This is a genomic window from Pseudomonas sp. MN1F (assembly GCF_009391885.1).
Taxonomy (GTDB): Bacteria; Pseudomonadota; Gammaproteobacteria; order Pseudomonadales; family Pseudomonadaceae; genus Aquipseudomonas.
In genome coordinates this window covers 56,134-103,739 of the sequence record NZ_VZII01000062.1, presented here as the reverse complement: position 1 = coordinate 103,739, position 47,606 = coordinate 56,134, and the positions used below count along the sequence as shown (strand labels likewise).

General features: G+C 63.8%; 48 protein-coding genes and 1 pseudogene (1 of these 49 running past the window's edge). 21 read left to right on the top strand and 28 right to left on the bottom strand.

Translation table 11 applies throughout. The features are described from left to right. Positions 1-684, bottom strand: a 684-nt coding sequence (locus F6X59_RS26870; protein ID WP_152959100.1) for an AlgP family protein, incomplete at its 3' end; no start/stop codon positions are given. A 224-nt stretch (positions 685-908) separates the two neighbouring features. Between F6X59_RS26870 and F6X59_RS26865 the strand changes: the two genes are divergently transcribed. Continuing rightward, a complete protein-coding gene (locus F6X59_RS26865) occupies positions 909-1,574 on the top strand; it encodes an FKBP-type peptidyl-prolyl cis-trans isomerase (RefSeq protein ID WP_152959099.1) in 666 nt (221 codons plus the stop codon). 9 nt (positions 1,575-1,583) lie between these two features. Here F6X59_RS26865 and rsd read toward each other — a convergent pair whose 3' ends face one another. The 7 genes from rsd to F6X59_RS26830 form a co-directional block, all read right to left on the bottom strand. Then, positions 1,584-2,054, bottom strand: coding sequence for a sigma D regulator (rsd, locus tag F6X59_RS26860; RefSeq protein WP_103448542.1), 471 nt, complete (start codon positions 2,052-2,054; stop codon positions 1,584-1,586). Between the two features lie 232 nt (positions 2,055-2,286). Beyond that, the gene (locus F6X59_RS26855; RefSeq protein ID WP_152959098.1) at positions 2,287-2,793 is read right to left on the bottom strand and encodes a disulfide bond formation protein B; all 507 of its coding nucleotides are present in this window, start codon (positions 2,791-2,793) and stop codon (positions 2,287-2,289) included. A gap of 220 nt (positions 2,794-3,013) precedes the next feature. Next, entirely contained in the window at positions 3,014-4,252 is a 1,239-nt protein-coding gene (locus F6X59_RS26850; protein ID WP_152959097.1) for a heme biosynthesis HemY N-terminal domain-containing protein, read from the bottom strand. Continuing rightward, positions 4,249-5,349 (bottom strand): uroporphyrinogen-III C-methyltransferase, encoded by a 1,101-nt coding sequence (locus F6X59_RS26845; RefSeq protein WP_372240552.1) that lies wholly within the window; start codon positions 5,347-5,349, stop codon positions 4,249-4,251. The genes F6X59_RS26850 and F6X59_RS26845 overlap by 4 nt, the downstream gene beginning before the upstream one ends. Before the next feature lie 31 nt (positions 5,350-5,380). Then, a complete protein-coding gene (locus tag F6X59_RS26840) occupies positions 5,381-6,163 on the bottom strand; it encodes a uroporphyrinogen-III synthase (protein WP_372240551.1) in 783 nt (260 codons plus the stop codon). Further along, positions 6,160-7,101 (bottom strand): hydroxymethylbilane synthase, encoded by a 942-nt coding sequence (gene hemC, locus F6X59_RS26835; RefSeq protein WP_152959096.1) that lies wholly within the window; start codon positions 7,099-7,101, stop codon positions 6,160-6,162. The genes F6X59_RS26840 and hemC overlap by 4 nt, the downstream gene beginning before the upstream one ends. A 178-nt stretch (positions 7,102-7,279) precedes the next feature. Further along, positions 7,280-8,023, bottom strand: a complete 744-nt coding sequence (locus F6X59_RS26830; RefSeq protein ID WP_152959095.1) for a LytTR family DNA-binding domain-containing protein — start codon at positions 8,021-8,023, stop codon at positions 7,280-7,282. Between the two features lie 310 nt (positions 8,024-8,333). Between F6X59_RS26830 and argH the strand changes: the two genes are divergently transcribed. After that, on the top strand, positions 8,334-9,728 hold the full coding sequence (gene argH / locus F6X59_RS26825) for an argininosuccinate lyase (RefSeq protein WP_027916957.1): 1,395 nt from the start codon (positions 8,334-8,336) through the stop codon (positions 9,726-9,728). Between the two features lie 35 nt (positions 9,729-9,763). Here argH and F6X59_RS26820 read toward each other — a convergent pair whose 3' ends face one another. Next, positions 9,764-10,426, bottom strand: a complete 663-nt coding sequence (locus tag F6X59_RS26820; protein ID WP_152959094.1) for a glutathione S-transferase — start codon at positions 10,424-10,426, stop codon at positions 9,764-9,766. A 146-nt stretch (positions 10,427-10,572) separates the two neighbouring features. Here F6X59_RS26820 and F6X59_RS26815 point away from each other — a divergent pair, with 146 nt between their 5' ends. From F6X59_RS26815 to F6X59_RS26805, 3 genes are all read left to right on the top strand, one after another. Then, positions 10,573-10,872: a hypothetical protein gene (locus tag F6X59_RS26815; protein WP_152959093.1), complete on the top strand. Its 300-nt coding sequence runs from the start codon at positions 10,573-10,575 to the stop codon at positions 10,870-10,872. Between the two features lie 69 nt (positions 10,873-10,941). After that, positions 10,942-11,187 (top strand): TIGR02647 family protein, encoded by a 246-nt coding sequence (locus F6X59_RS26810; protein ID WP_152959092.1) that lies wholly within the window; start codon positions 10,942-10,944, stop codon positions 11,185-11,187. A gap of 146 nt (positions 11,188-11,333) precedes the next feature. After that, complete coding sequence (locus F6X59_RS26805) at positions 11,334-14,198, top strand: class I adenylate cyclase (RefSeq protein ID WP_152959091.1); 2,865 nt, start codon at positions 11,334-11,336, stop codon at positions 14,196-14,198. Between the two features lie 32 nt (positions 14,199-14,230). Here F6X59_RS26805 and rnk read toward each other — a convergent pair whose 3' ends face one another. The 3 genes from rnk to cyaY all read right to left on the bottom strand — a co-directional run bounded on the left by rnk (position 14,231) and on the right by cyaY (position 15,320). Further along, positions 14,231-14,641, bottom strand: a complete 411-nt coding sequence (gene rnk / locus F6X59_RS26800; RefSeq protein ID WP_152959090.1) for a nucleoside diphosphate kinase regulator — start codon at positions 14,639-14,641, stop codon at positions 14,231-14,233. A gap of 132 nt (positions 14,642-14,773) precedes the next feature. Continuing rightward, entirely contained in the window at positions 14,774-14,986 is a 213-nt protein-coding gene (locus F6X59_RS26795; protein WP_054886457.1) for a DUF1289 domain-containing protein, read from the bottom strand. 1 nt (position 14,987) lies between these two features. Next, on the bottom strand, positions 14,988-15,320 hold the full coding sequence (cyaY, locus tag F6X59_RS26790) for an iron donor protein CyaY (RefSeq protein ID WP_152959089.1): 333 nt from the start codon (positions 15,318-15,320) through the stop codon (positions 14,988-14,990). 219 nt (positions 15,321-15,539) lie between these two features. Here cyaY and F6X59_RS26785 point away from each other — a divergent pair, with 219 nt between their 5' ends. The 6 genes from F6X59_RS26785 to F6X59_RS26760 are packed head-to-tail and all read left to right on the top strand — an operon-like array spanning position 15,540 to position 20,144. Then, a complete protein-coding gene (locus F6X59_RS26785) occupies positions 15,540-15,743 on the top strand; it encodes a lipoprotein (RefSeq protein WP_054886459.1) in 204 nt (67 codons plus the stop codon). A gap of 9 nt (positions 15,744-15,752) precedes the next feature. Continuing rightward, positions 15,753-17,000, top strand: a complete 1,248-nt coding sequence (lysA, locus tag F6X59_RS26780) for a diaminopimelate decarboxylase (RefSeq protein ID WP_152959088.1) — start codon at positions 15,753-15,755, stop codon at positions 16,998-17,000. Positions 17,001-17,004: 4 nt separating this feature from the next. After that, entirely contained in the window at positions 17,005-17,835 is an 831-nt protein-coding gene (gene dapF / locus F6X59_RS26775; RefSeq protein WP_152959087.1) for a diaminopimelate epimerase, read from the top strand. A gap of 13 nt (positions 17,836-17,848) precedes the next feature. Next, a complete protein-coding gene (locus F6X59_RS26770) occupies positions 17,849-18,553 on the top strand; it encodes a DUF484 family protein (protein WP_152959086.1) in 705 nt (234 codons plus the stop codon). Next, the gene (gene xerC, locus F6X59_RS26765) at positions 18,553-19,452 is read left to right on the top strand and encodes a tyrosine recombinase XerC (RefSeq protein WP_152959085.1); all 900 of its coding nucleotides are present in this window, start codon (positions 18,553-18,555) and stop codon (positions 19,450-19,452) included. Before F6X59_RS26770 ends, xerC begins: the two co-directional genes overlap by 1 nt. Beyond that, positions 19,449-20,144: an HAD family hydrolase gene (locus tag F6X59_RS26760; protein WP_152959084.1), complete on the top strand. Its 696-nt coding sequence runs from the start codon at positions 19,449-19,451 to the stop codon at positions 20,142-20,144. Before xerC ends, F6X59_RS26760 begins: the two co-directional genes overlap by 4 nt. 109 nt (positions 20,145-20,253) lie before the next feature. Here F6X59_RS26760 and F6X59_RS26755 read toward each other — a convergent pair whose 3' ends face one another. The 5 genes from F6X59_RS26755 to glnK all read right to left on the bottom strand — a co-directional run bounded on the left by F6X59_RS26755 (position 20,254) and on the right by glnK (position 24,015). Continuing rightward, complete coding sequence (locus F6X59_RS26755) at positions 20,254-20,715, bottom strand: hypothetical protein (protein ID WP_152959083.1); 462 nt, start codon at positions 20,713-20,715, stop codon at positions 20,254-20,256. After that, the gene (locus F6X59_RS26750; protein WP_152959082.1) at positions 20,712-21,386 is read right to left on the bottom strand and encodes a hypothetical protein; all 675 of its coding nucleotides are present in this window, start codon (positions 21,384-21,386) and stop codon (positions 20,712-20,714) included. Before F6X59_RS26750 ends, F6X59_RS26755 begins: the two co-directional genes overlap by 4 nt. Positions 21,387-21,535: 149 nt before the next feature. Further along, positions 21,536-21,865: a transcriptional regulator SutA gene (gene sutA / locus F6X59_RS26745; protein WP_056794110.1), complete on the bottom strand. Its 330-nt coding sequence runs from the start codon at positions 21,863-21,865 to the stop codon at positions 21,536-21,538. 429 nt (positions 21,866-22,294) lie between these two features. Beyond that, positions 22,295-23,629, bottom strand: coding sequence for an ammonium transporter (locus tag F6X59_RS26740; RefSeq protein WP_152959081.1), 1,335 nt, complete (start codon positions 23,627-23,629; stop codon positions 22,295-22,297). A gap of 47 nt (positions 23,630-23,676) precedes the next feature. Next, positions 23,677-24,015 carry a P-II family nitrogen regulator gene (gene glnK, locus F6X59_RS26735; protein ID WP_002555808.1) on the bottom strand — a complete coding sequence of 113 codons (339 nt, stop codon included), beginning with the start codon at positions 24,013-24,015 and terminating at the stop codon, positions 23,677-23,679. 376 nt (positions 24,016-24,391) lie between these two features. Between glnK and F6X59_RS26730 the strand changes: the two genes are divergently transcribed. Then, complete coding sequence (locus F6X59_RS26730; RefSeq protein WP_008091866.1) at positions 24,392-24,655, top strand: accessory factor UbiK family protein; 264 nt, start codon at positions 24,392-24,394, stop codon at positions 24,653-24,655. 38 nt (positions 24,656-24,693) lie between these two features. Here F6X59_RS26730 and F6X59_RS26725 read toward each other — a convergent pair whose 3' ends face one another. Next, entirely contained in the window at positions 24,694-26,706 is a 2,013-nt protein-coding gene (locus F6X59_RS26725; protein WP_372240550.1) for a DUF4034 domain-containing protein, read from the bottom strand. A 254-nt stretch (positions 26,707-26,960) separates the two neighbouring features. On the opposite strand from F6X59_RS26725, the gene F6X59_RS26720 reads away from it, so the two are divergent. Next, complete coding sequence (locus F6X59_RS26720) at positions 26,961-28,451, top strand: YifB family Mg chelatase-like AAA ATPase (RefSeq protein WP_152959079.1); 1,491 nt, start codon at positions 26,961-26,963, stop codon at positions 28,449-28,451. On the opposite strand, the gene F6X59_RS26715 is transcribed toward F6X59_RS26720, so the two are convergent. The 3 genes from F6X59_RS26715 to F6X59_RS26705 all read right to left on the bottom strand — a co-directional run bounded on the left by F6X59_RS26715 (position 28,399) and on the right by F6X59_RS26705 (position 30,282). Beyond that, positions 28,399-28,866 carry a DoxX family protein gene (locus F6X59_RS26715; protein WP_152959078.1) on the bottom strand — a complete coding sequence of 156 codons (468 nt, stop codon included), beginning with the start codon at positions 28,864-28,866 and terminating at the stop codon, positions 28,399-28,401. The two genes, F6X59_RS26720 and F6X59_RS26715, sit on opposite strands and share 53 nt — an antisense overlap. A 73-nt stretch (positions 28,867-28,939) precedes the next feature. Beyond that, positions 28,940-29,305 (bottom strand): response regulator transcription factor, encoded by a 366-nt coding sequence (locus F6X59_RS26710; protein WP_152959077.1) that lies wholly within the window; start codon positions 29,303-29,305, stop codon positions 28,940-28,942. After that, the gene (locus F6X59_RS26705; protein ID WP_152959076.1) at positions 29,302-30,282 is read right to left on the bottom strand and encodes a response regulator; all 981 of its coding nucleotides are present in this window, start codon (positions 30,280-30,282) and stop codon (positions 29,302-29,304) included. Before F6X59_RS26705 ends, F6X59_RS26710 begins: the two co-directional genes overlap by 4 nt. 240 nt (positions 30,283-30,522) lie before the next feature. Between F6X59_RS26705 and F6X59_RS29070 the strand changes: the two are divergent. Next, positions 30,523-31,971 (top strand): annotated as a pseudogene (locus F6X59_RS29070) (AAA family ATPase); the annotation flags it as partial. A 2,007-nt stretch (positions 31,972-33,978) separates the two neighbouring features. Then, positions 33,979-35,571 carry an ATP-binding protein gene (locus F6X59_RS29065; RefSeq protein ID WP_372240554.1) on the top strand — a complete coding sequence of 531 codons (1,593 nt, stop codon included), beginning with the start codon at positions 33,979-33,981 and terminating at the stop codon, positions 35,569-35,571. A 57-nt stretch (positions 35,572-35,628) separates the two neighbouring features. Here F6X59_RS29065 and ycaC (F6X59_RS26695) read toward each other — a convergent pair whose 3' ends face one another. Together ycaC (F6X59_RS26695) and F6X59_RS26690 are read right to left on the bottom strand one after the other, a co-directional pair. Next, positions 35,629-36,255 carry an isochorismate family cysteine hydrolase YcaC gene (gene ycaC, locus F6X59_RS26695; protein ID WP_152959074.1) on the bottom strand — a complete coding sequence of 209 codons (627 nt, stop codon included), beginning with the start codon at positions 36,253-36,255 and terminating at the stop codon, positions 35,629-35,631. A gap of 87 nt (positions 36,256-36,342) precedes the next feature. Beyond that, positions 36,343-36,705, bottom strand: coding sequence for an AraC family transcriptional regulator (locus tag F6X59_RS26690; RefSeq protein ID WP_152959073.1), 363 nt, complete (start codon positions 36,703-36,705; stop codon positions 36,343-36,345). Positions 36,706-36,858: 153 nt separating this feature from the next. On the opposite strand from F6X59_RS26690, the gene F6X59_RS26685 reads away from it, so the two are divergent. Together F6X59_RS26685 and F6X59_RS26680 are read left to right on the top strand one after the other, a co-directional pair. Beyond that, positions 36,859-37,833: a GlxA family transcriptional regulator gene (locus F6X59_RS26685; protein WP_152959072.1), complete on the top strand. Its 975-nt coding sequence runs from the start codon at positions 36,859-36,861 to the stop codon at positions 37,831-37,833. 124 nt (positions 37,834-37,957) lie between these two features. Beyond that, a complete protein-coding gene (locus F6X59_RS26680) occupies positions 37,958-39,745 on the top strand; it encodes a monovalent cation:proton antiporter-2 (CPA2) family protein (RefSeq protein ID WP_152959071.1) in 1,788 nt (595 codons plus the stop codon). Between the two features lie 4 nt (positions 39,746-39,749). Here F6X59_RS26680 and F6X59_RS26675 read toward each other — a convergent pair whose 3' ends face one another. The 3 genes from F6X59_RS26675 to ycaC (F6X59_RS26665) form a co-directional block, all read right to left on the bottom strand. Beyond that, complete coding sequence (locus F6X59_RS26675) at positions 39,750-40,034, bottom strand: HigA family addiction module antitoxin (RefSeq protein WP_152959070.1); 285 nt, start codon at positions 40,032-40,034, stop codon at positions 39,750-39,752. A 12-nt stretch (positions 40,035-40,046) separates the two neighbouring features. Continuing rightward, positions 40,047-40,325, bottom strand: a complete 279-nt coding sequence (locus F6X59_RS26670; protein ID WP_152959069.1) for a type II toxin-antitoxin system RelE/ParE family toxin — start codon at positions 40,323-40,325, stop codon at positions 40,047-40,049. Positions 40,326-40,618: 293 nt separating this feature from the next. Then, complete coding sequence (gene ycaC, locus F6X59_RS26665; protein ID WP_152959068.1) at positions 40,619-41,248, bottom strand: isochorismate family cysteine hydrolase YcaC; 630 nt, start codon at positions 41,246-41,248, stop codon at positions 40,619-40,621. 135 nt (positions 41,249-41,383) lie between these two features. On the opposite strand from ycaC (F6X59_RS26665), the gene F6X59_RS26660 reads away from it, so the two are divergent. Then, positions 41,384-42,295, top strand: a complete 912-nt coding sequence (locus F6X59_RS26660; protein WP_152959067.1) for a LysR substrate-binding domain-containing protein — start codon at positions 41,384-41,386, stop codon at positions 42,293-42,295. On the opposite strand, the gene F6X59_RS26655 is transcribed toward F6X59_RS26660, so the two are convergent. Continuing rightward, the gene (locus F6X59_RS26655; RefSeq protein ID WP_152959066.1) at positions 42,256-43,452 is read right to left on the bottom strand and encodes a YbfB/YjiJ family MFS transporter; all 1,197 of its coding nucleotides are present in this window, start codon (positions 43,450-43,452) and stop codon (positions 42,256-42,258) included. The genes F6X59_RS26660 and F6X59_RS26655 overlap by 40 nt on opposite strands. A gap of 128 nt (positions 43,453-43,580) precedes the next feature. Here F6X59_RS26655 and F6X59_RS26650 point away from each other — a divergent pair, with 128 nt between their 5' ends. The 3 genes from F6X59_RS26650 (at position 43,581) to F6X59_RS26640 (ending at position 47,382) form a co-directional block, all read left to right on the top strand. Next, on the top strand, positions 43,581-44,438 hold the full coding sequence (locus tag F6X59_RS26650; RefSeq protein ID WP_152959065.1) for a LysR family transcriptional regulator: 858 nt from the start codon (positions 43,581-43,583) through the stop codon (positions 44,436-44,438). 81 nt (positions 44,439-44,519) lie between these two features. Then, a complete protein-coding gene (locus F6X59_RS26645) occupies positions 44,520-45,782 on the top strand; it encodes an OprD family porin (RefSeq protein ID WP_152959064.1) in 1,263 nt (420 codons plus the stop codon). Between the two features lies 1 nt (position 45,783). Next, positions 45,784-47,382 (top strand): MFS transporter, encoded by a 1,599-nt coding sequence (locus F6X59_RS26640; RefSeq protein WP_152959063.1) that lies wholly within the window; start codon positions 45,784-45,786, stop codon positions 47,380-47,382. Positions 47,383-47,441: 59 nt separating this feature from the next. On the opposite strand, the gene F6X59_RS26635 is transcribed toward F6X59_RS26640, so the two are convergent. Then, a protein-coding gene (locus tag F6X59_RS26635) for an amidohydrolase (RefSeq protein ID WP_178120133.1) crosses the window boundary here: on the bottom strand, positions 47,442-47,606 show its final stretch. It continues 1,677 nt past the right edge of the window; only the last 165 of its 1,842 coding nucleotides appear in the window; the start codon falls outside the window, past its right edge; its stop codon occupies positions 47,442-47,444.

Genomic DNA, 47,606 nt, shown 5'->3' with positions numbered 1-47,606 from the left:
CTTGGCTGCAGCAGGTTTAGCGGCAGCGGCGCGGGCCGGTGCTTTGGCTGCTGCGGGCTTGGCGGCCGCAGGCTTGGCTGCAACAGGTTTAGCGGCAGCGGCTCTGGCCGGTGCTTTGGCTGCGGCAGGCTTGGCTGCAACTGGTTTCGCGGCGGGCTTGGCGGCGGCGCGGGCTGGCGCCTTGGTTGCGGCCGGTTTGGCCGGGGCCTTGGCGGCAGCAGGCTTGGCAGCGCTGCGGGCCGGTGCTTTGGCAGCAGCCGGTTTCACGGTCTTGGCAGCCACTACACGCTGATCGAGTGCCTTGCCAGCGGCCTCACGAACCTTGCCGACACCCTGCGCGAGTTTCAGGCTTTCCTGCGCATCACGCTTGAGTTGTTGAATGTAAGTACGGGTCTGGGTCTGGCGTTCCTTGAGCGAATCGAGCAGTTCTTCAAGTTCACCGATCAGCTTTTGCGCCTTGTTCTGCGCCTTGGCTTTGCCTGCCTTGGCCGCGTCCTGCAACTTCAGGCGACCGTTATGCAGTTTTTCCTGGGCTTTGCCGCGCTGCTTTTCCAACTTGGCCAGCAATTTCTCCGCATCAGCCAGCGCTTGCGAACAGGCCTCTTCCAAGTGTTCGAGCAGGCTGCCCGAAAGTTGCTGGAGCAGGTGTAACGGCGTATTTACTGGCTTCTTTTTGGCCGACATGGTTTACCTCCTGGCTGACGAGATTGCGGCTCATACTATGCTTCTGCTGCTACCGCCGCTAGGGCATGTTGACAGTATTGATGGCGCCGCGTTGCATGCCTGGGCAAAGTTGTTATCTTGCAGCTCCGTGCAAGTGTAGTTGCTTAACAAAACGTTGCTGATATTTACACATGCCGAGGCAACAACGCTGGCATACTTCCCTGCTCATCGAGCTGGAGTTACCCATGCCGCGTTATCTTGCTTTCGGCCTGTGCCTGATGGCGCCATTCGCCCTGGCCGCCGACGATACCGCCCCTGCCAACGACCATGATCTGGCCTACAGCCTCGGCGCCAGCCTGGGCGAGCGCCTGCGTCAGGAAGTGCCCGGCCTGCAACTGGATGCGCTGGTCGAAGGCCTGCGCCAGTCCTATCAGGGCCAGCCTTTGAAACTCGACAAGGCACGCATGGAGGCCATCCTGCAACAGCACGAGGAGCAGGCCGGCGCCGCCGCCGAACAAGCCGAAGTGAGCAAACTGCAGGCCGTGGAAACACGCTTCATGGCCAACGAGCGGGCCCGCGCCAGAGTGCACGAGCTGCCGGAGGGCGTGCTGTACAGTGAGTTGAAAGCGGGTAATGGCGCGCAACCCAAAGCCGGCGGCAAGGTGCAGGTGCGCTATGTCGGCAGGCTGCCGGATGGCTCGGTGTTCGACCAGAACCAGCAACCGCAGTGGTTCAGCCTGGACTCGGTGATCAACGGCTGGCAGGTGGCGCTGCCGCACATGAAAGCAGGTTCGACCTGGCGCCTGGTGATCCCCTCGGCACAGGCCTACGGTGCCGAGGGCGCAGGTGACCTGATCGCGCCCTACACGCCGCTGGTGTTCGAAATCGAGTTACTGGCGGTCGGCGACTGACGCCGACCTTCAGGCTTCGACCGCACCCTCTTCCTTGTGCGCGTTGTGCAGTACCTCGATCAGGCAGTCTTCGAGTTCGAAGCGTTCGTGAAGAAGGCCGCCCAGCTTGCCGAGCTTTTCGGCGAAGCGCGCAGGATCCTTGCACTCACCCTTGTCACAATGGTCGTTGAAGGCCAAGGCAAACTGAGTGCTTTCATCAATGCGCGGATTGATCTGCGTGGCCAATTCCAGGCCTCGTGTATCGCCGAACGCTTTCGCTTCACTGACCAATTGCTCGCTGACTTCGAAATGCCACGCCGAAACGTAGTCAACGAGTAGCGTGCAAAAGTCGCCGTTCGTGTCCTTGTCGGCAAAAGCCGGCTTGGCGTCGCGCAAAGTGCGGAAAGCCTGGACCAGCTCCTCTCGCTCCTCGAGCCAACGGTCGATCAGCTTGTGAACCCCACCCCAGCGTTCCTGGGCGTTCTGACAACTATCGAGCATGGCGATCTCTTCCCTTCTGGGTAGATGCCGCTGCACCTCGCACCACGACCGTGCAGCACAAAGGTGACATCAGCAGGACGGCATCGAGCAGTTGTATTTTCGGTATGCGTGCTGGGAGATTATTCCCGCGCGTGCTTAGCATCAAGGTACGCAGCGGACAAAGTTCATACAAGTGTTTAATACCTCGATGCACCACCATTGGTCGCGCTATCGGCCAGCAGCATGCGCCAGGTCAAGGATGGCCAAGTGAGCGGAAACGATACGCCAGCAGGCAGCTCAAGGGCAGCGCCGCCAGCAGCAGAAACGCCAGCAGGCTCCACTCCGGCATGGTCAGGTCGAGGAAGCTCCAGGTCAGCGAGCGGCAATCGGGGCCGCCGAGCAGCAATTGTCGCAACGCTTCACGCCAGGACAGTTCGAACATGCGCCCGATGGGCAACGGGCACAGGTGGCTCGTATCACTTGCGCCCTGCAACCACACATGCCGCGCCGCCAGCAAGGCACCGCTGGCCGCGCACAGCAGCGCCGTACGCGCGTACAGCCTAACCCCGGCAATACCAGGCGCATGCAGCGCCGCGCACAGGCAGACCAGCGCATAGACCCCCAACAATACCCGCTGGCTGAAACACAGCGGGCAAGGCACCAGCCCAAGGACACTTTCGAGATAGTAGGAAGCGCCCAGCACTGCCAGCGAAGCAAGGCATGCCGGAATGAAAAGCGTGCGCAGTCTGGCCATCGGCATGGGAAGAAAGGTCCCGGGAAAGTTGAAGTGGCTTGGAACGGTAGAGGAAAGGCCGGGCTTGTTTCAAGGCACTATTTGAGGGACAAGTCGCTGTATTGCAAGGAAAGTCTCCATCCAAGCTGTAGGAAACTTCCGAAGAAGAGACTGCGGATCTAACTTATAACGCAGAACAAGTTACCAGACCCATGAGCCCGCGCCCTTGCGCGGGCTCATGAAACGGTTAGGCGCGTACACCTTCTGGCAAGGGCAATGCCAGAAGACGCTCATCGAGCAACCCCAGGCCTTCCTCGAACAGCTGGTTGCTGCGTTCGGTCTCGCCCAGGCTGGCGAGCAGGCGCGCAAGCTCGGCACAGGCTTCCGGATTACGCTCCATGCGCAGGCTACTTTCGAGATAGTCGCGCGCCTTGCCCCACAGGCGGTTCTGCAGGCTCAGGCGGCCGAGGGTGAGCAACAGGCTCGGGTCCTGCGGGTGGGCCTTCAGCCAGCCTTCGGCGGTTTGCAGCTGACGCGCCGGGTCATCACCGCGTACCAGGCCATACAGGCGCGCAAGGTGGCTTTCGTACTCACGCTTGAGTGCGTTGCGCAGCACCTGCTCGGCTTCGCCCTGAGCACCCACCTGGCGCAGCTGTTCGGCATAGGCCAGTACCAGTTGCGGCTCTTGGCGCTGGGCCGCGGTCAACTGCTGCCAGGCACGCTCAAGGGCCTGACGGGCAGTGTGCGCATCCTCGCCACGGGTGCTCGCCAGGCCAAGGTTCTGGCCCCAGGCGCGCTTCTCCAGCGCGGCCAGCTCGTCGGCCGGCAACACCTTGCCCTTGCGCAGGTCTGGCAGCAGGCGGATCAGCGCCGACCAGTCGCCACGCTCCAGGTGCAGGCGCTGCAACAGGCGCAGGACCTGGGTGTTATGCGGATGGCGCTCCTGCATGGCCAGCAGGGTCTCCAGCGCAGCATCGCGCTCGCCACGGTCCATCTGCAATTGCGCATGGGTCAGGGCAATGGCCAGTTCAGCCTGGGGCTGGCGCTCCAGCGCGCGCTCCAGCAGGTTGTCGCTGTCTTCCTTGCGCCCCTGCTCGTTGGCGGCGCGGGCGGCACCGAGGTAGTACAGCAGCGGCTGGCGCTCGGCCTCGGCCGCACGATGCAGGTGGCGCTGGGCACTGGCCCAGCGGCCCTCGGCCAAGTCCAGCTGGCCCTGTTCGATGGCGATCCGCACGCGCCGGCTACGGTTGCGCCGCGACCACGGGTTGACCACGCCACTGGAGGTCAGTACCAGGCCTACCAGGTAACGCAGCAGCAACAGCAACACGACCACGGCAGCCAGCGCTGCGAGCGCGGCCCACAATCCGGACTGGTAACGGAAACCGCCATAGGCGATCAGCACGTAGCCACTGTGCTTGGCCACCGCGATACCCAGCGCTGCGGCAACCACGATCGCCAGTACGGCGAGCAGGTAGACACGCTTCATGGCTTGCCTCCTTCAGCCTCGGCTGGCAGATGGCGGCGCTGAATGTACGCCTGCACCGCCGCCAGGCTTTCGCTCAGGTCCGGGGTTACTACCGAGACGGGCTGCTCAGCCAGTGCATTGAGGCTGTCGAGCATCGCCTTGCTTTGTGGGTTGTCGGCATTGAAGTTGGCCAGCAGCACGCTGCGGGCATCATCCAGGGCCTGGTTGTAGACCTTGGCCTCGCCATTGAGCGCAGCCCACTGCGCCTGCTCGATGGTCAGGCTCAGGGCCAGGCGCAGCTGGTTCAGCTGCTGGCCAGCCAGCAACGGCCGCACATTGTCGTCGGCGTTGAAGTCGATCTGGAAGTACTTGGAGATTTCAGCCCACCACTGCGACAGGCGACTGGCCCCGTCACCATCGGCAGTCAGCGCACCGAGCGCATCGGCGTTGCTGGCGAACTCGGGCGCCTGGGCGCTGAGCTGCTGCACCAGCTCTCGCTGGGCGGCGAGCTTGAGGAACAGGCCAGTGCGGTCCGGCTGCTGGGTGCTGTTGAGCGTGGCCAGGCTGCGCGCCAGTTGCTCGCGGGCGGCAAAGGCGCCCGGGTCGCTCTGTTCGCGGAGGATTTCGTCGGCCCCTTCGACCAGGGCCTTGGCGCTGGTGATGTCCTGCAGCGCCGACAAGCGCAGGGTAGCCAGGCGCAGCAGGTGCTCGGCCTCGGCCAGGCGCCACTCCTTGCGGCTTTCGCCGAGTGCGGTTTCCAGACGCTGGCTGAGACGCTGCTGATCGCCTTGCAGCTGCGCCACCAGGCGGCGGCGGTCTTCCAGCTCGCTGGCGGCCGGCAGGCTGGCCAGTTGTGCACTGATCTGCTGCTCACGCTGCTGCAGTGCCGCAGCGCGCTGGCTGAGGGCTTCAAGGTGCTGGCCCTGGTTCACCTCACTGCCTTGCAGTTGCCGCACCTGCCACACACCCCAACCCCCTACTGCGACCCCGGCCGCACCCAGCAACAGCGCCAGCACGGCCAGACCACTGCCAGAGCGCTTTACAGGCTTGTCGGTGACGGGTTGCGCCGGCGCTTGCACCGACGGCTGATCATTGTTGGACAAGACAGTTTCGCTCACGTATCCATCCTTTGCATGGGGGCACCTCGCGCTAGTGCGAAGCGCCTTGAAAGGCAGGTGCAGCGCTGCGCTGCACAGCTGCCAGCAAGGCCGTGGCACTCGCGCCACGGCAATCCACAACCTGTTGGGCCCCGGCGGCCCGGGCCTGTTCAGCAACTCGCGGGCTGGGTACGAACAACGGCAGGCAGGCTACTCGCGGCCAATCGGCTGCGGCCATCTGCTGCAAATGTTCCAGACCCTGCCCACTGCTGACCACCAGGCCATTGAGGCGTTCCGCTTCTATGCGGCGCATCAGCGTGCCCGCCGGGTACTCCGGCAGGCAGCGACGATACAGTTCCAGATATTCGACACTAGCACCTTGCTCTGCAAGACGCTCGGCCAGCAGTTCGCGACCTCCGACGCCGCGAACGATCAGCACATGCGCTTCAGGCGCCGCAATAGCCTGGCGCAGGGCCGGGAGCGCGAGCAAGGCCTCGCTGTCGTCACCTTGCATGGGGAATGTCACCTGAAGGCCTGCGCCCTGCAGCACTGCTGCCGTCGCTTCACCCACGGTGAACCAACCTGCGGGCGGCGCCTGCAGGCCAGCGCGTTGCAACTGCTCAAGCAGCAGTCGGGCCGCCGGCTTGCTGACCACGACGATCGCTTGGTACTGCGCCAGCCCGGCCAGCTGTTGACGCTGCCCGTCAGCCAGAGCGACGGGCTCGATGGCCAGCAACGGCAGGCAACTGCTGGCCACACCGGCAGCGGCCAGACTCTGCGCCAGTGCCGCGCAGTCCTCTTCAGGCCGGGTCAGCAACAGGCGCCAGGGGCTCACGGGTGCCCGGCCTCGCCGTAGACTTCCTTGAGAATGGCTTCGGCGCCCTGCCCCAGCAGGTCTTCGGCAACCTGCACGCCCAGGGTTTCGGCAGCCTCACGCGGCGCACGGGCATCCGCCACCAGCAGGGTACCGCCACTTGGCTGGCCCACCAGGCCGCGCAGCCACAGCTGATCGCCTTCGAGCACCGCATAGCAGGCGATCGGCACCTGGCAGCCACCGTTGAGGCGCTTGTTCAAGGCACGCTCGGCGACTACGCGGTCGGCGGTATCGGCATGGTGCAGCGGCGCCAGCAGCGCATGGATTTCGGTGTCGGCGCTGCGGCACTCGATGCCCACCGCGCCCTGGCCACCGGCTGGCAAGCTGTCGTCGACGCTGATGGTATCGGTGATGCGGTCCTCGAAGCCCAGGCGAATCAGGCCCGCGGCAGCGAGGATGATGGCGTCGTATTCACCGGCATCGAGCTTGGCCAGGCGGGTGTTGACGTTGCCGCGCAGGAAGTGGATTTTCAGGTCCGGCCGACGGGCCAGCAACTGGGCCTGGCGGCGCAGGCTGGAGGTGCCGACGATGCTGCCGGCCGGCAGGGCGTCGAGGCTGGCGAAGGTATTGGAGACGAAGGCATCGCGCGGGTCTTCGCGCTCGCAGATGCAGTACAGGCCCAGGCCTTCGGGGAAGTCCATGGGCACGTCCTTCATCGAATGCACGGCGATGTCGGCTTCGTTGTCCAGCAGCGCGGTTTCCAGCTCTTTGACGAACAGCCCTTTGCCGCCGATCTTCGCCAGCGGTGCATCAAGCAGCTTGTCGCCGCGGCTGACCATAGGTACCAGGGTCACCAACAGACCGGGGTGAGCCTGCTCGAGGCGGGCTTTGACGTATTCGGCCTGCCACAGGGCCAAGGCACTTTTACGGGTGGCAATGCGGATTTCGCGAGTGGACATGGAACGCCCCGATCCAGAGAAATGCCGCTGATGATAACAGCATCACCGGCATCGCTTGCAGATGTGGATCAGCGTGAGGTCCCTTCGCGGCTAAAGCCGCTCCTACAGGCGGCGCCGTGCCTGTAGAAGCGGCTTCTGCCGCGAACAAGGGCACGGCCCTTGCCATGCAGGCTGGGCCCTAGAGTGTTTGCATCATCTTGCGCACACCCGCCACATGCCGGCGGCTGACAGTCAGGGCATCGCCGTCAAGGCCCTTGAGGAACAGCTGGAAATGCCCCAGCGGCGTGCGTTGCAGGCGTTCGATGCGTTCGCGCGCGACCAGCGCATTGCGGTGGATGCGCACGAAGCGCTCGCCGAACTCGTCCTCCAACGCCTTGAGCGGCTCGTCGAGCAGCACCTCCCCGGCCTCGTGGCGCAAGGTCACGTACTTGTGGTCGGCGATGAAATAGATCACCTGGGGCAACGGAATCAGCTCGATCCCTTTACGCGTGCGCGCACTGATATGGCTACGCGGGCCGCCGCCCTCGCTGCCAGGCCGGGTCAACGCTGCCAGCTGGGCACGGTTGGGCTTCTCGGCCTTGCGCAAGGCATCGCGCAGGGCCTGTGGTTGAATCGGCTTGGTCACGTGGCTGAGGGTGCTGTCCTTGAATGCCTCGGCACCGTATTCATCGTCGCCGGTACAGAACACCACCGACGGTGGCGCCTCGCGCTCGCACAGGCGAGCGGCGACCTGCAGGCCATCCAGGCCTGGCATGCCGATGTCCAGCAGGACCACATCGGGCTTGAGGCTTTCGATCAGTGTCAGGGCCTCCTCGCCGTTGGTGGCGCTGGGCTCCAGCACGGTGTACCCCTCCAATTCAGCGAATAGCCGTGTGAGGCGTTCACGGGCTTGGGGTTCGTCATCAACGATCAGGACATTCATAATTGCTCTGGATTCCTGAGTGAGTCTCGCACAGGTATAGCGTAGACAAGAGCAGGTCGAGCGACGCTGCGGTCACGCTCTAGACCGATACGAAGGCCAAAGATTCACTGAGTCGGCTGAATAGCTGCCAGTCCTCTGTCCAACTGTAGACGGTCCGTGGAACACTGCCGTTCAATCGTTGAATATCGTCTTCAGCCATCTTTACCGATGTTTCCCACCGGTTTCTGTCGACCGACGTCCTGCGGTGTCAGGCGCAAACCCTGCTATTATCGGCGCCACTTTTTCGTTCACGCCTGCATAGAGTGAATCCATGAGCACCGACAAGACCAATCAGTCCTGGGGCGGCCGCTTCAGTGAGCCCGTCGACGCCTTCGTCGCCCGTTTCACCGCGTCGGTCGACTTCGACAAGCGCCTGTACCGCCACGACATCATGGGTTCGATCGCCCACGCCACCATGCTGGCGCAGGTCGGCGTACTCAGCGATGCCGAGCGCGACACCATCATCGATGGCCTGAAAACCATCCAGGGCGAAATCGAGGCTGGCAGCTTCGACTGGCGCGTCGACCTCGAAGACGTGCACATGAACATCGAAGCACGCCTGACAGACCGTATCGGCATCACCGGCAAGAAGCTGCACACCGGCCGCAGCCGCAACGACCAGGTGGCCACCGACATCCGCCTGTGGCTGCGTGACGAGATCGACCTGATCCTGGCCGAGATCACTCGCCTGCAGCAGGGCCTGCTGGAGCAGGCCGAGCGTGAAGCCGAAACCATCATGCCTGGTTTCACCCACCTGCAGACTGCCCAGCCGGTCACCTTCGGCCACCACCTGCTGGCCTGGTTCGAAATGCTCAGCCGTGACTACGAGCGCCTGGTCGACTGCCGCAAGCGCGCCAATCGCATGCCTTTGGGCAGCGCTGCGCTGGCCGGCACCACCTACCCGATCGACCGTGAGCTGACCTGCAAGCTGCTGGGCTTCGAAGCCGTGGCCGGCAACTCGCTGGACGGCGTCTCGGACCGCGACTTCGCCATCGAATTCTGCGCCGCCGCCAGCGTGGCGATGATGCACCTGTCGCGCTTCTCCGAAGAGCTGGTGCTGTGGACCAGCGCCCAGTTCCAGTTCATCGACCTGCCTGATCGCTTCTGCACCGGTAGCTCGATCATGCCGCAGAAGAAGAACCCGGACGTACCGGAGCTGGTGCGTGGCAAGAGCGGCCGTGTATTCGGCGCCCTGACCGGCCTGCTGACCCTGATGAAAGGCCAGCCGCTGGCCTACAACAAGGATAACCAGGAAGACAAGGAGCCGCTGTTCGACGCCGCCGACACCCTGCGCGACTCGCTGCGCGCCTTTGCCGACATGATCCCGGCGATCAAGCCCAAGCACGCCATCATGCGTGAAGCGGCCCTGCGCGGTTTCTCCACCGCCACCGACCTGGCCGACTACCTGGTCCGCCGCGGCCTGCCGTTCCGTGATTGCCACGAGATCGTCGGCCACGCCGTGAAGTATGGCGTCGACACCGGCAAGGACCTGGCCGAGATGAGCCTGGACGAGCTGCGCCAGTTCAGCGACCAGATCGAGCAGGACGTGTTTGCCGTGCTGACCCTGGAAGGCTCGGTGAACGCCCGTAACCACATCGGTGGTACCGCGCCAGCCCAGGTGCGGGCTGCCGTGGTGCGTGGCAAGGCGCTGCTGGCATCGCGCTGATCTAGAACCTGGGGCCGCTTTGCGGCCCCAGCCATTCAGCGTTTGCCGCTGCGAATCATCTCCATGAAGGCTGGCATCGAGGCCTCCTTGTCCGCCACGATCCGCGCCATGTGCGGGTTCTCGCCCATCAGTTGCAGCAACGCCTTGGCCTGCGGGAAGTCCGCCAGGAAGTCGATGCCCAGCACCTTCTTGCCTACCGCGTACGCCAGGTCCACCGAGAAGCAGAACATCAGGTCGGCCAGGGTCAGTTGCTCACCCGCCACATAAGGCGCAAAACGGCCATTGCGCTTGAGCGTGGCAAAGCCCGCCAGCAAGTCGGCACGTGCCCGCTCCTTGATCAGCGGCTCCACCGCCATGCCAAAGAACGACTCGCCGTAGCAGGTACGCGCCGGCAGCTCGATGTACAGCTCGATTTCCTTGAGCAGCTCGCGCACCTTGGCCTGGCCGAACGCGTCGCTCGGCAGCAGTGCCTTGCCACCTTGGGTCTGCTCGATATAGTCGAGAATGACGCTGGTTTCGCTGAGGAAGCCGTGTTCGGTTTCCAGCACCGGCACCTTGCCCCGCGGGCTGACTTCCAGCGCATGCGGTGCCTGCCCGCCATAGAAGGTGACTTCCTCGAAAGGCAGGCCTTTCTCCAGCAGGGCCAGCTTGACCATGTTGTAGTAGTTGCTGACCGAGAATCCGTGAAGCTTGAGCATGGGTTACAGCCTCCAGGCCGTGTGGGGATGGCTCGGCTGTTATAGACCGTACGCCGATGCCTGACCAGCGTCATACACCCTGTCGATGACCGGGCATTGCCAGCGCGGGCGTGGCAAACTGTGCGTCCCACCACAGGAGTAGCGCCATGAGCGAACACGACGAAATCGACAATGACGACGAAGCCTTCGCCGAGGCGACACTGACCGAAGCCATCGAAAACCAGATCGAAAGCGGCGAGCCGCCAGCGGCCAAGGCCACCTTCAACAAGCTGACCCTGGTTGGCTATGAGCGCGAAGACATCCTCAACCTCATGGCCCACGTACTGGCCTTCGAGATCGACAACATGCTCCAGGAAGACCGCGCGTTCAACGGCGAGTGGTACGAGACCGCCCTGCGCGCCCTGCCCGAGCTGCCGCCTGAGATGGATCAAGGCGACGACGAATAACCCGGCTACACTCTTGGATCAGGCACCGCTGGCGGTGCCGCCATCCTTGTCTGGAAGTCAGGAGTCGCCATGTCTTTTAGCCCCGAACTGATCGCCGAACTGGAAGTGCTTGCCCTGTTCAACCTGGACAGCAGCCAGGAAGGGATCAAGATTCACGCCAACGCCTCCCCTGCCCTTGTCTCCGCCGCCAAGCGCCTGCATGCCAAGCAACTGACCGATCAACCCGATGGCGGTTACCTGACCAGCCTGGGGCATGATGCGGCAGAGAGCGTGCAACTGCTGCTGAATGTCCTGAAGAACCCACAGCCCGCATAAACCTGTACCGGCCTCTTCGCGGGCAAGCCCGCGAAGGGCCCGAACAGGCGCTATATAAATGACGTCAATAAAACAATTAGCGCTTATCCGACTGCTCCACTCAGGCTAAACTCGCCACAGCTTTCCTCGCCCGCCCTGAGTGCGCAATGAACTACCCCCACGAAATCCGCCCTGACCTGGACGAAGGCATCGACCGCAAGGTGCTGGCGACATTGCGTGCGCGCTTCCTGCACATCAACCAGTGCCGGCTCGAGCGCGCGATGGAGGGCCTGTCGAGCCGCCAGCAACTGGTCCTGACCCTGCTGCCGCTGCTGTTCCACGTCAACCACCCGCTGCTGCCCGGTTACGTGTCCGGCGCCACTCCGGCCGGGGTGGCGGGGTTCGAGCCGGATGCCGAACAGGTCGCCGATGCCCAGCGCCTGGCTCGTTCGTTCGCCTACAAGGCGCGCCATGGCAACCCGCCTCGGCCGATCCACGGCCTGTTCCTGATGGGCAGCCTCGGCTCATTGGCCCAGGCCGAACAGAGCGACATGGACCTGTGGGTGTGCCATGCCCCCGGCCTGACCGAGGCCGAACGCGAGGAACTGCGCCGCAAGTGCCAGCTACTGGAGACCTGGGCGGCCAGCCAGGGTGCCGAGGCACACTTCTTCCTGATCGACCCGCAAAGCTTCGCCCAGGGCCAGCGCGACAGCCAGCTCAGCTCCGACGACTGCGGCACCACCCAGCATTTCCTGCTGCTCGACGAGTTCTACCGCACCGCTATCTGGCTCGCCGGGCGCACGCCGCTGTGGTGGCTGGTGCCGGTCTATGAAGAGCACAACTATCAGGCCTATACCGAGACCCTGCTGTCCAAGCGCTTCATCCGCAACCAGGACGCCCTGGACCTTGGCAACCTTGCCCATATCCCGTCCGGCGAGTATGTCGGCGCCGGGCTTTGGCAGCTGTTCAAGGGGATCGATTCGCCCTACAAGTCACTGCTCAAGCTGCTGCTGACCGAGGTCTATGCCAGCGAGCACCCGACGGTGCGCTGCCTGAGCCTGGACTACAAGCAGGCGGTGTTCGCCAACCATCTCAACCTCGACGAACTCGACCCCTATGTGATGGTGTACCGGCGCATCGAGCGCTACCTGCAGCAACGCGGCGAAAGCGCACGGCTCGAACTGGTCCGGCGCAGCCTGTACTTGAAGGTCAACAAGAAGCTGAGCGGCCTGGACCGCACCCGCAGCAACGGCTGGCAGCGCCAACTGTTGCAGCGTCTGACCGATGAGTGGGGCTGGGACGAGCGCCAGCTGGCCATGCTCGACAGCCGCAGCCAGTGGAAGGTGCGCCAGGTCGCCGTCGAACGCCGTGAACTGGTGGCGGAGCTCAACCATAGCTATCGCTTCCTCGGCCAGTTCGCGCAAAGCCAGGATGCCAGCAGCCGTGCCGATCAGCGCGACCTGAATGTCCTGGGCCGGCGCCTGTACGCCGCCTTCGAACGCCGTGCCGGCAAGATCGAAGTGATCAATCCGGGCATTGCCCCGGACATCGCCGAAGACACCTTGACGCTGGTCCAGTCGCCCAACCGCAAGGAGCCTGGCAGCCATCACTGGGGCCTGTACAACGGCAATCTGGGGGTGCACGAATGGGAGCATTACAGCCCGATCAAGCGTTGCCGCGAATTGCTCGAACTGCTGACCTGGGCCCACCGCAACGGCGTCATCGACAGCACCACTCGCCTGGCCTTGCACCCGGGCGACAGCGACCTCAGCGAATTCGAGCTGTTCAACCTGCTGGGCAGCCTGCAACAGAGCATCCCGCTGCCGCTGGCCAGCGTCAGCGAAGCGCGCCTGCTGCAACCAAGCGTGGCTGACGAGATCCTGCTGCTGGTCAACGTCGGCGTCGACCCGCTGCGCCATCACCGCGACCTGAACATCCTGATGACCACCGAGCGCACCGACTCGTTGAGCTATGCCGGCGTACGCGAAAACCTGGTGCTGACCCTCGACCAGGTCACCCTCAATAGCTGGAACGAAGTGCTGGTGCAGCGCTACGACGGTGAACATGCGCTGCTGCGCTGCCTGCGTGACTTTCTCAACAGCCTCGGCCAGCGCAGCCACCGCCCGCAGGTACGGGTGCGCTGCTTCTGCCACAACCGCGCCCAGGCCATCAGCCAGCGGGTCGAGGAAATCTTCGATACGGTGCAATTGCTGCTCGACCAGGGCCTGAATCACCGCTACCTGCTGCAAGTGGCGCAGTACACCCACGTGCTGGAACTGTTGCCCGGCCAGGTCAGCCTGGCGACCCTGGCCGACCATGACGCCGTGCTCGATCACCTGGGCGAAGTGCGCAGCCGCTACAGCCCGCTGCACCTGGATGGCAATGCCCTGCAGGACTACGACCTGCCCCTGGTACTGGAACAAGGCCGGCGCAATTGTATCCAGGTGTTCTACCGCCTGCTCGACGGCTGGGCCGACCTGTACGTGCTGGACGAGTACAACGCCCTGTGGCAGCAGCGCCTGCCATTGTTTGACGAAAGCCACCTGCTGCTGCCGTTGCAGCGTTTTCTGCGTTCGGTGGTGGTGCGCCACGACGCCCGCCTCCCGCTCGATCATCTGCAGCAGGCTTCACTGGCTATCCACTATGCTCAGTTGCTGCCCTCTGGCCCTGGCAAAGCGCGCAGCATCGAGCCTCGCCCGGCGCCCAGCGCCGGCGTTGACCAACCTTATTACGAGGTTCAGGCCATTCTGCAGGCCGGTACCGGGGATGACGTACATGTGACGCTGTATTGCGACCAGCAGGAGTTTTCCGAGCTGGAGCATGGCGACCAACTGTATGAAGTGGTCGCCCGGCAGATCCTTGGCCAGCGGCGTAGTGCCGGGCACTACCGCTGCTACATCACCGACCTGGACCTGTCCGAGCTGCTCGAGGATGAGCAGGGGTCGACCAGCCTGTACCTGCGCTACAAGCGCGAGCTGGAGCAGGCGCTAAATGATGGATTGGCGCAGTTGCAGGCTACGTTGGAACCTTGAAGATCTGGGGCTGCTTCGCAGCCCCGAGGGTCTCACAGGTCAAAATCGCCAGCCGCTTCCGGCTGGTATTCGACTTCCAGCAGCTTCAGCTTGAGGGTCTTGCCCCCCGGTGCCGGCCAGTCGATCTGCTCACCCACCGACAAGCCCAGCAGCGCACAACCGATCGGCGCGAGGATCGAAACCTTGCCCTCTCCACCGGCATCTTTCGGGTACACCAGGGTCAGGTGGTAGTCCTTGCCACTGGCTTCCTCACGGCAATGCACGCGCGAGTTCATGGTCACCACACCGGCGGGCACTTCATCATGGCCGACCACCTGACCGGCACGGTCCAGCTCCTCCTGCAAGGCGAGCACACCCGGCGCACTGTCGTCGAGGCTGCCGATCAGGCGCTCGAGACGCTGTACGTCCAATCGGGTGAGGATGAGGGAAGGCTTGGTGCTCATGATCCAGTCAGACTCCTTTGAACAGGCGGTTTCCTGCAGGCAGATAAAGCAAAACCCCGCCCAAGGGCGGGGTTTGTGAATGCTGTTGCGTCACCGACGCACAACCCGACACTACCACAGCCGGGCAAATACTCAAGCCCGTGCGCGCAGGGCCTCGGCTTCGCGGCAGATCTGCCGGCGCCGCTCGTCGTCGGCCGAGCGCCATTCGCGAATGTGCTCGACATGCCGGTGGCAGCCGGTGCACACCCGCTGCTCATCCAGCCGGCAGACGCTGATGCAGGGCGACGGCACCGCAGGGCTAACGTTGCTGTACAGCGGCTTGGGCGGCCGCGCCTGGCTGGTCATGTCAGATCTCGTCGAAGTCCAGCTTCTCGCCGGCCCGCTCCCAGACGATACGCTCGAGCATTTCGTTCAGCAGCTCTTCGCTCTTCTCGCACACCCACTTGCCGCTTTCTTCGTCGTAGTCGAAGTGGAAACCACCGGAACGGTCGGCCAGCCACAGCTGGCGCAGCGGCTCCTGGCGGCTGAAGATCAGCTGGGCGCCGCCGTCGAACTTGACGGTCAAAACGCCGCCGGAATTTTCCATGTCCAGGTCCAGGCCGCTCTCGTCGAACAGGTCTTCCAGGGCCTGTTGGGTCGCGTCGACCAGATCATGGAAACGCGCTTCGCTCAAACTCATTGCAGGAACCTCGAAATTGGCTGCTTTACGGGCAAGCCGGGCAAGATACGGGCGCCGGGCCATGAATGCAAAGGTTTAGCCGCTCTCGCCACTGGCCCCATAACCGGCGGCGAGAGCCCCTAAGCATAGCCCGCCCGACGGACCGGCTCTTGCATAGGCAATCCGCCGGTCGCTCGGTATACTCGGGCGCAATACTGCATATTTCAAAGGATTTCACCCATGAAGCGCCTGATTTCCTCGCTCGCGGCGCTGGTCGCGGTTGCCTGCCTCGTTTCGGCCTGCGGTCAGAAGGGCCCTCTGTACCTGCCAGAAGACGGCAAGGACGGCAAAGGCCCGAAAAAGTCGCACCAGCATCAGCACGCTCCGGCGGTCCAGCCGCAAGAAGAGCAGCCAATCCAGCCCGAGCAGACGCCAGAGCAGTAAGGAATTCAGATGAACGCTTTCAACTACCGCGACGGTGAACTGTTCGCGGAAGGCGTGGCCCTCTCGGCCATCGCCGAACGTTTCGGCACCCCGACCTACGTGTACTCGCGCGCTCACATCGAAGCCCAGTACCGCAGCTACACCGATGCCCTGCAAGGCACCGATCACCTGGTCTGCTTCGCCGTCAAGGCCAACTCCAACCTCGGCGTGCTGAACGTCCTGGCGCGCCTGGGCGCAGGCTTCGACATCGTCTCCGGCGGTGAACTGGAGCGCGTGCTGGCCGCTGGCGGGCGCGCTGATCGCGTGGTGTTCTCCGGCGTCGGCAAGACCCGCGAAGACATGCGCCGCGCCCTGGAAGTCGGCGTGCATTGCTTCAACGTCGAATCCACCGATGAGCTCGAGCGCCTGCAAGTGGTGGCCGCCGAGATGGGCAAGGTTGCGCCGATCTCGCTGCGCGTGAACCCGGACGTCGATGCCGGCACTCACCCGTACATTTCCACCGGCCTCAAAGAGAACAAGTTCGGCATCGCCATCGCCGACGCCGAAGCCATCTACGTGCGCGCCGCGCAGCTGCCAAACCTGGACGTGGTCGGTGTCGACTGCCACATCGGCTCGCAGCTGACCACCGTCGACCCGTTCCTCGATGCCCTCGACCGCCTGCTGGCCCTGGTCGATCGCCTGGCCGAGTGCGGCATCCACCTGCGCCACCTGGACCTGGGTGGCGGTGTTGGCGTGCGCTATCGCGACGAAGAGCCGCCACTGGTCGCCGACTACATCAAGGCCATCCGCGAACGCGTCGGCACCCGTGACCTGGCTCTGGTGTTCGAGCCTGGCCGCTACATCGTGGCCAACGCCGGTGCCCTGCTGACCCGCGTGGAATACCTCAAGCACACCGAGCACAAGGACTTCGCCATCATCGACGCAGCGATGAACGACCTGATCCGCCCGGCCCTGTACCAGGCCTGGATGGGCGTCAGCGCGGTCACACCGCGGGCGGGCGAAGGCCGTGCCTATGACCTGGTCGGCCCGATCTGCGAAACCGGCGACTTCCTCGCCAAGGACCGCGTTCTGAACCTGGCCGAAGGTGACCTGCTGGCCGTGCAGTCGGCGGGCGCCTATGGTTTCGTCATGAGCTCCAACTACAACACCCGTGGCCGTTGCGCGGAAATCCTGGTCGACGGCGACCAGGCTTTCGAAGTTCGCCGCCGCGAGACCATCGCCGAACTGTACGCTGGCGAAAGCCTGCTGCCGGAGTGAACCCATGCTGCTGCGCTTTACCAAGATGCATGGGCTGGGCAACGACTTCATGGTCCTCGACCTGGTCAGCCAGCACGCGCACATCCAGCCCAAGCACGCCAAGCAATGGGGTGACCGCCACACCGGTATCGGCTTCGACCAACTGCTGATCGTCGAGGCGCCGAGCAATCCGGAAGTGGACTTCCGTTACCGGATCTTCAACGCCGACGGTTCCGAAGTCGAGCAGTGCGGCAACGGCGCGCGCTGCTTCGCCCGCTTCGTGCTGGACAAGCGCCTGACCGCGAAAAAGCGCATCCGCGTGGAAACCAAGGGCGGCATCATCGAACTGGACGTGCAGAACGACGGCCAGGTGTGTGTCGACATGGGCCCGCCGCGCTTGGTCCCGGCAGAAATCCCGTTCATTGCCGACGAACAGGCGCTGAACTACCCGCTGGAAGTCGACGGCCAGGTGCATTCGATTGCCGCCGTGTCCATGGGCAACCCGCATGCCGTGCTGCGCGTCGATGACGTGCACACCGCGCCGGTCCATGAGCTGGGCCCGAAAATCGAAAACCACCCGCGCTTCCCGCAGCGGGTGAATGCCGGTTTCCTCCAGGTCATCGACCGTCATCGCGCCAACCTGCGGGTGTGGGAGCGTGGTGCCGGCGAGACCCAGGCCTGTGGCACCGGCGCCTGCGCCGCAGCCGTGGCCGCCATCAGCCAGGGCTGGATGGACTCTCCGGTGTCCCTCGACCTGCCAGGTGGCCGCCTGAACATCGAATGGGCCGGCCCCGGCAAGCCCGTGTTGATGACCGGCCCAGCCGTACGCGTCTTCGAAGGACAGGTTCGTCTCTAAGCGAGTAACCGCCATGACCGATCAGCCAGTACCCCAGCAGCCCGATGAGCTCGATGCCGAAGCGGTGGTCGCCTACCTGCGCGCCCACCCCACCTTCTTCGCCGAGCACGACGAGTTGCTGATCGAGCAACGCATCCCCCATCAGCGCGGCGACAGCGTGTCGCTGGTGGAGCGCCAGCTCAAGCTGCTGCGCGACCGCAACATCGAGATGCGCCATCGCCTGTCGCAACTGATGGACGTGGCCCGTGACAACGACCGGCTGTTCGACAAGACCCGCCGGCTGATCCTCGACCTGCTCGACGCTGGCAGCCTGGAAGAAGTGGTGATGGCGGTCGAAGACAGCCTGCGCCAGGAATTTCAGGTGCCTTTCGTCAGCCTGATCCTGTTCGGCGACAACGCAGCACCCGTCGGCCGCTGGGTCAGCAATGCCGAAGCGCAGCAAGCCATCGGTGGCCTGCTCGGCGGCGGCAAGACGGTCAGCGGTAACCTGCGCGAGCACGAACTGGCCTTCCTGTTCGGCAAGGAGCAACAGCAGGAAGTCGGCTCCAGTGCGGTTGCAGCCCTCGAATACCAAGGGCTGCATGGCGTGCTGGCGATCGGCAGCCGCGACCCGCAGCACTACAAAAGCAGCGTCGGCACCTTGTTCCTCGGCTACATCGCCGAAGTGCTCGGCCGCGTGGTACCGCGCGTAACCCACACCCTGCGTCCGGTGCGCTGATGGAACGTCAGCTGGAGGCTTATTGCGCATATCTGCGCAATGAGCGCCAGGTGTCGGAACACACCCTGCTGGCCTACCGCCGCGACCTCGGCAAGGTCATCGAATACTGCAACAGCCAGGGCATCGCCGGCTGGGGCGCGCTGCAGATCCAGCAGCTACGCCAGCTGGTCGCCCGCCAGCACCACCAAGGGCAGTCCTCGCGCAGCCTGGCGCGGCTCTTGTCGGCGGTGCGCGGCCTGTACCGCTACCTCAACCGCGAAGGCCTGTGCCAGCACGATCCGGCCACTGGCCTGAGCGCGCCCAAGGGCGAACGCCGGCTGCCCAAGGTGCTGGACACCGACCGCGCCCTGCAACTGCTCGATGGCGGCGTCGACGACGACTTCATCGCCCGCCGTGACCAGGCCATTCTCGAACTGTTCTACTCCTCCGGCCTGCGCCTGTCCGAGCTGAACAACCTCGACCTTGAACAACTGGACCTGGCCGCGGGCCTGGTGCAGGTGCTCGGCAAAGGCAGCAAGACCCGCGTGCTACCGGTCGGCCGCAAGGCCCGTGAAGCCTTGCAGGCCTGGTTCAAGCTGCGCGGCATCGGCGGCCCGCGTGACAGCGCGGTGTTCATTACCCGCCAGGGCAATCGCATGAGCCCCCGGGCCATCCAGCTGCGGGTCAAGGCTGCCGGCGAGCGCGAGCTAGGCCAGCACCTGCACCCGCACATGCTTCGCCATTCCTTCGCCAGCCATGTGCTGGAGTCGTCCCAGGACCTGCGTGCAGTGCAGGAAATGCTCGGTCATGCCGACATCAGCACCACGCAGATCTACACCCACCTGGACTTCCAGCACCTGGCCGCGGTGTACGACAGCGCCCACCCTCGGGCCAAACGCAGCAAAGGCACAGACTCATGAGCATCAAGCTGATCACCTTCGACCTCGACGACACCCTGTGGGACACCGCGCCTGTGATTGCCAGCGCCGAGGTCGTGCTGCGCGACTGGCTCGAAGCCAACGCTCCAGTCCTCGGCGGCGTGCCGGTGGAGCACCTGTTCGCCATCCGCGAGCGCTTGGTGCAAGCCGAGCCGGGCCTCAAGCACCGCATCAGCGCCCTGCGCCGGCGTGTGCTGTTCCACGCCCTGGAGGAAGTCGGCTACAGCGAGAAGCAGGCGCAGGAGCTGGCCAACGAGGGCTTTGAGGTCTTCCTGCATGCCCGCCACCAGATCGAGGTGTTCCCCGAGGTGCAGCCGGTGCTGGAGATCCTGCGCCATCACTACACCTTGGGCGTGGTCACCAACGGCAACGCCGATGTACGCCGCCTGGGGCTTGCGGATTACTTCCGCTTTGCCCTGTGCGCGGAGGATCTGGGCATCGGCAAGCCGGACCCGGCGCCATTCATGGAGGCCCTGAAGCTTGGCGAAGTCGAGGCCAGTGCGGCGGTACACATCGGCGATCACCCGGGCGACGACATCGCCGGGGCCCAGCGCGCCGGTTTGCGCGCCGTGTGGTTCAACCCGCAGGGCAAGGCCTGGGCTGGCGAGCGGGCGCCGGATGCAGAGATCCAGCGCTTGTCCCAGCTGCCCGACCTTCTGGCAACCTGGCGCTGACAGGGGCCGCTTCGCGGTCCATTCGCGGGCATGCCCGCGAAGAGGCCAGAACAGGCAACCCAAATCCCCCAGGCACAAAAAAGCCCGCAGCGACGGCGGGCTAGACTGTTCAACTGCCGGCTGACCAGTGATGCAATCGCTGGCGGCGCAGCCACCACCATGACGTGCCTCCCTTGCTCAGCTCTGAAACCCCTATCAGACCAAGCATCAACCACGGATCATAACCAGGTACAAGGCTGGCCCAGATCAACAGTACAGAGAGCGACGGTGTAGCGAAAAGCAGCCTCAAGGGAATTTGCGCAAGCCCCAGATACACACCAGCCTTTCTGCCACCAAGCAAAAGCACGGCACTGAGAATGATCGAAACTTGCAACACTAAATTCATGACCACCAGCACACTGGTGACGAAACCTTGCTCATCCAGAAAGCTCAGCATGTTATCCAGATCAGTAACGAAAGGCAGATGCCCACGTCGTATGCTGGCCACGACGTAGAGGAGCAAAGAAAGGGCATCCAGCCCACCCCATAATCGCAATGCCCAACGCTCCGTTTTTCGTCCTCCGGGCTTCATTTCGTTTCCCGGTGTTCGTAGGTTTCAAAAGGAAGAACTGGCTGCCAGTGCCAAGACTTACCACTGACCTGCCACTTATCCTCTCCTTCAAAGTATCGTTGTGTGATAGCCCGTAATTCGCCATAGCGATGAACGACAGATCGTGATGCCAGATGATCATCATGACTATCGAGGGGCACCCATTGCTGGGTCACAACACGGGAGGTGTTGTCATAATCCTTTGCTTCCGAGCCGAAGATACGACCCTCGTCACCTAGCGAGCCAAGGCGGTTCTGCAGCATGGCGAATGTATTTTTCAACCCGTCATAATCGATGTCGATGGTGCGCCACTTACCCGAACCTTTTTTCCTTTCAGCCTGCCTATCCAGATATCCAGAACCAGGAAAGCACCGTGTCGCTCCTATTTGGCCATCTAACCTCATGGGCCTGAAAGGCTCACTGGTCAAAAACAACCATCGGCCGCTTCTGATTTCTTTTAGTGCTATCTCAAGATCTCGCTCAGAGAGCTGCTGCACGAGAGTGATGCCACAATCCCTCAGAAATTCAGTCTCTCCGCGTAGATACCCTCCGCACTGCAGTGCACGCTTTACCTTTGACTCAGCAAAGAAAGGGTCCTCCACTTTCGGGAGGTCTTCCTTGCGCAGTTCACGACGACGAACCAATTTGTCCATAAATCCTCCAGGCTGAAGCGTGATGCTTGCCCGGCGGCGCAAAAATCATCTAGCAGACGCGTCTTTTTCTAATGTAGGAAATTTCCATTACTTTCTCAGCACCCACAAAAAAGCCCGCAGCGACGGCGGGCTCTTTTGTATTCAGCCACTCAGATAGGGCGGCTGCCGTACTTGTTGTCCGGCTTCTTGGGCGGGTCGGCGACCACGTTGGCCTCGACTTCCTGCACCTTGCCACCGCGCGAAAGGAATTCTTCCATCGCCTTGGCCAGGGCATCACGCTCCTTCTGCTTGGCTTCCATGCTCGGCATCTCGTCTACCGAGACAGCGGCCTTGGATTTGCCCTTGGCAGTCGGTGCCGGGCTGCTGTCGTCATCGCCAGCATCTTCTGCGCCATCGTCAGCCGCCGCTTCGAGGCCTTCATCAGCCTCGTCTTCGTCGCCTACTTCGAGGTCATCATTTTCCAGATCGTCGTCGCTCATGTTCTACCTCATGACTTGCGAAAAGCAGGTTAGTTATAGACCAGTGCAGCCGTAGACCGGCAGCCACCAGTGAAAATTCAACTGGCCGTGGGTTAGGCCACTGCCCTTGGGTCGGCGCTCCTGATGGGAGGCGGCACCCAGCAGGCCCTGCTCCTGGCAGGACCTGACAAATCCTTGAACCCTGCTGGCCACACGCTATTGGCAAGCCTAGCAAAGGCTGGAGAAGTGTGCGGACTACTCGCCCAACACTCTTTGGCGCGCATTCTAGCGCGCTCGTGGAAAAAGCAAAGCACCATAAACGCACCAAGACTTGTAAGTTTTTGGCCTACGTCGCGAACGTGAGTGATAAACCGTTTGCACTACGGGAAATGGCAAAAAACAGGCAAAAAAAATGCCCGGCGAACCGGGCAAGTTTTTCCTGCGTCGCGGTTACAGGTTGTAGCCGCGTTCGTTGTGCTGAGCCAGGTCGAGGCCGACCGACTCTTCTTCTTCGTTGACCCGCAGGCCCATTACCACATCCAGCACCTTGAGGATCACGTAGGTGACGATGGCGGTGTAGACCACGGTGAAGATCACGCCCTTGGCCTGAACCCAGACTTGGGCACCGATGTCGGTGACTGCGCCGAAGCCGCCCAGGGCCGGTGCCGCGAACACGCCGGTAAGGATGGCACCGATGATGCCGCCGACGCCGTGCACGCCGAAGGCGTCGAGGGAGTCGTCATAACCCAGCTTGCGCTTGAGGGTGGTGGCGCAGAAGTAGCAGATCACGCCGGAGGCCAGGCCAATCACCAGGGCGCCCATCGGGCCCACGGTGCCAGCGGCTGGCGTGATGGCGACGAGGCCGGCGACCACACCCGAGGCGATGCCCAGGGCACTTGGCTTACCGTGGAAGACCCACTCGGCGAACATCCAGCCCAGCGCAGCGGCGGCGGTGGCGATCTGGGTCACCAGCATGGCCATGCCGGCAGTGCCGTTGGCGGCGGCGGCGGAACCGGCGTTGAAGCCGAACCAGCCGATCCACAGCATGGCCGCGCCCATCAGGGTGTAGCCCAGGTTGTGCGGGGCCATCGGGGTGGTCGGGTAGCCTTTGCGCTTGCCCATCACCAGGCAGCAGACCAGGCCAGCGATACCGGCGTTGATGTGCACCACGGTGCCGCCAGCGAAGTCGAGCACGCCCCAGTCCCACAGCAGCGCGCCGTCACCACTCCAGACCATGTGCGCGATCGGTGCGTAGACCAGGGTGAACCAGATGCCCATGAACACCAGCATCGCCGAGAACTTCATGCGTTCGGCAAAGGCACCGACGATCAGCGCCGGGGTGATGATGGCGAATGTCATCTGGAAGGTGATGAACACGGCTTCAGGGAACAGTGCGGTGGCCGACGTCAGGTTGGCCGGGGTGACGCCGCTCAGGAACGCCTTGGAGAACCCGCCGACGAAGGAATTGAAGTTGAGCACGCCCTTTTCCATACCGGTGGTATCGAAGGCCATGCTGTAGCCGTAAATGACCCAGAGAATGCTGATCAGACCAGTGATGGCGAAGCACTGCATCATCACCGACAGCACGTTCTTGGAACGCACCATACCGCCGTAGAAAAGGGCCAGGCCCGGAATGGTCATGAACAGCACCAGCGCTGTCGAGGTGAGCATCCAGGCGGTGTCGCCGGAGTTCAGCGCTGGGGCAGCTGCTTCCTCTGCCAGGGCAAGCCCGGGCATTACGAGGGACAATAGGGCTCCTAGCCCTGCGATCTTACGCAGAGTCATGTTGTTTTCTCCTGGGGCGTTGGGTTTGGTGAGGCTTTTTTCGGCGCTTAGATCGCGTCGGTATCGGTTTCGCCGGTACGGATGCGGATCGCCTGCTCCAGATTCACCACGAAGATCTTGCCGTCACCGATCTTGCCGGTGTTGGCTGCCTTGGTGATGGCTTCGATCACTCGATCAAGGTCCTTGTCGTCGATGGCGACGTCGATCTTCACTTTGGGCAGGAAGTCGACCACGTACTCCGCGCCGCGATACAGCTCGGTGTGGCCCTTCTGCCGCCCGAAACCTTTGACTTCGGTGACGGTAATGCCCTGCACGCCGATTTCCGACAGCGACTCGCGCACGTCGTCCAGCTTGAACGGCTTGATGATGGCTGTGACTAGCTTCATGAAACTCTCTCCCGATTTGGTGGACTTGCCCCAGGAAAACAAACCCGTCTCAAGTCTAAGCGCAGCGGTTGGCTTTGTAACGCGTCGTCGGCATCCGGCTCCGCGTGCGCACTGCTTGGTCACAAGGAACTGCATCAGTGCATGGCTCGTACAGGTCTTTGCAGAAACCTTGCCAGTTCCGTTAAACCGCCGGAAAACAGCGAGTTATATGAATCAGTCGGGATTGGCCAGTCGCCAGCATGGCAAACATGCACAACTTCGGTGCAGACAGGCCGGGCGAGTTGCTCAAAAAGCGTGCAATGGCCTGAGGTCAGTGGCGCAGGTTTGCCCCGTGCTACACTGCGGGCCATTTCTCAGTATCAGTGGACAGCCGCACATGCTTGCGCCCAAAGCCCTTCTCGACGCCCTGAGCGACCAGGCCTCGCGCCTGTTCAGCAGCGATACCGCCCAGCCTCGCGCGGAACTGGAAAGCCAGTTCAAAGTGTTGATGCAAGGCGCCTTCAGCAAGCTGGACCTGGTCAGCCGCGAAGAATTCGACAGCCAGATGGTCGTGCTGGCGCGCACCCGCGCCCGCCTCGAGGCCCTGGAGAAGCAAGTCGCCGAGCTGGAAGCCCGGATGGCACCAGCCGCGCAGGAGTAACAATCGAAAGTGGGGCTGCGTTGCAGCCCCAGCTTCGATCAGGCCAAGGCCCTGTGCTGGCCGGTGGCCTTGGGCGGCAGCTCGCTGGCATGCAGGTCACCTCGGAACAACGCCGCCCCGCACACCGTGAACAACGTCTTCACCCGGCTGTGCGAATTGCGGATCTCGGCCTGTATGACCTCGATGAGCGGATCGCTCGACTGCAGCGCAACGGCACGATTGGCCCATTCGATGGCCGCGAAGCGGCTCTGTTTGCGCGTGCCGCAGCCCTGCATCCAGGCTAGCCCGAGTTCCGCACAGGCACGCGCGGCGGTCCAGGCATCGGGGTGCTCGGCCAGCCCGAGAAGGTAGCCGACCGCCTCGACACGCTCCCGCGCATCACCGTACTGGCGGAGCAGGATGCCCAACTGCAACTGAGCCTTGGCGTGGATTTTCGGATCGCCCAGTGCGTCGAGCAGCAGCCGCTTGACCGCCAGCATTGCCTTGCGGTCCTCCAGCCCGTGTGGGGGGCTCATGCGCTGGCGGGCCAGGTCGAACTTGGCCAGCAGGTGGCCAGACTCTGCCGCGCGCAGCAGCCAGTGCTCGGCAGCCTTGCCACTGAGGTAGTGCGCCGGGGTGTTGTCCAGCCAGCCACGGTGCAGATCGTACAGCGCCATGGCAGCATCCGGCAGTTTCAGCTCCGCACAGGCTTCATACAGGAAATGCGCGGCCTCATGCAGGTTGGCAGCCCAGAGCAGGCGCGGCACATCGAGCACATCGAAGCCCTGCACCTCTCGCCCGCACTGGCGCTTGACCGCCATGCGCAACCACGTGCGTGCCTGCTCGACGGATTGCCCAAAGCCCCACAGGCCGAACTGGTGCCCTGCAGCCCGCAAAGCACAGGCTGCCGCCTGTCGACGGTCGTCGCACAGCCGCTCGATGACGGTGCGCAATACCTGCGAATCGTCCTCCGCCTCGTTGAACAGCACCAGGCACACAAGGCTCTGGAATGGCTCGCCAATGTCCGGAACGAAGCCGTGGTCTGGGTAGAGCGCGACGCTGTCGGCAAAGTCGCGCATCGCACCGGCATAATCACCCATCGAATAGCGCCGCAGCGCGCCACGCCAGGCCAGCAGCGTAGCGCGCTCCTTTGGCCTGAGCTCGCGCTGTGCCCATTGGGCAAAGGTTCTGTGCCAGGTCGCGAGCTGAGGCAGTTGCTTGGCATGCGGCAGCCAGAATGTCTCTTGCAGGGCCAGCCAACGGATCGCGTTGCGCTGTGCTTCAGGCCAACCGTGGCACAGCGGCCCGCTGGCCAGTGCATCGATCGCCACATTGCTGCCCCCCCAACGTGGGGTCAGGTAACTGGCATAGGCCTCGATCGCCTCGAAACAGCCCGGAAACCACGCCAACGCATGGCGCAGCCAGTAGTCCCGAGCGCTCTCGCCCTGCTTATGCAAACGTGCGCGCAAACTTGCAGGCAATGCCTGTGGCAGCTCCAGCAACGGAGTCAGGCCACATTTGACCAACAATGGCGCAGCGGCCTCCTGCACCTCCACATCGGCATGCGCGCTGGGCCGATAACGCGCCACTTGGCCTTCGAACAGTTCGACCAACCAGCCAGGCTCACGCAAATGCGAGCCGATCCGCAGCATGCCAATGGCTGCCGCAACAGGCTGCGCACCAAGTTCCATGGCCCGCAGGAAATGCGCCGCGCCCTTTTCACAGGCCTGCTCGGCAGCCAGCCAGCGTTCCTCGGGCATATCATGGGAGTCAGCCTGCCCACCGATCTGGCAGGCATGGTTGAAGCAGTGAAAGCCCATCACCACATGCGGGTGATATGCCTTGGGGCAGGCGTCGATCCAGGCCTTGAGGGTTTGCGTCAGGGCTTTGCCGCCCTGCATGTCCCAATCCAGCATGTAGCCTTGCACGGCCTCCAGGTAGCCGGGGCACTCACCGGCGGGCGCCTGGCGCCACTGCGCCTCCAGCGCATCGAACAAGCGGTTGAGTTCAACGTATTCATTGGCTTGCACCCGTTCTCGGATCTGCTGGCGGGTGCGATTGAGCGTTTGCACGGGCAGTACCTTAAGTCCATTTTCAGGGTCGCGTTGCCTTCCAATGGCAACAGCAGTGGCTCTTTAACACTAAGCCATAGCCGGGCTCTTCGCAAAGAATTGGATCCAGTATTTGTCAGAGGGTGTCGAAAGGCAGGGGAAAAACCTGCCTTGCAAGATAAAGTCGCATTTTTCTTGCGCTTGGCTTGCTGAAACTCACTAGGCTTTGACAACCCGCAGGAAGCGGCTCTATATCCAGCGACAACGGAGCGTCCATGTCCCTCGCCCTCGTCCACAGCCGCGCCCAGGTTGGCGTGCAGGCCCCGGCAGTCAGCGTCGAAACGCACCTGGCCAACGGCCTGCCCCACCTCACCTTGGTCGGCCTGCCAGAAACCACGGTCAAGGAGAGCAAGGACCGTGTGCGCAGTGCCATCGTCAATTCCGGGCTGAATTACCCGCAGCGGCGCATCACCCAGAACCTCGCACCGGCCGACCTGCCCAAGGACGGCGGGCGTTATGACCTGGCCATCGCCCTGGGCATCCTCGCCGCCGATGGCCAGGTGCCTTTGCCTGCCCTGGCCGAGATGGAATGCCTGGGCGAACTGGCCCTGTCGGGCAAGTTGCGCCCTGTGCAGGGCGTGTTGCCGGCGGCGCTGGCAGCGCGAGAGGCCGGCAGGGCACTGGTGGTGCCGCGGGAGAATGCCGAAGAAGCCAGCCTGGCGGGCGGGCTGGTGGTGTATGCCGTGGGGCACCTGCTGGAGTTGGTAGCGCATCTCAACGGGCAGGTGCCAATAGCCCCGTTTGCTGCCAATGGCCTGGTGCTGAAGCAACAGCCTTATCCGGACCTCAGCGAGGTACAAGGCCAGGTCGCGGCCAAGCGGGCATTGTTGTTGGCCGCAGCCGGGGCCCATAACCTGCTGTTCACCGGGCCACCCGGCACGGGCAAGACACTACTCGCCAGCCGCCTCCCCGGCCTGCTGCCGCCGCTGGATGAGCACGAGGCGCTTGAGGTGGCGGCGATCCAGTCGGTCAGTGGCCACACGCCGCTGAGCAGCTGGCCACAGCGACCGTTTCGCCACCCGCACCATTCGGCCTCGGGGCCGGCGCTGGTAGGCGGCAGCAGCCGGCCGCAGCCAGGCGAAATCACCTTGGCGCACCATGGCGTGCTGTTTCTCGACGAGCTGCCAGAGTTTGAAAGGCGCGTGCTGGAGGTGCTGCGCGAGCCGCTGGAATCGGGCGAGATCGTGATTGCTCGGGCGCGCGACAAGGTACGTTTCCCGGCGCGCTTCCAGCTGGTGGCGGCGATGAACCCCTGCCCTTGCGGGTATCTGGGCGACCCCACTGGCCGCTGCCGCTGCAGTACCGAGCAGATCGCACGGTATCGCAACAAGCTGTCAGGCCCGCTGCTGGACCGCATCGACTTGCACCTGACCGTGGCCCGCGAAACCACCACGCTGAACAACCAGCCCAGTGGGGAGACCAGTGCCGATGTGGCTGCCAAGGTGGCCGAGGCTCGTGAGGTGCAGCAGCGGCGGCAGGGCTGTGCCAATGCGTTTCTGGGCCTGGAGGGGTTGCGGCGCCATTGTCAGCTTGAAACGGCGGACCAGGCTTGGCTGGAGAGTGCCTGTGAACGACTGACGCTTTCTTTGCGAGCTGCGCATCGGTTGTTGAAGGTTGCACGCACATTGGCAGATCTGGAAGGCAGCCAGGCGATCAGCCGAGGGCATCTGGCCGAGGCCTTACAGTACCGGCCGGGGAGCAGTTAGATCGACCAATCAACCCAGAGACCGAATACAGCCCAGGCCCGGTCAATGCCAGCCCTCCATAAAGCGCCACCAGCAACCAGGCAAACTGCCCCTGCTCCAGCGACCAGTCCGGGTGCACCACCACCAGCGCCACCAGCAACACCGCCAGCACCGGCAGGCAGGCCAGCCGCGCCACCACGCCCAGCACCAGCAACACCGGGCAAACCACCTCGGCAAACACCGCCAGGCCCAGGGTCAGCGGCGCTCCCAGGCCGAAAGGATCTTCGATGCGCTGCAACTCCCCGCTCCAGTCCAGCAGCTTGGGCAAGCCGTGGATGGTAAACAGCAGCACGGCAGCCATCACCCGCATGAACAGCAGGCCGCTGGCAATCAGGGCTGGCGATTGGGGCTCGGCAAAGGTCTTGAGGCGTGGCATGGAGAAGGTCTCGCGATTCGATCAACCCAGCGAGCATCACCCGACTGCACAGCAATTGATTGTTCAGGTGTGCTCATTCACTTGCCAACGCCTCTTCGACCACCTTGAGCAGTACCTCTTCGGAAAACGGCTTGGCCAGACAACCCCGCGCACCATTGCGCAGCGCCGCCTGCAGCGTACCTTCGTCCCAGTGCGCCGACATGCAGATCACCGGCAAGCGCCAACCCCGCTGCGCCAGCTCACGCTGCACGTCCAGCCCATTCATCCCCGGCATTTTCAGATCAAGCAGCACGCACCCTGCCTCACGTGCCAGTTCCGAGGCCAGAAACACCTCCCCCGTGGCGAACGCCAAGCACTCGAACCCCGCTGAACGCAGCAGGTTACCCAGGCTCTTGCGCACCGAAGCATCGTCATCGACGATGCACACCGCTCTGCTCATGCGCCAGACCGAGCCTCGATGACGTTGTGCATGGCCACCAGCTCCAGCAGCGAGCGGGATTGCATCTTGTTCATGATGTTCTTCTTGTGCACCTTGGTGGTCACCTCACTGGTGCCAATCTCCTTGGCGATCTGCTTGTGCGACAAGCCGCCAACCACCAGCGAGAACACCTGGCGCTCGCGCTGGGTCAGGTGCTGGTACTTTTCCTCGACCTGTCGCGCATGCTGCCATTTGCGCCCCTCGGTCACGGCGCGTGCGCGTACCGCTTCAAGCAGCACCAGCAACTGGTCTTCGTCGAAGGGCTTGGTCAGAAACTCGACGGCCCCGGCGCGCATGGCCTGGACCGTCATGGGGATGGTGCCGAAGCCGGTCATGAACACGATCGGCCAGGGCAGCGCCAGCCGGCGCAGCGTAGCTTGAACCTCAAGGCCGGTGGTTTCGGCCAGATGCATGTCCAGCAGCAGGCAGGCGCAGGGGCTTTCCAGGCGAGCGTCGAACAGCTCCTCGGCGCTGGCGAACAACCGGTGTGGAATGTCCTGCGAACGCAGCAGGCAGCCCAGCGCCTTGCGCACCGAAGGGTCGTCATCAACTACCAGCACCGGCACGTTCGCAGCGTCGTTGAACGGCTCGGTGACTTCGGCCCCTGCGCACAACGGTGACTGGCCCAGTGCCAGGCAAGGTGCGTCGAAGCTGACTTGCGCAGCCAGGCGGTAACCCCGGCGCGGCACGGTCTGGATCAGCCCGCGGTCGCCGAAGGCCTTGCGCAGCAGCGACACCTGCACCTGCAGGTTATTGTCCTCGACCACCGTGCCGGCCCACACCTGGCTGAACAGCTCATCCTTGCCGACCACCCGGCCCTTGGCCTTGATCAGCGTGGCCAGCACCTCGAATGCACGCCCGCCCAACGGGATCGGCTTGCCATCGAGAAAGGCTTCTCGCCGCTCCAGCGACACCTGGGCATTGCCTATTCGGATCATGGATTCCTCTCGCGGGCGTGGGCGTTTGCGCAGCCTCGGGCAGCCTAGGCGAGCGTACGCATTCAGACAATTATCCCGAGGGATAGGTTGGCCTCTGCACTATACAAGCGCCCTCCAGCCGCCAGGTATTGATAACGGACAACAGCGTGCCCGTTTCTGCCAAGCCGGCTGCAGGCAGCATTCTTGACGGGGCCGCTGCGTATACTCGGGCTTCAGGATGTCGCTAGCAGGGGGTGCTTTATGCTCGATGAACGCCTCGCAAACAGGCCCATCGACTTCGACCAGTCGATCGACGACGACTGGCTGAATCGCTGCGATATCACGCAGCTGGGCCAGGAAGGTGAGCTCAGTTACTTCCGCCTGTACGACCCCACCACCCACCAGGCCTGGATCGCCGTGCGTGCCCCACTTGCGGCCCCCGCGGCCTGCCAGCGACTGGAGCGTGACTACCGTCTGCAGCTGGACCCGCAATGGGCGGTCATCCCCTCAGCATTCGTCCGCTGCGCCGAAGGCCCGCTGCTGGTGTACCCGGCAGGCCGCTCCATTGCCGACCTGATCAGCCAGGGCCCGGTCGACCTGGCAGCCTTTCTCGACATCGCGGCAAACGCCGCCAACGCTCTGGCTCAAGCCCACGAGCGCAATGTGCTGCACGGTGCGTTGCAGCCCGAGCACGTGTGTCTCCAGCCGAACCAACGGGTGCGGCTGGGCTGTTTTCGTGCCGACAAACCAGAGCTGATCAGCGAACAAGGCAACGCGCTCGGCAACTGGGCCTACCTGGCACCGGAGCAGATCTGCCCCCATGGCAGCAGCAGTGACCGGCGCAGCGACATCTATGCCTTGGGCGCGATCCTCTACCAGTTGCTGCTGGGCGAGCTGCCGCTCGCCGGTCGCGATACCCAGCACTGGCGCCAGCTGCATGCCGGTGTTCAGCCTCGCACGGCCTGCGAGGTCGACAGCCAGGTACCGCAGCCACTGAGCAGGATCCTGGCCAAGGCCCTGGCCAAGGAGCCCGACGCCCGCTACCAGAGCGCTCGGGCCCTGGCCGTGGACCTGGCCCATTGCCAACGGCAGTGGGCCGCCAGCAAGACCATCGCCCCCTTCGAGCCCGGCTGTGCCGACCCGGTTTCGCCCAGCCGCGAGCGCCTGTATGGCCGTAGTACCGAACAGAAGCTCATCGCCTTGATGCTCAATGCCCTGCGTCGTAACAGCAAGCCTCAGCTGCTGTGCATCAACGGCGCGGCTGGCATGGGCAAGTCCAGCCTGGTCGGGGCCGCACTCAAAGCCCATGCCGATGGCTACTGGGCTGTAGGCAAGTGCAACAGCCCGGAACAGGCTGTGCCCTATGCCCCCTGGGTCGAGATCCTCGGTTCGCTGACCACCCAGCTACTGGCCAAGAACAGCCAGGACCTCGACACCCTGCGCAGCGAGATCCTGTGGCGCATCAAAGGCCACGGTCGGTTGCTTGGCAAACTGGCACCGGACCTGCAACTGATCCTCGGCCCCCTGCCCGACCTGCCGGAAAAGCCCACGCGCCTGGCACTGCAGAAAGAACAGCGGGCCATCGTCGAATTCCTCCAGGTGTTCAGCCACCCCGGCCACCCGCTGGTGCTGTGTTTCGATGGCCTGCAGTGGGCTGACAATGGCACCCGGCAGCTGCTGGCACAGCTGCTCGCCCAGGCGCCCGACAACTTGCTGCTGATCTTCACCCGGCGCAACGATACGCAAACCGCCGGTACGCCACTTGCCACGCCCGCAACGCTGCGCAACATCACGCTGAACCTGCGCCCACTGACCGTCGGCGCAGTCACCGAGCTGATTGGCGAACGCTACCACGTCAGCCCCGACGAGGCACTGCAAGTTGCCGAACTGGTGCACGCCAAGACCGCAGGCAACCCGTTCTTCATCAACCAGATTCTCCGGGCCATGGTCGAGGACCAGCTGTTCACCTTCGATACCCAGGCCATGCGCTGGTCGTGGTGCCTGCAAGCCGTGGCCCGGCAACGTTACGCCGACAACGTCGCCGATCTGATGATCCACCGCCTGGCACGCTTGCCGGCGCCCCAGCGCGATGTGCTGCGGATCGCCAGCGCGGCAGGCAACCGCTGCGATGAACGCCTGCTGCACCTGCTGCTCGCGCCGCTGCCGGGCAAACCGCTGAAGGCCCTGGTTGACGCGGGCTTCCTGCTGCCGGGCCAGAAAGGCCTGGGCTTCGCCCATGACCGCGTGATGGAAGCCGCCTACCAACTCACCCCTGCACTTGATCGCGCCCAGCTGCATGCAAGCATTGCCCAGGCCATGCTCCAGGTTTGGCACAACGACTTGCAGGAGGTGGTGTTCGAGGTCGCCAATCAGCTGCAACGCGCCAGCCCACGCGGGTTTGCTGCGGATGAGCGCGATACCTTCCTGCAGCTTTTGCGTGATGCGGCGCTGCGCTCGCGTGACAGTGGCGCCTGTGAACAATCGGCGGCCTATCTACAGGCGTGCGAGCAGTTGCTGCGCCAGGGTGCCACGCCGCAAAGCCACGCCACCCATGCCTTTGCCATTGCCTACATGGCTGCGGAGTGCGACCTGCAGCTGTCGCGCATAACCGCAGCCGAGGGGTGGCTCATGGAATGCCGCCAGCGCACGCGCTCGACGCTGGAGCAGGCACGGGTATGCCGGCTGCAGGCACGCCTGCACACCTTGCGCGGCGATTGCCAGGCCGCCATCACCACTGCCGTTGCCGGCCTCGAACTGCTGGGGATCAGCCTGACTTGCAGTGTCGACCCGCAGCAGGTGGAAGCCAGCCATGCGCGTGTCCAGGCCCTGATCGAACACAAGGGCCGTCATTGCCTGGCATCGCTGCCGCGCAGCGACTCGGAGGACGTGGTGGTTGCCATCGGCCTGCTGGCCACCCTGTCGTCATCGTTTTCCGTGCAGGACGACATCTGCTTCCTGCACCTGGCCAAGCTCATGGAGCTGTCGCTGTTGCACGGTGTCGCCCCGGGCAGCACTTACGGCATGGCCTGGTACGGGGTGATGGTCGCCGAGCGTTTCGGCACCTACCACGATGGCCACGCCTGCTGCCTGGCTGCGCTCAAGCTGATCGAGCGACACGGCTTCGACGCCGACCTGACCAGCGCGCTACTGGCCCTGGACCAGGTCAGCGCCTGGACCTCACCGATGGAGTTCGCCCGCCGCACGGCGCTGGAGGCGCTCGAATCGACGCGTTTGAGCGGCGACCTGGCCATGGCCTGCTACGCCTGCAGCCACCTGGTGTCCGACTCCCTGTTCATGGGCCGCTATCTGCCGGAAGTCGCCGAAGAAGTGCTACAGGGGCTGGCCACCGTGCGCGGTTTCGGCCACCGCGATATCGAACAGATCCTGCACGCCCAGCAGGGGTTCGTCGCCAGCCTGAGCGCAATGCCCGGTACGGCCTCGCCCACGCACGTGAACTCACCCACCGCGCTGTTCTTCCAGCACCTGTTCAACGGCATGTCAGCCTTCTACCTGGGCAATATCCCGCAAGCCATGCACAGCCTGAGCGCAGCGGGCGACAGCGCCTGGGCGGCACCTGCACACATCAACCTGGCGGACTATCACCTGTTCCGAGGCCTGGCCCTGGGCAGCCCGGAAGCCCCCGGCAGCCTTGACCACAAGCTGGCCGAACTGCAGGCCCTGCGCGAGCGGTTCGGCCGCTGGGCCAGCTTCAACCCGGTGACCTTCCGCAACAAGCTGCTGCTGATCGAAGGCGTGATCGCCAAGCTCGAAGGCGACGGCCTGGCGGCCATCCGCTGCTTCGACCAGGCGCAGATCGCCGCGACCGCCGCCGGTTTCATCCACGAACAGGCGCTGGCCCATGAACAACTGGCCGAGGTCTGCATCCCCAGCGGGTTGATCTCCGGCGCCAACCTGCACCTGCGTATTGCCCGCGACTGCTTCCATATCTGGGGCGCGACCGGCAAGGTGCACCAACTGGAGACCTTACACCCGTTCCTGCGCACGCAACCCGTCCAGGAGACCTACCGCACCACCCAGCAGGCCAAGCTGGACCTTGAGGCCGGCATCGAGGCGGCGCGCGCATTGTCCGAGGAAGTGCTGCTCGAAGGCCTGATCGAAACGCTGATGGGTCACCTCACCCAGCACTCCGGCGCCGATCACGGTGCACTGCTGATCGTCAGTGGCGCCGAGTTCCAGATGGCCGCCCTCGCCTACATCGACAATGCCGGGCTGCACGTGAGCATGGACAACTGTCAGAAGTTCATGACCCAGGCGCCGTTGTCGATCATCAACGCCACCATGCGCACCAAGAAGCCGCTGCTGCTCAATGACGCCCAGAGCGATTGCCCCGAGGCCTTCCGCCAGGAACTGCACGCGCGTAACGCCCGTTCGGTGTTGTGCCTGCCGCTGGTGATCCAGGGTGTGCTGATCGGCCTGGTGTACCTGGAAAACCGCCTGGTGCCGAACCTGTTCGGCAGCCAGCGCCTGGCCATGCTGGAGATCCTCGCCTCGCAGGCGGCAGTATCGCTGCAAACGGCCAAGTTCTATACGCGCCTGGCCGAGGACAACCAGGCCCGTGCGCACATGGAAGACCAACTGCGCCGATCACGCGCCGAACTTGCACGCAGCGCCCACCTGCAGGTGATGAACGAGCTGTCGGCATCCATTGCCCACGAGATCAGCCAGCCGCTGCTGGGGATTGCCTCCAACGCCGCGGCCAGCCTGCGCTGGCTCAAGCGCCCCGAGCCCAACCTGGAAGAGGCGATTGCCGGCCTGGAAGACATCCGCAACGACAGCGAACGCGCTGCCAACATCGTCCGCGCACTGCGCACGTTGGCCAAGCAGTCGCCGATGCAGCTCAAGCCGGTAAAGGTCGACGAGCTGATTCGCGAGGTGCTGCGCCTGACCTCGGCCGATGCCGCCAAATACGGGGTCGACGTACAGATGCGCCTGCAGGCGGGGGTGAGCGTGATGGCCGACCCCGTGCAATTGCAGCAACTGGTGTTCAACCTGATCACCAATGCACTGGAGGCGCTGGCGGGGTATCGCAGCGATGGGGTGCTGCAGATTGCATCTGTCGTTGGCGGGGATGGGGTCGAGATCTGCGTCGATGACAACGGGCCCGGCATTGCGGAAGATGAGCGGGCACGGGTGTTTGACGCATTCCATACCACCAAGGACGCGGGGCTGGGGATGGGGTTGGCGATCTGCAGCTCGGTGGTGCAGGCCCATGGCGGGCAGTTGCAGGCGTTGGTGTCTGAGTTCGGCGGGTGCCGGATTCGTTTCACTTTGCCGGTGAATAACGTTTAGCCTGTTCCGGCCTCTTCGCGGGTGAACCCGCTCCCACAGGGCCGGAACAGGTTTACATCAACGAGCGCTCAACGCCGCATAGCTGTTCATCAGGTTGCGGTAGTTGGGGATCCGCTGCGACAGCAGGTTACCCAGCCCTTCGATGTCGTTGCGCCAGTCGCGGTGCAGCTCACAGGCCACCGAGAACCAGTTCATCATCTGTGCACCCGCCTGGGTCATGCGCACCCACGCCGCCTGCTGCACGGTCTCGTTGAAGGTGCCCGAGGCATCGGTCACCACGAACACTTCAAAGCCTTCAGCCAGCGCCGACAGGGTCGGGAACGCCACGCACACGTCGGTTACCACGCCAGCGATGATCAGTTGCTTGCGGCCAGTGGCCTTGATCGCCTTGACGAAGTCTTCGTTGTCCCAGGCGTTGATCTGGCCTGGACGAGCGATGTACGGCGCTTCCGGGAACATCTCTTTCAGCTCCGGCACCAACGGGCCGTTGGGGCCTTGCTCGAAGCTGGTGGTGAGAATGGTCGGCAGGCCGAAGAACTTGGCCAGGTCGCCCAGGGCCAGCACGTTGTTCTTGAATTCGTTGGGCGAGAAGTCCTGCACCAGCGAAATCAGGCCAGTCTGGTGGTCGACCAGCAGTACCACGGCGTCGTCCTTGTTCAGGCGCTTGTAATCAGGTTGGCTCATGGGGGTGACTCCTTGGGTGGGTAAAACGGGCCAGGACTTACCTAAAGGGCTTTATCCCGAAGGCTTATACCGGCGGATAGATCCGGCTTAAGAAAATGCCTGCGCCTGGCGCCAGGCCTTGGGTGGCTGGCCGACCAGGCGGCTGAAGGCACGGGTGAAATGGGCCTGGTCGCAGAAGCCGCATTCCAGGCTGACGTGGGTGATCGGTGCCTCGGTGACGAGCAGGCGCTTGGCCTTTTCCATGCGCGCCAGCAGGCGCCAGGCCTGGGGCGATAGGCCGGTGTTGACCTTGAAGGCACGGGAGAAGTGGCTGCGGGTGAGGTTGCACACAGCGGCGATCTCGATGATCGACAGCGAACTGCGCAGCATCAGTTCCTTGGCCTGGCGCAACCGCGCGGGCGTCAGTGCGCCGGGGGTTGGCAGAAGCTCTTCGGGCGTCCCAGGGTGCATGGCGACTCTCCTGTTCAATGGAGAAAGTCTCGCCGCCGGTACATGACAAAGTCCTGAGCCAAACCTGAATTGTTGTTAATTGTGCACTGCTGGCCCTGGCCCTATGGCCGATACCTTAAGATCCGATTCGGATTCAGCTTCAGGCAAAGGTTTATGCAGGAAAATCATGCTTACCGCACCGTGGCCATGGTGCTGTTCAACGATGTGCTGTTGCTGGACGTGACCGGGCCGATGGACGCCTTTGCCATCGCCAACCGGTTCCTGCCTGAACACAAACGCTATCGCCTGGTGACCGTGGCCGAAGGCCAAGCGCCGGTGCGCGGCTCGTGCGGCCTGAGGGTGCTGGCAGACCAGCGCCTGGAAGACCTGCCGGCCAATGTCGACCTGCTGCTGGTGCCCGGTGGGCCGGGCGCCTACGACGTCGCCCTGCCAGCGATCGAGCGCTGGCTGCCACAGGCCGTGCAAGGGGCCCGGCGCTTCGGCGCGATCTGCACCGGGGTGTTCCTGCTCGGGCGCGCCGGGTTGCTCGGTGGTTATCGCTGCACCACCCACTGGAACTACGTGCAGCGCCTGGCGCGTGCGTTTCCCGAGGCCAAGGTCGAGACCGAGCAGATCTATGTGATCGACCGCTGCCTGATCACCTCCGGTGGCATCACCGCGGGGATCGACCTGGCGCTGGCGGTGGTAGCCGAGGACCACGGCAAGGCGCTGGCGCTGGAGGTGGCCAAGGTGCTGCTGGTCGCCCGCCATCGCCAGGGCGGGCAGACACCTTACGGGCCGCTGCTGGCGGCGGTGCCACGCGATGACTCGCCGATTGCCCGGGTGCAGGCGTACATCGTCGACCATATCGACCAGGCCTTTACCGTGCAGAAGATGGCCGAGCTGGTGGCCATGAGCGGGCGCAACTTTGCCCGGACCTTTCAGCGCGAGGTCGGAGTCACGCCGTTGCAGTACCTGCAGAACGCGCGGATCGACCAGGCGCGCAAGCTGCTCGAATGCGGCGACCTGCCGTTGAAGGTGGTCGCGGCGCGCTGCGGGTTTGGCAGTGACCGGCATATGCGCAAGGTGTTCTGCGAGCGGATCGGCATGACACCGGCGCAGTATCGGGCGCAGTTTGGCGGGGGCTGAGGTTGTCAATTCGCACGGGACAATGTTTCCAACCGGCAGCAGATTGTCTTAGCCATGACCAACCTCCAGAATTGTCCGCCAAACTGTTCAAACGCTGCCCCGGCAGCTCATGGAGTACGAGCCAATGCCACACGAAGGCAGCCTTCTGCAAACCGCGGTGATCTTCCTGCTCGCCGCGGTCGTCGCCGTCCCCCTGGCCAAGCGCCTGCAACTGGGGGCCGTGATCGGTTACCTGCTCGCGGGCGTTGCCATCGGCCCGCAGGCCCTGGGCCTGATCCGCGATACCGAAAGCGTCGCACACATTTCCGAACTGGGCGTGGTCCTGCTGCTGTTCATCATCGGCCTTGAGCTGTCGCCCAAGCGCCTGTGGCTGATGCGCAAGTCGGTGTTCGGCGTCGGTACCGCCCAAGTGCTGCTGACCGGTGCTGTGATCGGCGCCATCGCCCTGTTCGGCTTCGGCCAGTCGCTGCCGGCGGCCATCGTGCTCGGCCTGGGCCTGGCGCTGTCGTCCACCGCGCTCGGCCTGCAAAGCCTGGCCGAAACCAAGCAGCTCAATGCACCACATGGCCGTCTGGCGTTTGCCATTCTGCTGTTCCAGGACATCGCCGCGATCCCGCTGATCGCCCTGGTCCCGTTGCTGGCCGCCAGCGGCCCGGACACCAGCCACGGCGACAGCCTGCAACATGGCCTGAAGGTATTCGCCAGCATCGCCGTGGTCATCATCGGCGGCCGCTACCTGCTGCGCCCGGTGTTCCGCACCGTGGCCCGCACCGGCCTGCCGGAAGTGTCTACTGCCACCGCGCTGCTGGTGGTGATCGGCACCGCCTGGCTGATGGAAGAGGCCGGCATTTCCATGGCCCTGGGCGCCTTCCTCGCCGGCCTGTTGCTGGCCGACTCGGAGTACCGTCACGAGCTTGAGTCGCAAATCGAGCCGTTCAAGGGCTTGCTGCTGGGGCTGTTCTTCATCAGTGTCGGCATGGGCGCCAACCTGAGCCTGCTGCTGGAAATGCCGTTGGTGCTGCTGGGCCTGACCCTGCTGCTGGTGGCGGTGAAGCTGGTGCTGCTGATCGGTGTCGGCCGCCTGGCCGGTGGTTTGAACAGCGCCAGCGCGCTGCGCCTGGGTATGGTGCTGGCTGCCGGTGGCGAATTCGCCTTCGTGGTGTTCAAGCTGGGCAAGGACCAGGGCCTGTTCGACACCCAGACCTACGACCTGCTGCTGATGACCATCACCCTGTCGATGGCCATCACCCCGCTGCTGATGCTCGGCTGCGCCCGCGCCCTCAAACGCCCGCAACCGGCGCGTGAAGTACCGGAGCAGTACAAGACCATCGACGCTGGCACGCCGCGGGTGGTGATCGTCGGCATGGGCCGCATGGGCCAGATCGTCGCGCGCATCCTGCGGGCGCAGAAGATCCCGTTCATTGCCCTGGAAACCTCGGTGGATACCATCGAAATGACGCGCATGTTCGAACAGGTGCCGGTGTTCTACGGTGACCCCCTGCGCCCTGAAGTGTTGCATGCGGCCAAGGTCGGTGAGGCGGAGTACTTCATCATCACCATCGATGACCCTGAAGCTGCCATTCACACCGCAGAACGGGTGAAACGTATGTACCCGCACCTGAAAGTGCTGGCCCGGGCGCGCAACCGCCAGCATGTGCACAAGCTGGCGGATGTAGGCGCAGAGCCGATTCGCGAGACGTTCTACTCAAGCCTCGAGATGACCCGCCGGGCGCTGGTCGGGTTGGGCTTGAGCGACGAACAGGCGGCAGACCGGATCGAGCGGTTTGCCCAACATGACGAGGAAGTGCTGGAGGCCCAGGGGCTGGTGCGCGATGACCGGGCCAAGGTGATGCAGACGGCCAAGGAGGCGCGGGTGGAGTTGGCGCGGTTGTTTGATTCGGATGCGGATTGAGTAGTCAGGCAATCACCAGCCGCGCTATCTGTGGATGCTCACGGTGCGCGGCTTGCCATAAATCGTAAGCTGCCTGTTCAGCAAGATACTGCCGGGCAGGACCAAGACCCGCCAGCTCAAGTCGATACGCAAGATCGGCTGAAATGGCGGCGCGCCCATTGAGCACTGTGGATAACTGCCCTCGCGAATAGCCAAGGTGGCGGGCCAACTCAGTGACATTCATGCCAATTGCAGGCAGCACGTCTTCTCGCAAGGATTCCCCAGGATGGGGAGGATCGAACATAGGCATGGATGAATCCTCCTAGTGGTAATCGAGATAATCGACAAGCTCCACATCAGTACCAATGAAGCGGAACACCAGACGCCAGTTACCCGAGACATTCACTGCCCAAAAGCTGTCCAGCTTTCCATGCAGAGGATGAAGGCGGTTACCTGGACGGTTCATGTCTGCAGGCGTTTGTGCGACCTCAAGGGAAGCAAGCAAGCGACGCAAGCGATTGACATGATCTGCACGTACCCCAGACGAGTCACGCTGTTGATGGAGCAGACGCAGGCCTTTGTGCCTGAAACTCCTGATCATTGGTGATTGAGTGTAAGGTCATGCCTTACACTTTTCAAGCGGGCATTGGCGCGGCTCATGGGGACACTCCTGAAAGATTTCCGGGCTATCCAGTCTGCTCTTGACCTTCCCACTTAGCGCCGTGATGCCATCCGCTTCTCTATGTAAGAGATTTCCCAAAAAGGATGTAGCCGGAGCCAAATCATCCTCACAGCCGCTTGCGCAGGGGCTGTGCTGATGCGGGCTGTCAGTACCCAAAAAGAAAAGGCCGGCCCCACGTTGGGGCCGGCCTTTTCTGTTTGAACTGGTCGCTGTTACTTAACAGCAGTCAGCGCGTTATAGCTGGTCATGAGATTGCGGTAATCCGGAATATGGTTGGAACACAACGCTGCCAGCCCTTCAATATCGTTGCGCCAGTCACGGTGCAACTCACAGGCCACGCCGAACCAGGTCATCAGCTGGGCACCGGCCCGGCTCATGCGGTCGTGTGCAGCATCACGGGTCATTTCATTGAAGGTCCCGGAAGCATCGGTCACCACGAACACGTCAAACTCTTCTTCCAGAGCAGCCAGCGCCGGGAACGCTACGCACACTTCAGTCACCACGCCGGCAATAATCAGCTGCTTCTTGCCAGTCGCCTTCACCGCCTTGACGAAGTCTTCGTTGTCCCAGGCGTTGATCTGACCTGGGCGGGCGATGTACGGGGCATCCGGGAACAGTGCTTTCAGCTCAGGCACCAGCGGGCCGTTGGGGCCTTGCTCGAAGCTGGTGGTGAGGATGGTCGGCAAGTTGAAGAACTTGGCAAGGTCCGCCAGGGCCAGCACGTTGTTCTTGAACTTGTCCGGCTCGATATCGCGCACCAGAGACAGCAGGCCAGCCTGGTGGTCAACCAGCAGTACGGCGGCGTCGTCTTTGTTCAGGCGGTTGTAGGTGAATTTGCTCATGGTCTGTGCTCCTAAGGTTTATGAATTTTTCAGCAATCTGGGGTGTTTCGCGTTGATGGGCACAGATTAAAATCATCACCTTTACGGCGGTAGACTGCGAAAATTGCCTTTAGCGTTCCATCTGGAGAACGATCATTGGAAGACCTCAACTCCCTCTACTACTTCACCCAAGTCGTGGAGCACGGTGGCTTCGCCCCGGCCGGGCGGGCGCTGGACATGCCCAAGTCGAAGCTCAGCCGGCGCATCGCCGACCTTGAGGACCGCCTTGGCGTGCGCCTGCTGCACCGCACCAGCCGCCACTGCTCGCTGACCGAGATCGGCCAGGCCTACTACAACCGTTGCCTGGCCATGCGCGTGGAGGCCGAAGGCGCGGCAGAGATCATCGAGCGCAACCGCAGTGAACCACGCGGGCTGGTGCGCATCAGTTGCCCGACCACCCTGCTCAACTCCTGGGTCGGGCCGATGCTGACCCGCTACATGCTCAAGTACCCACAGGTTGAACTGTTCATCGAGAGCACCAACCGCCGCGTCGACCTGCTGCACGAGGGCTTCGACATTGCCCTGCGGGTGCGCTTCCCGCCGCTGGAGAACACCGACATGGTGATGAAGGTGCTGAGCAACAGCACCCAGTGCCTGGTCGGCCAGCCGCAGTATCTGGAACAGCTGCCGAAAGGCTTCGACCCGCAGCTGCTCAGTACCCTGCCGAGCGTGCACTGGGGCAGCGCCCAGCGGGAATACCAGTGGGAGCTGTTCCAGGGCGAGGACAGCAGCCGCAGCATCGTCATCCCGCATACACCGCGCATGGTGACCGATGACCTGTTCGCCCTGCGCCACTTCGTGGTGGCTGGGGTGGGCATTGCGCACTTGCCGCGGGTGGCGGTGCGCGAGGACCTGGCGGCAGGAAGATTGGTGGAACTGATCCCGGACTGGCACCCGCGTTGCGGCATCGTGCATGCGATCTTCCCGTCGCGCCGTGGGTTGCTGCCATCGGTACGGGCGTTGATCGATCACCTGGCCGAGGAGTTTGCGATCAGCGACATGGCCTGACGTTCCTTGAGCAGCAGGTCGACCAGCAGCGCCAGCACCACAGCGCCAGCTGCCACGCCGAACAGCGGACCGTAGCGGCCATCCGTGGCGGCGAACAGCGCCGAGTAGCCGTAACCGGCAATGGCCTGGAAGCTGGCGAACGAGACTGTCGCCCGGCTCCAGGTCGCGTTCTGCTGGGCGTGGCCTTCGACCAGTTGATGCACACGAGCCAGCGCCAGCGGTACGATGCCCGGCGGAAACGAGCCGATCAGCAACGCAGCAGCACCCAACACACGCAGGTCGTGACTCGCCAGCAAGGCACCGAGCGCGGCCAGTTGCGCCAGCAGCACCAGACGAATGCCGGCGCGTGCCCCCAGGTGGTCGGCCATAAACCCATACGACACCGGGCCGGCAATCGCGCCCAGTCCATACAAGGCCCAGATTACCGCACCGGCATGAGTGCCTGCGCCCAGGCCACGACTCACGTAGTCCACCAGGAACATCATCGGTGCCACCAGTGCGGTGGCCATCAGTGCGTATTGGCCGAACAGTACGATGATCGCAGGTGAAACGGCCGCCTGCTGGTTGACCGTTATCGCCTGCGGCTCATGCTCCACAGGCCAGCCAGCCCAACTGCCGACGGTCAGCAGCAGCGACATCGCAGCCAGCCCCAGCCAGGTTTGCTGCAGCCCTATACCCAGCAGCCACGGCACCAGGCTTGCGGCGCCGGCGATACCCAAGCCGATGCCGAGGAAGATCGCGCCGCTGGCCAGCCCGCGGCGCGAGGCCGCCACATGAGGCAGGATGGTGCTGGCCGCCAGCACCATGATCACCCCACCGGCCACACCCGACAGCAGTCGCCAGCCGAAGAACCAGCTCACTGACAGCGGCCAGGCACAAGCCAGAAACGCCAGGCTGACCAACACCATCATGCCGCGCAGCACCACTGCGCTCGACCAGCGCGACGCCAACGGCCTGCCGAACAACGCCCCGATCAGGTAACCCGCGAGGTTGGCCGCGCCGAGATAGACCACCGCCGAACTGGCAAACCAGTGCGCATCGATGAGCGCCGGGACCAGGGGTGTATAGGCAAACCGCGCCAGCCCAATACCGACCAGGCTGGCACACAGCCCGGCCCAGATCGGCAGCCAAGGCGCACGTTGAGTTGAGGCGTTCATGATCTTCCCTTGCGCCGGATCAGGCGCTTGTTGATGACGATGGGAAAAGCATAAAGTCGCCGAGCGATGAATAACGCAGCGAGTTTTCATCATTAGCCTGCATTTATGCATCAATGAGGAGAGCCCTGATGAACTGGGATGACACCCGCATATTCCTCGCCCTGTGTCGCGAGCAGACCCTGCGCGGCGCGGCCCGCAGCCTGGGGGTGGACCAGGCGACCGTCGGCCGCCGGCTCGCTTCGCTGGAAGGTGCACTGGATGCGACACTGTTCCTGCGCACTTCCAGCGGTTACTCGCTGACCAGCGCTGGCGAGGTGGCCATGCGTGCGGCCCTTGAAATGGAGGCCGCCGCCGCTGGCCTGCAGCGGCAGATCCTCGGCCTGGATGATCGCCTGAGCGGCGTGGTGCGCGTCACCACCACCGACTCCTTCGCCCTGGACTTCATCATCCCGGCGGTCGCCCGGCTGCGCCTGAAACATCCTGGGATCGAAGTACAGCTGCAGGCATCGACGCAGATGCTCAACCTCAGCCAGCGAGAGGCTGATATCGCCGTGCGCACGCACAAGCCAGACAACCCCGAGCTGGTGGTGCGCCGCCTGGCACGCTGGCACAGTGGGCTGTTCGCTTCCCGCGAGTATCTGCAACGGTGTGGCGAGCCGCTGCCCGGGAGTGCGTTTGCCGGACATGAGCTGGTGGTCTATCAACCGTATCTGGACACCGGCAAGGAAGTGACCCTGGCGGGCGAGCCCATCGCCCAAGGGCGGATCGCCATGACCTGCACCTCGGGGTTGCTGGTGCGACGGGCGCTGGCCAGTGGCATCGGGCTGGGCGAGCTGCCGGTCCCCCTGGGAGAAAGGGATGGGTTGCAGCAGGTCTGGGCGCAGCGCACGCCTTACGAAATCTGGCTGGTGACCCATCAGGACGTGCGCCACACGGCGCGGGTGCGCGTGGTGATCGACGCCATCGCGCAGGCCTTCAGCCTCTAGCGGGCCGACTCCAGCACACCCTTACAAGACCCCTGACCTATCCTTGCTTCACAGTCCCGGATCATCCCCCCCGGAGCCTCCATGATCCGCGCCAATCACGGACCAGGCCGCGCCCTGTTCGCCACCCTCGTCCTCTTCCCGGCACTCGGCCAGGCAGACGAACCCGGCTGGTCGCTGCTCAGCCGTAACTACTTCCTGCACAGCGACTTCCGCTCGCCCTCCGCCAGCGGTCAGAACTACCGTCAGGAATGGGCCCAGGGTTTCATCGGCGAAGTTCGCTCCGGCTTCACCGAGGGCACGCTCGGCGTCGGCCTCGACGCCCACGGTTTCCTCGGTCTCAAACTCGACGGCGGTCGCGGCCATGCCGGCACCGGCCTGCTGCCCCGCGACAGCGATGGCCGCGCCGAATCCGATTACTCCAGCGCTGGCGCCGCGCTCAAGCTGCGCCTGGGCAACACCCAGTTGCGCTACGGCGAAATGATGGTGGAGACCCCTGTGTTCGACACAGGCGACAAACGTCTGCACCCTGAATACGCCACCGGCTGGTTCCTGGAGAACACAGACCTGCCCGATTGGCGTTTGCAGGCAGGCCGTTTCACGGCCTTCAACAACCAGGACAATAGCTCCACCCACGACGACTTCAGCGGCTACGGCGCCACAACCCACAACCGCGTCATCAGCCTGGCCGGTGCCACCTTCGCGCCGCACGGCCCGTTCGGTGGTGCGCTGTACGCCGGGGAGCTGGAGGACACCTGGCGCCAGGCCTACCTCAACCTCAACCTGGCCCAAGGCAACTGGCGCCTGGACGGCAATCTCTACAAGACCCGCGACACCGGCAACGCCAGCGCCGGAGCGATCGACACCCTCGCCTACAGCCTGCTGGGCAAGTACAGCTTCGGCGCTCAGGCCCTGACCCTGGCCTACCAGAAGGTCGAGGGCGACACGCCGTTCGACTTCGTCGGTGGCGACTCCATCTACCTGGCCAACTCGATCAAGTACGCCGACTTCAACGGCCCCGGCGAACGCTCGTGGCAACTGCGCTACGACCTCAACTTCGCCACCCTCGGCGTCCCGGGCCTTAGCCTGATGGGCCGCTACGTCAGCGGCCGCGGCATCGACGGCAGCCACGCCCCGGCCAGCGGTGCCTATGTGGGCCAGCAAGGCCAGGGCGGCAAGCACTGGGAACGCGACGTCGACCTGAAATACGTGGTGCAGTCGGGCGCAGCCAAAGACCTCAGCCTGTCGCTCTCCCACGTCAGCCACCGCGCCAACCAGGCCCAGGCCGGCGATGACATCGACCGCCTCTACCTGATCATCGAATACCCACTCAAAGGCAGCTTCTGACATGAGCACTTCCCCTTCAGGCGCCTGGAGCCCGTTGCGCAACACCACTTTCCGCATGCTGTGGATCGCCACCATCGCTTCCAACATCGGCACCTGGATGCACGAAGTGGGCGCCGGCTGGCTGATGACCACGCTGTCGGCCAACCCTTTGCACGTGGCGCTGATCCAGGTGGCCGGCTCGCTGCCGATGTTCTTCCTCGCCCTGCCGGCCGGCGCGGCGGCGGATATCGTCGACAAGCGCCGCTACTTGCTGCTGGTGCAGTTGTGGATGTCATCGGTGGCCGTGGTACTGGCGAGCTTGACGCTGCTCGGGCTGATGAACGTCACCCTGCTGCTGGTACTGACATTGGCGCTGGGCATCGGCACGGCGTTGATGATGCCGGCCTGGAGCGCGCTGACGCCTGAGCTGGTGGGCAAGGAAGACCTGGCCAACGCGGTGGCCATTTCCAGTGTCGGCATCAACGTGTCCCGCGCCATCGGCCCGGCGCTGGCCGGCGTGGTGGTGAGCATGGTCGGCCCGTGGCTGACGTTCGCCCTGAATGCCGCGTCCTTCGCCGGGGTGATCCTGGTGCTGTTCCTGTGGAAGCGCGAAGTGAAGGCGCCGTTGCTGCCGGCCGAGCGCTTCGTCGGCGCCATGCGCACCGGCCTGCGCTTTGCGCGCAGCGCCAAACCCTTGCAGGCCGTACTGTTGCGGGCCTTGGCGTTCTTTTTTTGCGCCAGCGCCGGGACCTCGCTGCTGCCATTGATCGTGCGCGGCGAGATGCATGGCACTGCAGCCGACTTCGGCCTGCTGCTGGCGGCCATCGGTATCGGTGCGGTGGCCGGCGCCACGCTGCTGCCTCGCCTGCGCGAGCGCATCAGCCGCGACCGCCTGGTGATGCTTGCCAGCCTGTTGTATGCCCTGTTCCTGCTGGCCCTGGCACTGGTACGCAGCTTCTACGTATTGCTGCCGGCAATGCTGCTCAGCGGCGCGGCGTGGATCGCGGTGCTGTCCAACCTGCAGGTGGCGGCGCAGACCTCGGTACCGGCCTGGGTACGGGCGCGGGCGTTGTCGGTGTATATCCTGTTCTTCTTTGGCGCCATGGCCAGCGGCGGCTTGCTGTGGGGTACGCTGGCCAGCCATGGGTCGATCACCCTCAGCCTGTTACTGGCTGCGGGCGGCCTGGCGCTGGGTACATTGCTGACCTGCAAGGTCACCTTGCCGGAGACCGAGGCCGAGGAGCTGACGCCGTCCCTGCACTGGCCGGTACCGGTGCTGAGCGATGACATGGACCAGGAAAGCGGGCCGGTAATGGTGACTGTGGAGTACCACATCGAGCCGGCCAAGGCCGAGGCGTTCCAGCAGGCGGCGCGGGAGCTGGAGGCGATGCGCAAGCGCAATGGCGCGCTTTCATGGGGGTTGATGCGTGACAGTGCAGATCCGGCGCTATGGCTGGAATTCTTCTTCGAGGAGTCGTGGCTGGAGCATTTGCGCCATCACCATCGGGTGACCCGGGGGGAACTGAAGATCGAGGCGCGGGTGCGAATGCTGCAGACCGATGGGGTCGAGGTGAAGATTCGGCATCTGTTGGCGGGTGGGGAGCACAAGGCTCACCCTTGATGCCAGCACTGAACAAAAAAGGGGGCCAGTAACTGGCCCCCTTTTCATATCCGCTCAGCTTAGAACGCGAAGCATGAGCAACCCAGCGCCCCCCAGAAGCCCTGGAAGTCATTCACCGGCACACTCGATTTACGCGCCTTGTCATGGCTGTGCGCATGCACCCCGCACGGCCCCGAGCACTGATGCACGGCTGCCGCCAGCGACGGCGTGCCCACGCGCCAGTG

What these genes read in the sequence shown, in the direction of transcription:
- F6X59_RS26865 (WP_152959099.1), top strand. Translation starts at nt 909, where the DNA reads ATGCCGCGTTATCTTGCTTTCGGCCTGTGCCTGATGGCGCCATTCGCC.
- rsd (WP_103448542.1), bottom strand. Translation starts at nt 2,054, where the DNA reads ATGCTCGATAGTTGTCAGAACGCCCAGGAACGCTGGGGTGGGGTTCAC.
- F6X59_RS26855 (WP_152959098.1), bottom strand. Translation starts at nt 2,793, where the DNA reads ATGCCGATGGCCAGACTGCGCACGCTTTTCATTCCGGCATGCCTTGCT.
- F6X59_RS26850 (WP_152959097.1), bottom strand. Translation starts at nt 4,252, where the DNA reads ATGAAGCGTGTCTACCTGCTCGCCGTACTGGCGATCGTGGTTGCCGCA.
- hemC (WP_152959096.1), bottom strand. Translation starts at nt 7,101, where the DNA reads ATGTCCACTCGCGAAATCCGCATTGCCACCCGTAAAAGTGCCTTGGCC.
- F6X59_RS26830 (WP_152959095.1), bottom strand. Translation starts at nt 8,023, where the DNA reads ATGAATGTCCTGATCGTTGATGACGAACCCCAAGCCCGTGAACGCCTC.
- argH (WP_027916957.1), top strand. Translation starts at nt 8,334, where the DNA reads ATGAGCACCGACAAGACCAATCAGTCCTGGGGCGGCCGCTTCAGTGAG.
- F6X59_RS26820 (WP_152959094.1), bottom strand. Translation starts at nt 10,426, where the DNA reads ATGCTCAAGCTTCACGGATTCTCGGTCAGCAACTACTACAACATGGTC.
- F6X59_RS26815 (WP_152959093.1), top strand. Translation starts at nt 10,573, where the DNA reads ATGAGCGAACACGACGAAATCGACAATGACGACGAAGCCTTCGCCGAG.
- F6X59_RS26810 (WP_152959092.1), top strand. Translation starts at nt 10,942, where the DNA reads ATGTCTTTTAGCCCCGAACTGATCGCCGAACTGGAAGTGCTTGCCCTG.
- F6X59_RS26805 (WP_152959091.1), top strand. Translation starts at nt 11,334, where the DNA reads ATGAACTACCCCCACGAAATCCGCCCTGACCTGGACGAAGGCATCGAC.
- rnk (WP_152959090.1), bottom strand. Translation starts at nt 14,641, where the DNA reads ATGAGCACCAAGCCTTCCCTCATCCTCACCCGATTGGACGTACAGCGT.
- F6X59_RS26795 (WP_054886457.1), bottom strand. Translation starts at nt 14,986, where the DNA reads ATGACCAGCCAGGCGCGGCCGCCCAAGCCGCTGTACAGCAACGTTAGC.
- cyaY (WP_152959089.1), bottom strand. Translation starts at nt 15,320, where the DNA reads ATGAGTTTGAGCGAAGCGCGTTTCCATGATCTGGTCGACGCGACCCAA.
- F6X59_RS26785 (WP_054886459.1), top strand. Translation starts at nt 15,540, where the DNA reads ATGAAGCGCCTGATTTCCTCGCTCGCGGCGCTGGTCGCGGTTGCCTGC.
- lysA (WP_152959088.1), top strand. Translation starts at nt 15,753, where the DNA reads ATGAACGCTTTCAACTACCGCGACGGTGAACTGTTCGCGGAAGGCGTG.
- dapF (WP_152959087.1), top strand. Translation starts at nt 17,005, where the DNA reads ATGCTGCTGCGCTTTACCAAGATGCATGGGCTGGGCAACGACTTCATG.
- F6X59_RS26770 (WP_152959086.1), top strand. Translation starts at nt 17,849, where the DNA reads ATGACCGATCAGCCAGTACCCCAGCAGCCCGATGAGCTCGATGCCGAA.
- xerC (WP_152959085.1), top strand. Translation starts at nt 18,553, where the DNA reads ATGGAACGTCAGCTGGAGGCTTATTGCGCATATCTGCGCAATGAGCGC.
- F6X59_RS26760 (WP_152959084.1), top strand. Translation starts at nt 19,449, where the DNA reads ATGAGCATCAAGCTGATCACCTTCGACCTCGACGACACCCTGTGGGAC.
- F6X59_RS26755 (WP_152959083.1), bottom strand. Translation starts at nt 20,715, where the DNA reads ATGAAGCCCGGAGGACGAAAAACGGAGCGTTGGGCATTGCGATTATGG.
- F6X59_RS26750 (WP_152959082.1), bottom strand. Translation starts at nt 21,386, where the DNA reads ATGGACAAATTGGTTCGTCGTCGTGAACTGCGCAAGGAAGACCTCCCG.
- sutA (WP_056794110.1), bottom strand. Translation starts at nt 21,865, where the DNA reads ATGAGCGACGACGATCTGGAAAATGATGACCTCGAAGTAGGCGACGAA.
- F6X59_RS26740 (WP_152959081.1), bottom strand. Translation starts at nt 23,629, where the DNA reads ATGACTCTGCGTAAGATCGCAGGGCTAGGAGCCCTATTGTCCCTCGTA.
- glnK (WP_002555808.1), bottom strand. Translation starts at nt 24,015, where the DNA reads ATGAAGCTAGTCACAGCCATCATCAAGCCGTTCAAGCTGGACGACGTG.
- F6X59_RS26730 (WP_008091866.1), top strand. Translation starts at nt 24,392, where the DNA reads ATGCTTGCGCCCAAAGCCCTTCTCGACGCCCTGAGCGACCAGGCCTCG.
- F6X59_RS26720 (WP_152959079.1), top strand. Translation starts at nt 26,961, where the DNA reads ATGTCCCTCGCCCTCGTCCACAGCCGCGCCCAGGTTGGCGTGCAGGCC.
- F6X59_RS26715 (WP_152959078.1), bottom strand. Translation starts at nt 28,866, where the DNA reads ATGCCACGCCTCAAGACCTTTGCCGAGCCCCAATCGCCAGCCCTGATT.
- F6X59_RS26710 (WP_152959077.1), bottom strand. Translation starts at nt 29,305, where the DNA reads ATGAGCAGAGCGGTGTGCATCGTCGATGACGATGCTTCGGTGCGCAAG.
- F6X59_RS26705 (WP_152959076.1), bottom strand. Translation starts at nt 30,282, where the DNA reads ATGATCCGAATAGGCAATGCCCAGGTGTCGCTGGAGCGGCGAGAAGCC.
- ycaC (WP_152959074.1), bottom strand. Translation starts at nt 36,255, where the DNA reads ATGAGCCAACCTGATTACAAGCGCCTGAACAAGGACGACGCCGTGGTA.
- F6X59_RS26690 (WP_152959073.1), bottom strand. Translation starts at nt 36,705, where the DNA reads ATGCACCCTGGGACGCCCGAAGAGCTTCTGCCAACCCCCGGCGCACTG.
- F6X59_RS26685 (WP_152959072.1), top strand. Translation starts at nt 36,859, where the DNA reads ATGCAGGAAAATCATGCTTACCGCACCGTGGCCATGGTGCTGTTCAAC.
- F6X59_RS26680 (WP_152959071.1), top strand. Translation starts at nt 37,958, where the DNA reads ATGCCACACGAAGGCAGCCTTCTGCAAACCGCGGTGATCTTCCTGCTC.
- F6X59_RS26675 (WP_152959070.1), bottom strand. Translation starts at nt 40,034, where the DNA reads ATGCCTATGTTCGATCCTCCCCATCCTGGGGAATCCTTGCGAGAAGAC.
- F6X59_RS26670 (WP_152959069.1), bottom strand. Translation starts at nt 40,325, where the DNA reads ATGATCAGGAGTTTCAGGCACAAAGGCCTGCGTCTGCTCCATCAACAG.
- ycaC (WP_152959068.1), bottom strand. Translation starts at nt 41,248, where the DNA reads ATGAGCAAATTCACCTACAACCGCCTGAACAAAGACGACGCCGCCGTA.
- F6X59_RS26655 (WP_152959066.1), bottom strand. Translation starts at nt 43,452, where the DNA reads ATGAACGCCTCAACTCAACGTGCGCCTTGGCTGCCGATCTGGGCCGGG.
- F6X59_RS26650 (WP_152959065.1), top strand. Translation starts at nt 43,581, where the DNA reads ATGAACTGGGATGACACCCGCATATTCCTCGCCCTGTGTCGCGAGCAG.
- F6X59_RS26645 (WP_152959064.1), top strand. Translation starts at nt 44,520, where the DNA reads ATGATCCGCGCCAATCACGGACCAGGCCGCGCCCTGTTCGCCACCCTC.
- F6X59_RS26640 (WP_152959063.1), top strand. Translation starts at nt 45,784, where the DNA reads ATGAGCACTTCCCCTTCAGGCGCCTGGAGCCCGTTGCGCAACACCACT.